The following is a 56,672-nucleotide window of genomic DNA, read 5'->3' on the forward strand; positions in this document are numbered from 1 at the left end:
CCGCTTCATTGTCGCCGGGCCGCCCGCCTCCGCCAGGCCGCCGCGGGCCGCGCGCGCGCGGGGGCAGCCCCCCGGGGAGGAGGCGCCGCTCACGCTGCGCCTCGGTTATCGCCCCCCCTATGACGTGTCCGCCATGCTGGCGTTCTACCGGCTGCGCGCCATCCCCGGGCTGGAGCGGGTCGATGAAAAGGGCTACGAGCGGCGCTATGACTATCGGGGGCAGACGGGCTGGATCCGGGTCGAACCCGGGGACGGTCACTACCTGAACGTGACGCTGCGTGGCGTGGCGCCGCGCGCGCTGCCGGACATACTGCACCGAGTGCGACGCATGTGGGATCTGGATGCGGATCTCGCCCAGATCAGCGCGCACCTGACGCAGGATCCATTGCTGGCACGCCTCGCGGCGCACAGTCCCGGGGTGCGCCTGCCTGCGGGCTGGAGCGATTATGAAGTCCTGCTGCGCGCCATCGTCGGCCAGCAGGTGTCGGTGAAGGGCGCCATCACCATCATGGGCCGGCTGGTGGCGCGCACAGAGGCGCAGTTTGGCGCGGCGGCGCTGCCGACCCCGGCGCAGCTGTGCACGCTCAATCTGGACGGCATCGGCATGCCGGGCAGCCGCATCCGCACCTTGCAGGGCGTGGCCTCGGCGCTCGCGAGCGGTGCACTCACCCTCGCCACGGCAAGGGACGAGCAACTGCTCGCGCTGCCGGGCATAGGCCCCTGGACGGTCGCTTACTGGCGGCTGCGCTGCGGGCTGGACACGGACGCCTTCCCCGCCTCGGATCTCGTGCTGCAAAAGGCGCTGGGGGGCGGTGACAAGCTGCCGGTGAAGGAGGTGCTGGAACGAAGCGCACCCTGGCACCCCTGGCGCGGCTATGGCGCCAGCTGGCTGTGGCACGCCATGAGCACGGCCCCGGCGCTGCTGGGCATTACTTCCACATCCCCTGCGGGAGGCGCCAAGGTGGCGCGCCCCGACAACCCGGAGACGACATCATGATCCGTTACGATCTGCTGACCACCCCCTGCGGCCCCTTGCTGGTGGCCATCGAGGAGCGCGGCCTGTGCCGCGTGGATTTTCTGGCCGGCGAGCGCCCTCCCCTCATCCAGAACACCTGGCGGCAAGACCCGCAGGCCCTGGCCCCCTTCCTTGCCGAGTTTCGGGACTACTTCGCGGGCCGCTTGCAGCGCTTCACCCTGCCCCTCGCGGCGCAAGGCACGGCGTTTCAGCAAGCGGTGTGGCAGGCGCTGTGCGACATCCCCTACGGGGAGACCCGCAGCTACGGCGACATCGCCCGCGCCATCGGCAAGCCGAGCGCGGTGCGGGCGGTGGGGGCGGCGAACGGCCGCAATCCGCTCTCCATCATAGTGCCCTGCCATAGAGTGATAGGGCAAAACGGCAACCTGACCGGCTATGCGGGGGGCCTGCCCATCAAGCAGGCCCTGCTGGCGCTCGAGGGGATCGACTGCTGAAGGGCCCCCGGCTCAGGGGCGCGGCGGTTTGCGCCCCTGGATGACGCCACGGGCGGCGGCCCCCAGCAGGCGGCGAAAGGTGGGACAGCTCATATGGCTCGGCGCCGGGCAGATGGCGGCATGGCGCAGACCGTCGCGCATGGCCGTCAACTGCCCTATGGTGCGATCCAGCTCCTCGGCCTTGTGCAGCAGTCGCTCCCTGTCTATCTCGGGCTGCCCGCCCTCCCCGAACATATGCGCAATCTCGTCCAGAGAGAAACCGGCGGCCCGCCCCAGGGCGATCAGCGCCAGACGCTCCAGCACGCTGGCCGCAAACTGGCGCCGGATCCCCTGACGGCCCAGGGACTGGATCAGCCCCTTCTCCTCGTAAAAACGCAGCGTCGAGGCGGGCACCCCGGACCGCTTCACCACCTCGGAAATGTCCATACTCTCCCCTTGACTTCAAGTCGACTTGAAGTCGTACGCTAGCGTCAGTTTCAACACAAGGGAAGGAAAAACCATGAACACTCCGCTCGCCGTGCTGCTCATCGGGATCGGCGCAACCGCCTTGATGGATCTGTGGGGGGTGGCGCGAAAGCCGCTGTTTGGCATGCCGCTGCCGAGCTACGCCATGATGGGGCGCTGGCTGGGCCACATGGGCCAGGGCCGCTTCCGTCATGAGGCCATGGGGGCGGCCAGTCCCATCCCGGCAGAAGGCCTCATCGGCTGGAGCGCCCACTACCTCATCGGCATCGCCTTCGCCGCCCTGCTGATCGCCATCCAGGGTCAGGGCTGGTTGCTGGCGCCCACCCCGGGCCCGGCCCTCGTCCTGGGTCTTGTCACCGTGGCGGCCCCTTTTCTGGTCATGCAGCCCTGCATGGGGGCGGGCATCGCCGCCTCCCGCACGCCGAATCCCGCGTCGACCCGGGTTCACAGCCTGATCAACCATGCCGTGTTCGGCCTGGGGTTGTATCTCTCTGGCTGGGCGCTGCACGCCCTGTGAGGGGCGCTAACTAGCGCCCCTTGCCCAGTGTCGCTTTCAGAGCCGGATTGAAGACGCGTTTGAGGGAGGCGGGGTTGTTCACCAGCTTGGCCGCCGGGCGGCGCGGGCGCCTGACCAGCTCGCCGCCGCAATTGGGGCAGAACAGGTGAAGATACTGATCGTTGCACTGGGCGCAGAAGGTGCACTCGAAGGAGCAGATGTAGGCCGTCGCCGTGTCGGCGGGCAGATCCCGATCGCAGCATTCACAGTTGGGTCTGAGTTCAAGCATGGCAAGTTCTTGAAGGGGACGCGGGAGAGAGGGCGGCTCAGTCGACGATAAAGAGGCGCGCGCCCTGCTCGGTGTAGGATCTATGGGGTTCGGCGTTGTCCGCCACCTGATAGCTCATGCCCGGCGTCAGGGTGAAGACGCGGCCATCCTGCAGCTCGGTGTGCAACTCCCCCTCGAGGCAGAGCAGCACATGGCCCTTGCTGCACCAGTGATCCGCCAGATAGCCGGGGGAGTACTCCACCATTCGCACCCGCAGATCCCCGAACTGCTGGCTGTGCCATCGGGCGACGCCGCGCTCTCCCTGATGTTCGGTCGGCGGGATGTCGGCCCAGTTGGTGGTGCAAAACGGCAGTGCATTGATGTTCATGACGGATCCTTATGTCAGAAGAAGGCTGGGGAAAGGCGCCTCACCACGGGATATCCGTGACAAGGCAGCGCCCCATACTGCCATCAAATCCGCTGCCGCCCTATGCCCAGAAGGTATGCCCAGAAGGTATGCCCAGAAGGGTGACCGCACAGGCCATCAGCGCTTGAGGCTGCCCATCACCTGCATCTCGCAGCGCTTGCAGTCAAAGCGCAGGCGGAAACTGTCTTTACCCATCTTCAATTCCAGGGGCTCGGCCTTGAGACCGGGCACCTCCTTCGGGCAGAGATTCTGGCTGTAGCGGATGCAGTGCTTGGTGGTCATCAGCACCACTTCCCGCTGCTCCTGGTTCGCCTCATAGGCGGGGGCTATGCTCCCCACCCCGTGCTCGCGAAAGAATTGCTCTGCCGCGCCGTTGAGCACGTTGCCGAGGTAGGAGAGCCGATGCTGGGGATAGACGGCGCCTCGCAGGGGAATGCGCCGCTCGGGTCGCCGGTAGGCAGCCAGACGGGCCGCCTCCAGGGCGGCAATGCCGTCCCGGCGCAGGCCGTTGAGCATGGATGCGGCAATGAACAGGGGCCTCGTTACTGCCAACTCAATCTGGCGGGCCACAAACAGGGTGTTGCCGAGTTTGCCGAGCTGATCCCTGGCCTGTTGCAGCGCCCGCGCCGGGTTGTCGGCCAACTGCTTGTGGCAGGGGTGCGTGACGGCGGCGCTGATGCCCTGCTCGTCGACCAGTTCGAGTCGCAATCCCTCGTCGCACTCAGAGAGCCGCATATCGATCCGGATGCGCCGGTCCGCACTCTCCTTTTCGAGCTGCTTGCTGAAGGCCTGATCGTGGTTGCGGAAGATCTCGGTACCCACCTGGAGACCAGGCATGGATTCGGACAGCAGCAAACGCCTGCCTTCCACCTTGTTCAGGCGCATCCCCACCAGCTCCCCACCCGGCTTGAAGAAGCCGAGGCCATCGCCGTTGTTGAGGGTGACGGCCTGGCCGTCGATCTCGATGCCGTCGCGGGTCACCCTGCTGACGCGGCCGAGCGGCTCCCCCAGGTATTTCGGGCTTCTGGGGGAGTCGATGCCTGGCTGTCGGCCATGGAGGAAGTAGTCGGTGCTGCCCCGGTTGAAACTCTTTTTGGGATCCGGCGTAAAGGTGTAGCTACAGCGACCGGCGGAGGCGGCCACCAGATCGGGGCGGCGCTCCAGGATGGCATCCAGCTTCTGGCGATACCAGGCGGTGACGTTCTTGACGTAGTCCAGACCCTTGAGGCGCCCCTCAATCTTGAAGGAGCGGATCCCTGCGGCGATCAGCGCCTCCAGGTTCGCGCTCTGATCCATGTCTTTCAAGGAGAGCAGGTGGCTGTTCTCCACCAGCACCTCCCCCATGGGCGTTTGCAGGGAGCAGGGCAGCCGGCAGAGCTGGGCGCACTCGCCGCGGTTCGCGCTGCGCCCGGTGCGGGCGTGGCTGATGTTGCACTGGCCGCTGTAGGAGACGCAGAGCGCCCCGTGAACAAAGCACTCCAGCTGCACGCTGGTGGCGGCGCTTATCTCGCGGATCTGGGCAAGGGAGAGCTCCCGGGCCAGCACCACCTGGGAGAAGCCCACGTCCTGCAGAAACTTTACCTTTTCCGGGGTGCGGTTGTCGGTCTGGGTGCTGGCGTGCAGCGCTATGGGGGGCAAATCTAGCGCCAGCAGCCCCATGTCCTGCACGATCAGCGCATCGGCCCCCGCCTCGTAGATCTGATGGGTCAGGCGCCGGGCCTGCTCCAGCTCGCTATCGTGCAGCAAGGTATTGAAGGCGACGAACACCTGGGCGCCGAAGCGGTGGGCATGGCGCGCCAGGGCTTCGATGTCCTCGAGGCTGTTGCCCGCCGCGCTGCGGGCACCGAAGGCGGGGCCGCCCAGGTAGACGGCATCGGCGCCATGGTTGATGGCCTCGATGCCATAGGCGAGGTGCTTGGCCGGGGCCAGCAACTCGAGGCGGTTAGTCTGGGTGTGATCCTGCATGGGTCTGGTCTGAAGGCGGACGAGAAATGCCCGTCACTCTAACGAGCCCCGGCGCCCCCCGCCTTGATCCCGCTTAAGATCACCGCAAAATGCAGGATTGACTCGGTACGCGGTTTGGCTGCCCCCTCATCCCCAGCCCTTCTCCCGCCAGGGGAGAAGGGAGCAAAGAGAGGGTGCCGACCACGCTGGCACCCGACGCGGGTCTAGATCACCACCTTGAGGGCCAGCCCCAGCAGCACCAGGCCGCTCACCTTGTCGATCACGGTGGATTTGGCCTTGAGCCAGGAGAGGACAGGCCCGCGGGAGAGCAGCAGGGCCACCAGCACGTACCAGAGCGCATCGATGCCGCCGGCGGTCAGCATCATGATGCCCCCCTCGCGCCAGCCGGTGTCGACATGCACGAACTGGCTGAACAGGGCGATGAAGAAGATGGCGAGCTGGGGATTCAGGAAGGCCACCATAAAGCCTTCGAACGCCCCCTGACGGCCCCGGGGCGGATGCCCCTCCTCGCGGCCGGCCTCACCGCCCGCGGGTTTGGCCAGCAGCGCCTTGATCCCGAGCCAGGCGAGAAACGCCGCCCCGCCGTAGCGGATGAGATCGAACAGCAGCGGGGTCTGGGTAAGCAGGATGGCGAGACCGAGGGCCGTGATCAGGGCATAGATGCCGACCCCCAGACCGTGGCCCAGCGCGGTGGCCACACCGTGGCCCTGCCCTCCCTGCATGGTGTTGCGAATGATCAGCGCCAGGCTGGGCCCCGGGCTGATGGCCCCCATCACGCAGATGGCCACCAGGGCCAACCAGCTGCTCCACTCCATCTCATCTACTCCAATCGATTGTCTGGGGTCAAGGTAGCGCCGGGTGAACCATGCCTGTAGTGAAAGTTATGAATAGATCCCATAACCCAGGATGATAGTGGCGCCGGGCTCAGAGCCAGGCCCGGCTCGCCTTGAGGGTGCGTTGCAGATGGTTGCGCAGGAAGGGGAAGGCGAGCTCGCGAAACCAGCGATGGGCCGGATCCTGATGATGGCGCTGGTGCCACATCAGGTGGTACTGCTGGCAGCGGGTCGCAAACGGCAGGTCCACGAAGCAGAGCCCGTGCTGCTGGCTCAGCTGCCAGGCGATATGGGCCGGGGTGGTCATCAGACAGTCGGTGCGCAGCAAGACCTCGAGGGCCGCCTGGAAAAACGGCACCCGGGCAAACCAGTGCCGGGAGAGCCCCTGGGGCGCCAGTACCTGCTCCACCGGGCTGTCCTTGTCCCCGCCGCCGCTCACCTGCAGATGGGGCCAGGCCAGATAATCCGCCAGGGTCAGGGGGCGTCCGGCCAGGGGGTGATGACGCCCCATCAACACCACCAGCCTGTCCTCTCCCTGGTGCAGGCCACGGATCTGATCCGGTACCAGATCCGTGATGGTGGACACCAGATCCAGCTCGGATCGCCACAGTTCGGGCAACTGGCGCTTGTCCCACAGGCTGTACTCCAGCGCCGCCCCCGGCGCCTGACGCGCCAGCTCGGCGCAGATCTCGGGCAGGATGTACTGGGCCACATAATCCGACGAGGCGAGCCGGAACACCCGCTCGCAGCGCTGGGGGACGAAGGTGGCGGGGGCATAGAGCCGCTCGAGGGCGCCCAGGGCCTGCCCGAGCTCGACGGCCAGCGCCTCGGCCCTCGGGGTCAACAGCCAGCGCTGCCCCTCCCGCACCAGCAGCTCATCGCCAAAGGCCTCCCGCAGCTGTCCCAGCTGCTTGCTGATGGCCGGCTGGCTCAGGTGCAACTGCTCCGCCGCCCGGCTGAGGTTGCGGGTCGCCAGCAGCACCTTGAGGGTGGGCAACAGATTCAGGTTCACATTCGGGTTCAGGCTTGGGCTCACGGTGGACTCCTTGTCGTCGGCTCCATCTTAATCCAGCACGTCCCCGGCCCCAACCCGAACCTGACCAGCTCCCGGCTCGCCGGATCCGGGCATCGGGATGACAGATGGCAGCCGCTCCGTCATAATTGCGCGATTTTCCGCCCCATGCCGCGCCTCGCCAGGGGCCCAGAGACAAGTGGTAACGCCATGACTTTTGCCAATATCACAGGATGGGGCAAGTGCCTGCCCCCCGCCGTGCTGAGCAACGATGACCTCAGCACCATCATGGAGACCTCGGACGAGTGGATCCACTCCCGCACCGGCATCAAGGCCCGCCGGGTCTCCCATGTCAGCTGCTCGGCCCTGGCCACCCTGGCCGCCCGCCGCGCCCTGGCCTGCGCCGGCCTCGAGGCGAGCCAGCTCGACGGCATCATTCTCGCCACCGCCACCCCGGGCACGCTGGTCCCCAACGGTGCCTCCGCCGTGCAGCAGGCCCTGGGCGCCCACAAGGCGGCGGTGTTCGATCTCAATGCCGCCTGCACCGGCTTCGTCTACGGGCTCTCCGTCGGCACCGCCCTGGTGCAGACCGGCATGATGAAGAGGGTGCTGGTGATTGGCGCCGAGCGGCTGACCAAGCTGCTGGACTGGGCCAAGCGCGACACCGCCGTGCTGTTCGGCGATGGCGCCGGCGCCGTCATCATAGAGGCGAGCGAGCGGGAGAGCGGCCTGATTGCCAACAAGCTCGGCTGTGACGGCGAGGCCCGCGAGATCCTGCACATCCCAAACTTCGGGACAGATCGCGAGCGTTTCGCCGAGATTGACGGCCTGTTTGCGTTCAATTTCGAGGGGCAGGAGATCTTCAAGCGCGCCGTGCGGGGCATGGGCGAGGCCACGGGCGCCGTGCTGGCCCAGGCCGGCATCACCCCGGAGCAGGTCGATCTCATCGTGCCCCATCAGGCCAACCTCAGGATCATCGAGACCCTGGCCAAGCGGATGGATGCCCCCATGGAGAAGGTGATGGTCAACATAGCCCAGTACGGCAACACCTCGGCCGCCACCGTGCCCATCGCCCTGTGCGAGGCGCTGGAGCAGGGCCGGGTCAAACCGGACAGCTATCTGCTGACCGCCGCCTTTGGCGCCGGCCTGACCTGGGGCGCCGCCCTCATCAAGTGGGGCGATCGGGTCACGCCACTGGCCCAGTGTGACGACGAACTGCCCCCCTGCCAGCAGACCGGGCTCGAGCTCATCGCCAGCGCCGTCGCGGGTTGCCAGCAGGCCGACCGCCCCCGCTAAACAAGACCCGAAAGAGGATGGCGCAACGCCATCCTCCGCTTGCCTCCTCTCGCCAGACCCGCCCCTTGTTTCTTTATCTTGCTGATCCCTTGCCTTTTTTCTTTTTGGGCTACCATTACTGAGCGATCGGTAATTAATAACTAGATAGTGCGCTACCACCCCAGTGTCGATCGCCCACCTCGTGTTCACGGATGAGCTCATGTATGGCAAAACACAGCACTTTCTTACCCAATCGGGCTCCCTTTTTCTGGGTGCTCGCCCTGGCTGCCGCTAACGGCGTCCTGCTCTGCCTCGCGACCCAGGGCTGGCCCTATCCCTACCTGGCCATCAACCTGGTGCTGGCGCTGGGCATCGGCCTCTGGCTCGGCCGAGGCCAAGCCGCCCCCCCGTTGCCCCAGGCTCCCGAGCAGCAGGCCCAGAGCAGTGGCGCCGCCCTGGCCGGTCTGGAGCAGGTCTGCGAACAGGCCGTCCCCATCTGGACCAAGCAGATAGAGAGTTCCCGCCAGCAGAGCGAGGGGGCCATGATCAGCCTCACCGAACGCTTCGTCGGCATCTCCACCAAGCTGGAGGAGGCGGTCACCGCCTCCCACCATGCGGCCGGGGACCTGGCCGGGGAGAACTCGGAGGGGATGGCGGCCGTACTGGCCGAGAGTCAGCGCCAGCTGGGCACTGTGCTGGCCAGCATGCGGGCGACCCAGCAGAACCGCGACGCCATGCTGACGGAGATAAAGGGGCTCACCGCCTACACCCAGGAGCTCAATGCCATGGCCCTGGATGTGGCCAAGATAGCGTCCCAGACCAACCTGCTCGCCCTCAACGCCGCCATCGAGGCGGCCCGGGCCGGGGAGGCGGGCCGCGGTTTTGCCGTGGTGGCCGACGAGGTACGCACCCTCTCGCGCCTCTCCAGCGAGACCGCCAAGAAGATGTCCGGCAAGGTCGACACCATCAACACCGGCATCGCCCAGGTGTTCCAGATAGCCGAGTCGGCGGCGGCCCGGGATCACGAATCCGTCGCTCACTCGGAGCAATCCATCGAGCAGGTGCTGACCCGCTTCCATGAAGCCACCGCCAGCCTGGCAGAATCCGCCGCCCTCTTGCAGCACGAGAGCAGCGGCATTCATGCCGAGATCTCGGATCTCATCGTCTCACTCCAGTTCCAGGACAGGGTCAGCCAGATCCTGAGCCATGTCCGGCAGAACATGGAGAGCCTGTACGACCACCTCCTCCACGCCAAGCGCGCCCCTGCCCACGAGCGGATCGCCATCGACGCCCAGCGCTGGCTGGCAGACATGGAACTCTCCTACGCCACCGACGAGCAGCGGGACCTTCACCACGGCAAGCAGACCCCTTCCCAAAAGACAGACACGGACATCACCTTTTTTTAGGAGAGCGCTATGGGCAAGACCATCTTAATCGTGGATGACTCGGCGACCATTCGTCAGGTCGTCGGCATGACCCTCAAGACCGCGGGCTACGATGTCATCGATGCCTGTGACGGCCGGGATGCCTTGAGCAAGCTCGATGGCAAGAAGATCAACCTCATCATCAGCGACGTCAACATGCCGAACATGGATGGCATCAGCTTCGTCAAGGAGGCCAAGAAGCTGGCCAGCTACAAGTTCACCCCCATCATCATGCTGACCACCGAATCCCAGGACAGCAAGAAGCAGGAGGGCCAGGCCGCCGGCGCCAAGGCCTGGGTGGTCAAACCCTTCCAGCCGGAACAGATGCTGGCCGCCGTCGCCAAGCTCATCATGCCCTAGTCAGGAGGTCCTATGCCGCTGCACGCAACGTCACTGCCAGACAAGATTGCCATGAGGCTGGAGGGTGAGATGACCATCTATCACGCCAGCGAGCTCAAGGAGCAGATGAGCGAATGGCTCGAACAACCCAGGGAGATAGAGATGGATCTCTCCGGGGTCAGCGAGATCGACAGCGCCGGTCTGCAACTGCTGATCGCCGCCAAACAGGAGGCGGGGCGCCGCGGGGGCAGCCTGCACCTGCTGTTTCACAGCCAGGTGGTGCTGGAGGCGATCGAGCTGTGCAACCTCTCGGGTTACTTCGGCGATCCCACCCTGCTGCTTTATACCCTCAATGACTAGGCGACAAGGAGCCCGAGCATGGATCTGGATCAGGCGCTACAAACCTACCTCGTCGAGGCGAGAGAGCTGCTGGTGGAGATGGAGTCCGCCCTGCTCAGCCTGGAATCGACGCCAGGCGATGACGAGCTCATCGGCGCCGTGTTCCGGGCCGCTCACACCATCAAGGGATCGGCCGGCCTCTTCGGGCTGACCCCCATCATCGGCTTTACCCACATCGTCGAGGACATCCTCGATCAGGTGCGCAACCACAGGCTCGCCATCTCGGCTCCCCTCATCAAGGTGCTGCTGGAGAGCTGCGATCACATCAACCTGCTGGTCAGCACTGTGGTCGAGCAAGGGGAAGAGCCGGCGCCCGAGGATCTCACCAGGGAGGCGGCGCTGCGCGAGCGCCTGCTCGTCTGGCAGCCCCGGGAAGATGCCCTCCCCCCGCTGCACGGCGGCGGGCCGGCGCACATCGAGCGCGAGCCCCCCCGGACCACCAGCGGGCTCTGGCACATCTCCCTGCGCTTTGGCACCGAGGTGTTCAAGAGCGGCATGGAGCCCACCTCCTTCCTGCGCTATCTCGCCACCCTGGGCAAAATAGTGACCATGGAGACCATCACCGGGGCCATCCCCCCCTGGCAGGGGTTCGACCCCGAGCTCTGCCACCTCGGCTACGAGATCGACTTCGATTCCAGCGCCAGCAAGGAGAGCATCGCCGAGGTGTTCGAGTTCGTTCGCGATGACTGCCGAATCGTCATACTGCCGCCGGGCAGCAAGGTGGAGGAGTACCTGGCGTTCATGGCGGCCCTGCCCGAGGAGAGCGAGCGGCTGGGCCAGCTGCTGGTCAAGTCCGGGGCCCTCACCCAGGCCGAACTGGACGCCGGCCTCTGCCAGCAGAGGGGGGAAGACCCCTCCCCCAGGCTCGGCGAGATCCTGGTCGCCCAGGGGGCGGTGGACGAGGTGGTGGTCGATGCCGCCCTCAGGAAGCAGAGCCAGGGCAAGGAGCAAAAAAGCAGGGAGCAGCGCTTCGTGCGGGTGCCCGCCGACAAGCTGGACGATCTCATCAACCTGGTCGGCGAACTGGTGGTGGCCAGCTCGGGGGCCAACCTGCTGGCCCAGCGTTATCGCGACAGCCAGTTGCAGGAGGCCACCTCCGTCATCGCCATGCTGGTCGAGGAGATCCGGGATGGGGCCCTGCATCTGCGCATGGTGCCCATCGGCGAGACCTTCAACCGCTTCCAGCGGGTGGTGCGAGACGTCAGCCAGGAGCTGGGCAAGGACATAGTGCTGCGCATCTCGGGGGCCGACACCGAGCTCGACAAGTCGGTGGTGGAGAAGATTGGCGACCCCTTGATGCACCTGGTGCGCAACGCCATGGATCACGGCATCGAATCGGCCGAGCGGCGCCGCCTGGCGGGCAAGCCGAGCCAGGGCACCCTCACCCTCAACGCCTTTCATGACTCGGGCAGCATAGTGCTCGAGATCCGGGATGATGGCGCCGGCCTCGACCGGGAGCGGATCCTGAGCAAGGCCCTGGAGCGCGACCTCCTGAGCCCGGGGCAACAGCTCAGCGATCAGGAGGTGTATCAGCTCATCTTCGAGCCGGGATTCTCCACCGCCGAGGAGGTGACCAAGCTGTCGGGGCGCGGCGTCGGCATGGATGTGGTCAAGCGCAACATCCAGGCCCTGCGCGGCAGCGTCGAGCTGCACAGCGAGACGGACAAGGGCACCTTGGTGCGCATTCGCCTGCCCCTGACCCTGGCCATCATAGACGGCTTCCTGGTGCGGGTCGGCAGCGCCCACTATGTCATCCCCCTGGACATGGTCATCGAATGCGTCGAGCTGACCGAGCTGGCGCTGCAAGATACCCAGGGGCGGGACTACATCAATCTGCGCGGCGAGGTGCTGCCCTTCGTGCGGCTGCAACGCTATTTCGCGCTCTCGGGCCAGCCGGGACGCAGGGAGAACATAGTGGTGGTGAGCCACGGCGGCCAGAAGTCCGGACTGGTGGTGGACGAGCTGCTCGGCGAGCTGCAGACCGTCATCAAGCCCCTCGGCAAACTCTACAACCAGCTGAGCGGCATCAGCGGCTCCACCATTCTGGGAGGAGGCGACATCGCCCTGATCCTGGATATCCCCGCCCTGCTCCAGTCGGCCATCCGGCGTGAGCTGCATCAGCTGAACCACACTGGCGCCGGGTCACCCCAGAGCCAACCCAGTATCAATTGAGTAGGAGCGAGCCATGTTCAAGGATGCCACCATCAAGACCCGCCTCTTCCTGCTGCTCGGCGCCCTCTGCGCCTTGCTGTTGCTGCTGAGCAGCCTGGGACTGTACGGGATGCAGCAGGGCAATCAGGGCCTGCTGCGGGTCTACCAGGACAGGGTCGTGCCCCTCAAGCAGCTCAAGGAGATAGCGGATCGCTATGCCATCGCCGTCGTAGACAACGTCAACAAGGCGAACGCCGGCCTCATCAGCGCCGAGGCCGCCCTCAAGGAGATCCAGGCCGCCCAGCAGCAGATAGCCCAGGAGTGGCAGCGCTATCAGGCCACCAGCCTGACCCCGGACGAGCAACGGCTCTCGGATCAGGCTCTGGCGCTGTTTGAGACGGCAAACCGGGAGATCGACCGGCTCATCCAGCTGCTGGCCAACCGGCAGGGGCTGGTGACCGGCTCCCTCAATGAGTTCGATGGCCACCTCTATGACGCCATCGACCCCATCAGCAACAAGGTGACCGAGCTGGTCAACCTGCAGCTCGACGTCGCCAAGACGGAGTTCGACCATGCCCAGTCCGCCTACCAGACCCTGCTGCCCATGGTGATGGTCGGCATCGGCGTCGGGCTGCTGGCGGCCATCTGGTTCGGCCTGCGCCTGATCCGCAGCATCACGGGCCCCATCAACCAGGCACTCAAGGCCGCCCGCCAGCTGGCGGAGGGGGATCTGAACGTGCATCTGGAGGTCAGCTCCCGGGACGAGGCGGGCCAGCTGCTGGAGACCATGCAATACATGGTCGACAAGCTGGGGGCCCTCATCAATGACATAGAGCAGCAGGTGAGCGCCGCCGTGGAGCAGGGGGACTTCAGCTACCGCATCAGCCTGGCGGAGCGCCAGGGCTATGTGAAACGGTTGAGCGAGCTGCTCAACCGCCTCTCCGAGGTGACGGACACCAGCCTGGGGGACGTGATGCGCATCGCCACCGCCCTCTCCAAGGGCGACCTGACCCAGCGCATCGAGCAGCCCTACCCCGGCGTCTTCGGTCGCACCAAGGATGGCCTGAACGACACCATCACCGCCCTCACCGGCATCATAGACGAGGTGCGCAGCGCCACCGACAGCCTGAGCAATGCCTCCAATCAGGTGAGCGTCACCGCCCAGTCTCTGAGCCGGGCCACCAGCGAGCAGGCCGCCAGCGTCGAACAGACCAGCACGGCGGTCGAACAGATGAGCGCCAGCATCAACCAGAACACGGACAACGCCCGCCAGACCGATGCCATGGCCGGCCAGGCGGCCCAGGAGGCCGGCGAGGGCGGCACCTCGGTGCAGCAGACGGTGAGCGCCATGCTGCAGATAGCGCGCAAGGTGAGCATCATAGACGACATCGCCTACCAGACGAACCTGCTGGCCCTCAACGCCGCCATCGAGGCGGCCAGGGCCGGGGAGCATGGCAAGGGCTTTGCCGTGGTCGCCGCCGAGGTGCGCAAGCTGGCCGAACGCAGCCAGGTGGCGGCCCAGGAGATAGGGGAGCTCTCCAGCAGCAGCGTGGAGCAGGCGGAGCGCGCCGGCGAGCTGCTGGGACGGATAGTCCCCTCCATTCGCAAGACCTCGGACCTGGTCCAGGAGATCAGCGCCGCCTCGGGCGAACAGGCGGGGGCCGTGACCCAGATCAGCCAGGCCATGAACCAGCTCAATCAGGTCACCCAGCAAAATGCCGCCAGCAGCGAAGAGCTGGCCGCCACCGCCGAGGAGATGAGCAGCCAGGCGGAGGAGCTGCAGCAGACCATGGACTTCTTCATCCTGGCCGCCAGAGCCCCCGCGGGCCAGGGAGGCGCCAGCGTGGTGCGGGCCAAGCCGGCCCAGCCTCGCGGCCACTTCCTGACCTCGTCCCAACCTGCGCAGCCGGTCCACGGCGGGCCGGTTGATGACGCCGATTTTGTCCGTTTCTGACCGGAGGCCCCATGAATCCATCCACCGAACTGACCCTGGCGTCCACGCCTCTGCCCGCGGCGACCCAGGGCGATGCCCAATACCTCACCTTCCTCATCAAGGGGGAGATGTTTGCCATCAACATCCTGGGGGTCAAGGAGATCATCGAGTACGGCAATATCACCCCCATCCCCCTGATGCCTGAGTTCATCCGGGGCGTCATCAACCTGAGGGGCGCCGTGGTCTCTGTGGTCGATCTCAACGCCCGCTTTGGCAATGCCGCCTCGACGGTCACCCGCCGCAGCTGCATCGTCATCATAGAGACCCAGGGTCAGGAGGGGGACCAGGAGGGAGGCTCCCAGGACATAGGGGTCGTGGTCGATGCCGTCTCCGAGGTGCTGACCATTCCCAGGCACGAGATAGAACCGCCGCCGAGCTTCGGCGCCAGGATCCGTTCCGATTTCATCAGCGGCATGGGCAAGGTCAATGGCAAGTTCGTCATCCTGCTCAACACCCAGAAGGTGCTCTCCATCGACGAGATGGCCCTGCTCCATGAGATAACCCATCGCCCGGATGCGGCCATCGCCGTGACCCAATAGGCAGCAACATACTTTTATCACTCGAGTATCAGCACAAGGATAAGGCTCATGACTCAATCATTTTTCGGCAAGTTGTTTGGCAACGACGACCACGAGCGGCTGTTGTCCCAGCTCGATCACGCCCTGACGGATGCCATGGCCGTCAACCTCGCCGCCGCCGGCGGCCAGTTCGAGCAAGCCATCCGCCTCGACGGACTGGGCGGCCCATTGCTGGCGCTGTGCCAGGAGTTCAACCAGCTGCTCGAGCGCCTCGGCCAGACGGTGCGCAGCAACCTGGCACAGACTCAGGCCAGCCAGCTCGCCCACACCGAGAACTTCCGGGTCCGCAAGGCCCTCGATGGCGCCACCACCAACTTGATGATCGCCGACACCGACCTCAACATCATCTACATGAACGAGGCCATCAAGGAGATGCTGACCCTGGCCGAGAGCGACATCAAGAAGGAGCTGACGGCGTTCGAGGTCAGCGGCCTCATGGGCAAGAACATCGACAGCTTTCACAAGCATCCCTCCCACCAGCGCGCCATGCTGGCCAAGCTCGACAAGACCTACCGCACCCAGATAAGCCTGGGGGGACGCATCTTCTCCCTCATCGCGAGTCCCGTGGTCAATGACGAGGGGGAGCGGCTCGGGACCGTGGTGGAGTGGAACGATCGCACCCGCGAGGTGGCCATCGAGAACGAGGTCAAGGCCGCCAATGCCGCCGCCAAACAGGCCTCGGACGAGAGCATGCGGGTCAAGAAGGCCCTCGACTGCGCCACCACCAACGTGATGATCGCCGACAACAACCTCGACATCATCTACATGAACGAGTCGGTCAAGACCATGCTGGTCGAGGCCGAGCACGACATCAAGAGCGAGCTGCCCCACTTCAATACCAGCCAGCTGATGGGCAGCAACATCGACAGCTTCCACAAGAATCCCGGCCATCAACGGGGCATGCTGGCCAAGCTCGCCAGCACCTATCGCACCCAGATCCTGCTCGGGGGCCGCACCTTCTCCCTGGTCGCCAACCCCGTCTTTGCCGATGACGGCGAGCGCCTTGGCTCCGTGGTGGAGTGGAGCGATCGCACCAAGGAGGTTGCCATCGAGCGGGAGGTGTCCGAGATAGTCCAGGCGGTGATCGATGGCGAGCTGAGCAAGCGCATGGCCCTCGCCGACAAGGCGGGCTTCTTCAAGAACCTGGGAGAGGGGATCAACAAGATTGCCGACGTGATAGACACCAGCCTCAAGGACGTGATCCGGGTGGTGCAGGCCTTGGCCGAGGGGGATCTGACCCAGAAGATAGACGCCCATTATCCCGGGGTGTTCGGCACCACCAAGGATGCCCTGAACCAGACCATAGCGGCCCTCACCACCATAGTCACAGAGGTGCGCAGCGCCTCGGACAACCTCTCCAGCGCCTCGGAGCAGGTGAGCGCCACCGCCCAGAGCATCAGCCAGTCGAGCAGCGAGCAGGCGTCGAGCATGGAGGAGACCAGTGCCTCCATCGAGCAGATGAGCGCCAGCATCAATCAAAATACCGAGAACGCCCAGGTCACGGACGGCATGGCGAGCAAGGCGGCCAAGGAGGCCATCGAGGGAGGGGACGCGGTCAAGCAGACGGTGGATGCCATGAAGCAGATCGCCAAGCGCATCAGCATCATAGATGACATCGCCTACCAGACGAACCTGCTGGCCCTCAATGCCGCCATCGAGGCGGCCCGGGCCGGTGACCATGGCAAGGGCTTCGCCGTGGTCGCCGCCGAGGTGCGCAAGCTGGCCGAACGCAGCCAGGTGGCGGCCCAGGAGATAGGGGAGCTGGCCTCCAGCAGCGTCGACATGGCGGAGCGGGCGGGAGAGCTGCTCGATCAGATAGTGCCCTCCATCAACAAGACCTCGGATCTGGTGCAGGAGATCAGCGCCGCCTCCGCGGAACAATCCACCGGGGTCAGCCAGATCAACATGGCCATGAGTCAGCTCAGCCAGGTGACCCAGCAAAACGCCGCCAGCAGCGAGGAGCTGGCCGCCACCGCCGAGGAGATGAGCGGCCAGGCAGAGCAGCTGCAGCAATCCATGGAGTTCTTCACCCTGGTGCAGCACAAGACGGTGACCGAGCTCAGGCAGCCCGCCCAGAAGAGCAACGGTCGCCGTCACAACCAGGAGGGGGGGGCCCAGGAGATCTCGGCCGCCCATGGCCGCGCCTATGGGGAAGGCGACTTCGTCCGTTTCTGATCCGAACGGCGGGGAGCTCCCTCCCCGCCCCACCATGCAAGCCAGCCGAAGATCCATGAGACGGGTGATTTATGACGCGTTTGAACCCAGATGCAAGCCGCCAGCCCCGTCTACCCCGTCCCGGTGACGGGAGGAGAGAACCCGTGTTGGAACATGCCGTCCTGAGCGATCAGGAGTTCTGTCAATTTCAGCGCTGGCTGCATCAGACCGCCGGCATCGACCTCTCTCCCGCCAAGAAGACGCTGGTCAGCAGCCGCCTCGCCAAGCGGCTCTCCCATTACCAGTTGCCAAGTTTTGGCGATTACTTTCGCCTCATCATGCACGATGACGCCAAACAGGAGCTGCAGCTGGCCCTGGATCTGCTGACCACCAACGAGACCTACTTCTTTCGCGAACCCAAGCATTTCGAGTTTCTGAGCCAGCAAGTGCTGCCCGATTTTCCCCAGGGGCGACCCCTGCGCATCTGGAGCGCCGCCAGCTCCTCCGGAGAGGAGGCCTACAGCCTCGCCATGACCCTGGCCGAACGGCGGCCGTCGGCTCCCTGGGAGATCCTTGCCTCGGACATCAGCAGCCGGGTCCTGGCCCAGGCCAGGGCGGGCCTCTACGCCATGGATCGCGCCCACAACATCCCCACCTCCTATCTGATGAAATACTGCCTCAAGGGGATTGGCTTGCAGGAGGGCACCTTTCTCATCGATCGCAAACTCAGGGAGAGGGTGCAGTTTCGCCAGATAAACCTCAGCAAGCCGCTGCCGGAGCTGGGGCAGTTCGACCTCATCTTCATTCGCAACGTGATGATCTACTTCAACCGGGAGACCAAGGAGCAGGTGCTGGCCCGCCTGGTGCCCCTGCTGCGCCGGGGAGGCTATCTCATCATCAGCCATGCCGAGAGCCTCCATGGCCTGCAGTGCGGCCTGCAACTCATCTCCCCTTCCATCTACCGCAAGCCCTGAGCCTGGCCATGAAGGCGCTGCAGCTGCAACCCGGTGAGGCCCTGTTCAGCCAGGAGGCGCTGGAGATGCGCACCCAGCTGGGCTCTTGCGTCAGCCTGACACTCTGGCACCCTCACCACCACTGGGGAGGCATGTGCCACTTCATGTTGCCGGGCCGCCCCCCTGGCGGCGGGCCCCCCCCCGGGGGGCCCCGCCGCCAGTGGCAGGCCGAGGGCGGCTGGATGGCAAGTATGCAGATGAAGCCCTGGCCCTGTTGCTGGCGGCGATAAACGAGACCGGGAGCGACCCCAAAGAGTATGTGACCAAGCTGTTTGGCGGGGGCAACATGTTCCCCCAGTTCTGCGATCGCCACCCGCGGGACATCGCCAGCCAGAATGTGGCGGCGGCCTGGCGCCTGGTTCGGCGTCATGGCCTGACGGTCAGCGCCCACGATCTGGGCGGCACAGGCCACAGATCCCTGATCTTCGAGCTGGGCTCTGGTCATGTCTGGGTCAGGCACTCTCCCCTGGCACCGGAACCCGGCCTCAGGTAGTCGCTCTCTTACCGAACAAGGACAAGCCAATGAAACAGATCACCGTCATGCTGGTCGATGATTCCGCCGTGGTCAGGCAGGTGTTGCAGAGCGTGCTGGAGCGGGAACCGGATATCAGTGTCATCGCCACCGCCTCGGATCCCCTGTTTGCCCTGGAGAAACTCAAGAAGGCCTGGCCGGATGTGATAGTGCTGGATGTGGAGATGCCGCGCATGGACGGCATCACCTTCCTGCAAAAGATCATGGCCGAGCGGCCCACCCCTGTGGTGATCTGCTCCTCCCTCACCACCCGGGGGGCCGAAACCAGCCTGCAGGCCATGGCGGCCGGGGCGGTCAGCATCATCACCAAGCCCACCATGGGGCTGAAGGGCTTCCTGCAGGAGTCCGCTCACGAACTGGCCATGGCGGTGCGCGGCGCGGCCATGGCCAATCTCAAGCGACTGGGCAAGCCGCCGCTCACCGTGCCCCCCAGGATAGACATGGATGGCTGGCTGCCCGCCCCCTCCCAGGCCATGGCCCAGACCACGGAGCGGATCGTGGCGCTGGGCACCTCCACCGGCGGCACCCAGGCTCTGGAGCGGGTGCTCACCGCCCTGCCCAGGGTCAGCCCAGGCATCGTCATCGTCCAGCACATGCCGGAGAAATTCACCGCCGCCTTCGCCGCCCGGCTCAACGGCCTGTGCCAGATAGAAGTGCGCGAGGCGTGCCACAACGACAGGGTGATCCCCGGCCTCGCCCTGATAGCGCCGGGGGGCAAGCACATGCTGCTCAAGCGCAGCGGCGCCTACTATCACGTGGAGGTGATGGATGGCCCCCTCATCAACCGTCATCGTCCCTCGGTCGATGTGCTGTTTCGCTCCGTCGCCAAGCATGCCGGCAAGAATGCCACCGGCATCATCATGACCGGCATGGGGGATGACGGCGCCCGCGGCCTCAAGGAGATGCTGGACGCGGGCGCCATGACCTATGCCCAGGACGAGGCCTCCTGCGTGGTCTTTGGCATGCCCAAGGAGGCGATCAAGCTGGGGGCGGCCCGCCACACAGTGCCCCTCGACCAGATCCACCAGCTGATCGCCAGCTAGTCGCTCTCAGGGCGCCATGGCGTCCAGCAGGGCGAACAGCCTGTCTATCTCGGCCAGGGTGTTGTAGTGCATGCAGCCAATGCGCAGCACCCCCCCCTCCCCGACGTCGAGCGCCGCAATCAGTCCCAGCGCATAGAAGTGACCCGCCCAGCTGCACACCTGATGCTCGCCGAGATGGCTCGCCATCTGGGCCGGGGTGTGTCGCTGCGAGGTGAGGGCGAAGGTGGGGGTGCGCCCCGCCGTGCCCCGGATGCCATGGAGGGTGAGCCAGGGACGCTCCGCCAGCTTGGCCAGCAGGTGCGCGCTCAGCTGCTGCTCGTGGGCATGGCTGCGGGCGAAGCCGATATCGAGCCGCTCCTCCAGGGAAGCCTCCCGGGCCGTCAGACCGGAGAGGGAGGCCAGGTACTCGATGGTGGCCTCAAGCCCCGCCAACGCCTCCCAGCTCTGGGTGCCTGTCTCCCACTTGTAGGGGGAGACATTCTTGGCCGGTTCCACCTTGTAGGGGGTCAGTCGCTCCAGATGGGCCAGCTTGCCATAGAGGATGCCCAGATGCGGCCCGAAGAACTTGTAGGCGGAGCAGCCGAGGAAGTCGCAATCCCAGGCCTGCACGTCGATGCGCTCATGGGGGGCAAAATGCACCGCATCCACATAGAGCAGGGCACCGACCCCGTGTACCGCGTCGGCGATGGCGGGAATGTCCACCAGGGTACCCGTGGTATTGGAGGCCGCCGTCACCGCCACCAGCCGGGTGCGCGGCCCGAGCAGGCTCAGCAGGTGCGCCATGTCGAGCCCGCCAGTGCCGGCATCGACCCGCGCCTGATGGACGATGACGCCCCTATCCTCCGCCGCCTGCTGCCAGCTGGAGACGTTGGAGTAGTGATCCAGGGCGGAGACGACTATCTCGTCCCCCGCCTGCCACTCCCGTGCCAGGGCGCGACTGAAGGCAAAGGTGAGGCTGGTGAAGTTGGCACCGAACACTATCTCCTGCCAATGCTCGGCCCCCAGCAGGGTCGCCGCCCCCTGACGGGCCCGCAGCGCCTGCTGCTCCGTCTCTCTGCCGGAGAAGAAGGTGCCGCCCAGGTTGGCGTTGAAGCGTCCCAGGTAGTCCGTCATGGCTCCCAGTACGGCATGAGGGACCTGGGCACCACCTGGGCCGTCGAAGAAGAGGGGGGGCTTGCCATCGATCAACTGATTGAGGGCGGGAAACTGGCCGCGCAGGACGGCGACATCGAGAGGCTGCATAGGGTCACATTCCATGTTAACAGTTAGATAACATGGCGAGATTAAGATCAGGTAGCAGCAAAGTCCACACTCAAACCCATTCCCCATCACATTCACAGAAAAAAGAGCGCAATCCAGTATAAAACCCTGGCTTGCGCCGTTCACATTGCGGGGCTCGGGCGGCCAAACCCGAGGGGGATCCCTGGGTTCACTTGCGAGCAATCCGACATGAAGCCTATGAAAAGATTGAATTTTGAACGCTAGATATCAAAAAATAAGCGACTCGCATATTTTTCTGCATAGATTGCAAATCGGGGCTTCACAAAGCCGTGGGATCTGTTAGTATGCGCCTCGCACTTGAGGAGGGGTTCCCGAGTGGCCAAAGGGATCAGACTGTAAATCTGACGGCTCTGCCTTCGAAGGTTCGAATCCTTCTCCCTCCACCATTTCAAGTGCAAAAACCAGGAAAATACCCCGTGGAGGGGTTCCCGAGCGGCCAAAGGGATCAGACTGTAAATCTGACGGCTCTGCCTTCGAAGGTTCGAATCCTTCTCCCTCCACCATCTTCCTGATTGATAAGAAAGGCCTGTAAAAAGCAATGCCCCTGTGGAGGGGTTCCCGAGCGGCCAAAGGGATCAGACTGTAAATCTGACGGCTCTGCCTTCGAAGGTTCGAATCCTTCTCCCTCCACCATTCTTCAGAGAACCCGGCCCTGCGCCGGGTTTTCGCTTTTCCCCCTGTCAGATCTGACAATTGCCCTGCCCCCGCTTTTTCGAAACAGTCACCCCATAGCGTCGCATGGAGCGTCTTCATATGTTTGAAATCTGGGATGAGAGGGGCCGGGAGCAAGGGTTAACGCTGCCCGAGCTGCAGCAACGGCTGCGCCATTACCAGGGGGACGTCATGGTGCGTTATCTCAACCGCCTCGGCCTGCCGAGCACCCTGTTCCTGACCGTTGCGCAGGGCCAGGCCTACCAGCGATTCAAGGCGGATACGCCCAGGCTCGACTGGTCCTGGCTGGCCCAGGCCATGACACCCGCCCCTCAGCAAGCCCCACAGGAATCGCGCTTGACTGCCACATCCCCTTGACCCCCTTCCCAGGTCCGGTCGATCACAGCCAGCCCAGGCCAAATTGCATGATGGCCTGGGGACGAGTACAATCTCGCACCCTTATCGGGATGGCATCGCCTCCATAGAGGAGAGTGCCAGCCTCATTGCGGCGCCATCAGGTGGCGTCGTCCTGATTTGCAATCAGACCAGCGAGAAAATCATGTTCAGACCAGAATTGCTCTCCCCCGCCGGGACCCTCAAGAACATGCGTTACGCCTATGCCTATGGCGCCGACGCCGTCTATGCGGGCCAGCCGCGCTACAGCCTGCGGGTGCGCAACAACGAATTCGATCACGCCAACCTGCAGCTCGGCATCAACGAGGCCCATGCGCTGGGCAAGCAGTTCTACGTGGTGGCCAACATCCAGCCCCACAACTCCAAGCTCAAGACCTTCGTGCGCGATATGCGCCCCGTGGTGGAGATGAAGCCGGATGCGCTCATCATGTCCGACCCCGGTCTCATCATGATGATGCGCGAAGCCTTCCCCGACATGCCCATCCACCTCTCGGTGCAGGCCAACGCGGTCAACTGGGCCACGGTGAAGTTCTGGTATCAGATGGGCCTGACCCGCGCCATCCTGTCCCGCGAGCTGTCCCTGGACGAGATCGAAGAGATCCGCATGCAGGTGCCGGAGATGGAGCTGGAAGTCTTCGTCCACGGCGCCCTGTGCATGGCCTACTCCGGCCGCTGCCTGCTCTCCGGCTACATCAACAAGCGCGACCCCAACCAGGGCACCTGCACCAACTCCTGCCGCTGGGAGTACAAGGTGCACGAAGGCAAGGAAGATGACGTGGGCCAGATTGTGCACCGTCAGGAGCCCATCGCCGTGCAGAAGGTCGACCCCACCCTGGGCGCCGGCAAGCCGAGCGATGCCCTGGTGCTGCTGGAAGAGTCCAACCGTCCGGGCGAGTTCATGACGGCGTTCGAGGACGAGCACGGCACCTACATCATGAACTCCAAGGACTTGCGCGCCGTCGAGCACGTGGAGCGCCTGACCAGGATGGGCGTGCATTCCCTGAAAATCGAAGGGCGCACCAAGTCCTTCTACTACTGCGCCCGCACCGCCCAGGTCTATCGCAAGGCCATCGACGATGCAGTCGCCGGCCGTCCGTTCGACCCGACCCTGATGGGCACCCTCGAGAACCTGGCCCACCGTGGCTACACCGAGGGCTTCCTGCGCCGCCACAACCACAGCGAGTACCAGAACTACGACTATGGCTACTCCGTCTCCGACACCCAGCAGTTCGTCGGCGAGATCACCGGTCGCGATGGCGACATGGTGGAAGTGGAAGTGAAGAACAAGTTTCTGGTGGGCAACAGCCTGGAGCTGATGACGCCCCAGGGCAACCTCAGCTTCAACCTGGAGCAGATGCAAAACCGCAAGGGGGAACTTATCGATACCGCGCCGGGCAACGGCCACGTGGTCTATGTGCCTGTCCCCAAAGAGGTCGACATCAACTACGGCATACTGCTGCGCAATCTGGGCGAGCGTCAGGACACTCGCCAGCCCCACTCGGCGGCCTGAGATGGCGCTGCTCATCACCGACAAGTGCATCAACTGCGACATGTGCGATCCCGAGTGTCCGAACCAGGCCATCAGCCTGGGAGAGGCCATCTACGAGATCAATCCCGATCTGTGCACCGAATGCGTCGGCCACTATGAGAAGCCCACCTGCATCAGTGTCTGCCCGATCGACTGCATCATCTGGGATCCCGCTCACGTAGAGACGCAAGAGCAGCTGATGGACAAGTTCGTGACGCTGCACAGGCAGTAACACCGGCATCAGCGTCTGCGACCCACGGACTGCCTGCTTATATGGAGAGGCAGCGCAGCTGATGAACAGTGTGTGAAGCTGCATCGCAGCTGAGCCATCCGCCATGGCATCAACAATCAGGCCGGGCTCATGCCCGGCCTGATTGTTATCTGCCGATGACAACAGATAGCTCCGTCTACTTGCCCTTGGACTCGACCAGGGCACGCAGCGCGCCATTGTGGATCAGCGCCTGCTGATACTTGGCCTGAGCCTCATCCAGCTTGCCCTGTTTCTTGGCAATCTTGTCCGGCTTGCCCGTGACCCTGGCGCTCTGCAACTCGCTGAGGCGCTCATCCACCTTGGCCTTGAGCTCAACCAGCTGCTCGTCGCTCTCCTCGAGCAGCCCGGCATCGGTGCAATGCGCCTCTATGTTTTGCAGCGCCCGCTCCAGCCCAGCCACTTGCTCCCCGTTGCCGTGGGCACGGGCACTGGCCAGTTGCTCTGCCACCGCCTGCTGCCGGGCCTGACACCCCACCTCCTGGTTGCCATAAGCCTGACCTGCCAACAGCAGCATGCCGACTCCCGCAAGCTTCCACATAACGACCTCACTCCTCTGTCATGTTTGATGGTCGCCTATCAGACCGCACCCACTCGCCAGGGTCAAGCCACGGGAAAAGCGCTACGACAGAGTTTGTGCGACATCACGTCAACCCCAATCCGGCCGGGCTACAATGGCCCTTCCAATCAGGAGACCCACATGACCCAACACATCCTCATCATTGCCAACGGCGCCCCCTACGGCAGCGAATCCCTGTTCAATGCCCTGCGCCTCGCCATCGCCCTGGGCGAGCAGGGCGGTGCCAGCCTGCAACTCTTCCTGATGTCCGATGCGGTCGGTGCCGCCCTCGCGGGCCAGGCCCCGGCCGAGGGCTACAACCTGCGCCAGATGCTGGAGATCCTGCTGGCCCAGGGCAGCACCATCCGCCTGTGCAAGAGCTGCACCGATGCGCGCGGCATCACGGCCCTGCCCCTCATCGAGGGCATCGAGATAGGCAGCCTGCCCCTGCTGGCCCAGTGGACCCTGGCGGCGGACAAGGTACTCACCTTCTGACGGACTCCTGCGGGCTGTCCCATGCCGGCACCGCCGCCCGCTATCCCTCCCCGGGACAGGGGCTGACCGCCTCGGGGCGAGGCTCCCGGGCGCTGGCCTCGTACAGGAGCAGGATGGCCAGACAGAGCAGGGCCATGAGTCCGTAGAGCCAGCCGCCGCCCCAGTGGGCTATCATCCAGCCCCCCAGCAGGGCCCCCATGGCCATGCCCAGCCCGGACAGGGAGGCCGCCCCGAAATAGCTGCCCTTGAGGTGCGCCGGTGCCATCTGATCGATCAGCACATTGAGCAAGGGAAAAAGGATGCACTCCCCCACGCTCAGCAGGATCACCGCCACTATCCAGTGCCACCAGATGGCGGTATCTCCGAGGGCGAACAGCAGCTGGGCACCGAGAAACAGCGCCACCCCGAGCTGCAACCTGCGTTTGTTGCGCCAGCGCGCGGTGAGGTGGAGCAGCGGAAACTGCAACAGCACTATGGTGAGCGCATTGGCAGTGACCAGCAGACCGACCAGCCGCGCCACCTCGGGGGTGCCGGCCCGGGTCAGGTACTGGATCAGCGGCGATTCGAACTGGGCGTAGACCAGCATCAGCAGGAGGTTGGCCAGGGTGAGCAGCAGGAAGGCGCGATCTCGCCCGAGCACCCGCAGCACGGCGCGCATGCCGGGACCCACCGGACTCGCCACCTGACGAGGAGTCATGATGAATCCCATGACAAAGAGCAAGCCCAGCAGCAGATAGCTGGCCCCCAGCAGCAGGAAGGTCTCCTGGCGGGCGCTCAAACCATAGCTGACACCGATCAGGGGGCCGAGGGCGGCCCCCAGGTTGAGCAGAAAGTAGCGCAGGTGCAGGGCCAGCTCGCGGGCCTTGGGCTCGGCCAGGTTGTCGGCCATCAGCGCCTTGCCCGGCGAGTCGATGAGACCGTAGGAGAGGCCGCTGCCAATCACCCCCAGCGCCAGCCAGCTCACCTGATGGGAGAGGCCGAGCAGGGCGAAACTCGCCGCCGAGACCAGACAGCCGAACAGCAGTATGTTGCGCCGCCCCCACTTGTCGGAGAGCCAGCCACCATAGAAGCCGACCAGGGTGGAGAGCGCCGCCGTGGCCCCCAGGATGAGGCCGATCAGGGTCGCCGAGAGCCCATGGTCGCGATAGAGCAGGATGGAGAGAAAAGGCCACACCATGAAGAAACTGGTGCGCACCATGAAGGTACCCAGAATGACGATCCAGACCAGGATGGGGAACTGCCTGAGATAGGCCCACGACATGGTGCATCTCCTTATGACGGCTGAGGGCGGTCGTCCCTTATAGCAACCAGTCTCAAAAGAAACAACCCATCCGGCACCGAGAAGACGCCAGCCACATCCGGGCAAAAAAAAAAGCCGACCCTGAGGTCGGCTTCTTCACCATGGGCTCGCCTTATTCGGCGGCAGGCTCTTCGGCGGCGGCAACGGCCACCTCGGCAGCCGGTGCGGCGGCCTCGGTCGGTGCATTCGCTTCCTTGATGGAGAGACGCACACGGCCCTGACGATCCACTTCCAGTACCTTGACCTTGACCACGTCACCGATGGCCAGGTGGTCGGCCACGTTCTGGACGCGGGCGTCGGTGATCTGGGATATGTGCACCAGACCGTCTTTACCCGGCAGTATGTTGACGAAGGCGCCGAAGTCGGCCAGACGCACCACCTTGCCTTCATAGATGCGATTCACTTCGATCTCGGCGGTGATGGCCTCGATGCGACGAATGGCTTCCATGGCGGCCTCGTTGGCCACGGCGGAGATGCGGACGGTACCGTCATCATCCAGCTCGATGTTGGTGCCGGTCTCTTCGGTCAGGGCACGGATCACGGAACCGCCCTTGCCGATGACATCCTTGATCTTCTCGGGGTTGATCTTGATGGTGTGGATACGCGGGGCGAAATCGGAGATTTCGCTGCGCGGTGCCTGGATGGCTTCGTCCATCACCTTCAGGATGTGCAGGCGAGCACCACGGGCTTGCTTGAGGGCAATCTCCATGATCTCCTTGGTGATGCCTTCGATCTTGATGTCCATCTGCAGCGCGGTGATACCCTGGGTAGTACCGGCCACCTTGAAGTCCATGTCGCCCAGATGATCTTCATCACCCAGGATGTCGGACAACACCACGAAACCTTCTTCTTCCTTCACCAGACCCATGGCGATACCGGCAACGGAGGCCTTGATCGGCACACCGGCATCCATCAGCGCCAGGGAGGAACCACAGACGGACGCCATGGAGGAGGAGCCGTTGGATTCGGTGATTTCAGAGACCACACGTACCACGTACGGGAACTCGGCGGCGCTCGGCATCACGGCGGCCACGCCGCGCTTGGCCAGACGGCCGTGACCTATTTCGCGACGCTTGGGGCTGCCCATCATGCCGGTCTCGCCGACGCAGTACGGCGGGAAGTTGTAGTGCAGCATGAAGCGGTCGGCACGGTGGCCGGTCAGCTCGTCGATGTTCTGGGCGTCACGCTCGGTACCCAGGGTAGCGACGACCATGGCCTGAGTCTCGCCACGGGTGAACAGGGCGGAGCCGTGGGCGCGCGGCAGCACGCCGGTGCCCACGTGCAGGGCACGGATCATCTCGGGATCGCGACCATCGATACGCGGCTCGCCACGGACGACGCGGCCACGGACGATGCGGCTCTCCAGGCTGTGGAACTCTTCGCCAATCTTCTTGGCGTCTTCTTCCACGCCGGAGGCGATCACTTGCTCGACCACGCGGGCCTTGATGGCGCCGATGGCGGCATAACGCACGGCCTTCTCGGTGATGCGGTAGGCTTCACCCAGTTCGGCGGTGGCCAGCTCGGCGATCTTGGCTTTCAGGGCCTCGTTGACGGCAGGCGGGGTCCAATCCCAGGGCTGTGTGCCCACGTCGGCGGCAAATTCGTTGATGGCGTTGATCACCACCTGCATCTGATCGTGGCCAAAGACCACGGCGCCCAGCATCACCTCTTCGGAGAGGATGGCCGCTTCGGATTCCACCATCAGCACGGCGTTGGCAGTACCGGCAACCACCAGATCCAGATCGCTCTGGGGCAGTTCTGTGGTGGTCGGGTTCAGCACGTACTGGCCGTTCATGTAACCGACGCGGGCGGCGGCGATGGGGCCACCGAACGGGATGCCGGAGATGGCCAGGGCCGCGGAGGCACCGATCATGGCTACGATATCGGGGGACACGGCCGGGTTGACGGACATGACGGTGGCAACCACCTGAACCTCATTGAGGAAGCCTTCCGGGAACAGCGGGCGGATGGGGCGGTCGATCAGGCGGGAGATCAGGGTCTCGCCTTCGCTGGGACGGCCTTCACGACGGAAGAAACCACCCGGGATGCGACCAGCAGCATAGGTACGCTCCTGATAGTTGACGGTCAGCGGGAAGAAGTCGCGGCCGTGGTCGGCCTCTTTCTTGCCGACAACGGTCACAAATACGCAGGTATCGTCCATGCTGACCATGACGGCCGCAGTGGCTTGACGGGCCATCACACCGGTTTCCAGTGTGACGGTGTGTTGACCGTACTGGAATGACTTTACAATAGGATTCACGTGAATTTCCTTTTGACAATTTGGCTCTTTAAATTCGCGTGCAAGTATACTTGATCCGAACCAAAACGTAAGCGGTTACATGAATTGAGTGACAAGACAACCACTTGGCAAGACCAAAAAAAAGGGGAACCTCGCGGTTCCCCTTTTTCGCAAAATCTGTGGTCGATTAACGACGCAGACCCAGCTTGGCGATCAGAGCAGCGTAACGCTGAACGTCTTTACGCTTCAGGTAGTCCAGCAGCTTACGACGCTGGGAAACCATGCGCAGCAGACCGCGACGACCGTGGTGATCCTTGGAGTGCTCCTTGAAGTGACCTTGCAGATGGTTGATCTGGGCAGTCAGCAGGGCAACTTGCACTTCGGGGGAGCCGGTGTCGTTGGCGCAACGAGCGTTGTCAGCAACGATTTGAGCTTTGATCTCAGCATTTAGAGACATGGTATTACTCCGATAGAGTGTTTAAAGGTTCACAGCCAATCTCTAATTCAGCCGTGAAATGAGGGCGGTATCATAATCGCAGCGGACCCGTAACGCAATGGCTAACTCGCCCGTCGCCCTGCCGCCATTACTCCTCGTCGTGATAGCGAACCAGACGCTTGGGGGCAACCCGCCCTTCGTCGTCGATCTCGCCCACGCCGATGAATTCGCGCTCGGGGCCGACCGTCATGCGGACCTGGCCGCTGGCGGGAACACCCGGCACCTGGACAGCCTGACCCTGGTTCACATAGGCGGCGATCACCGCCAGCATGTTCACCTCGGGCAGGGAGGCCACCGCCGTGTCCATCGGCAGCAACAGGGGATCGAGCTGCTCTCGGGGCGGCACGCTCTCGGCCTTGGTCTGCTCGAAGATGCATTCGAGCTGCTCCAGGGTCAGCATCCGCTCGTACGGGTACTGGGCCACCTGGGTGCGGCGCAAGGCGGTGACGTGGGCGCCACAGCCGAGCACTTCCCCCAGATCGTCCACCAGGGAGCGAATGTAGGTGCCCTTGCTGCAGTGCACCTCCAGCTTCACCTCGTCCCCCTCGAAGCTGATCAGCTTGAGTTCGAAGATGGTGATGGGACGCGCTTCCCGCTCGATCTCTATGCCTTCGCGGGCATATTCGTAGAGGGGGCGACCGTTGTGCTTGAGGGCCGAATACATGGACGGCACCTGCATGATGGGGCCGCGGAACTGGTCCAGGGCCTCGATCAGGGTGCCCACGGCCACGTCCACCGGGCGGGTGGAGACCACCTCGCCGTCGGAATCGCTGGTATTGGTGCGCTCGCCCAGCTTGGCGGTCACCTCATAGCGCTTGTCCGCCTCCAGCAGGTACTGGGAGAACTTGGTGGCCTCGCCCAGGCAGATCGGCAGCATGCCGGTCGCCAGGGGATCCAGGGCGCCGGTGTGGCCGGCCTTGGCGGCATTGTAGATGCGCTTGACCTTCTGCAACACATCGTTGGAGGTCAGCCCGGTCGGCTTGTCCAGCAGCAGGATACCGTGTACGTCACGGCCCTTGAAACGACGTCTACGAGACATCTCAGGCGTTATCCTCTGTCTTGTCATCGGCGGCGGGCGCTTCGTCTTCACGGCCGGCTTCGGCCATGCGACGCTTGTCGTCACGCACTGTGTTGGTCACCAGGTTGGAGAGGCGCATCCCCTCGACCAGGGTCTGGTCGTAGTAGAAACGCAGCTCTGGCACCACCCGCAGACGCATGGCACTGCCCAGCAGGCTGCGGATGTAACCGGCGGCCTCGGTCAGGCCCTTGAGCCCTTCCTTGATGCGATCGGCATCGCTGTCGAGCTGCAAGAAGGTGACGTAAACCTTGGCATAGTTGAGGTCCTTGGACACTTCCACGTCCGAGACGGTTACCATGCCGATGCGCGGGTCTTTTACCTCGCGCTGCAGAATGAGCGCGATTTCGCGCTGGATCTGCTGGCCGACCCTGTTGGTCCGGCTGAATTCTCTGGCCATATTCTATCCTGCGATAAAAGGGGGCCTCAGCCCCCTATTTTGTCTTGCTCTCGGCTTACAGAGTCCGTTGGATTTCAACAGTCTCGTAAACTTCGATCTGGTCGCCTTCGCGTACGTCATTGTAGTTCTTGACCGCGATGCCGCACTCGTAGCCGTTCTTGACTTCGTTGACGTCATCCTTGAAGCGGCGCAGGGATTCCAGCTCGCCTTCATAGATGACCACGTTGTCACGCAGAACACGGATACGGTTGGAGCGCTTGACCACACCTTCGGTGACCATACAGCCTGCAACGGCGCCGAATTTCGGCGACTTGAACACGCTGCGGACCTGAGCCAGACCGATGATCTCCTGACGATACTCGGGAGCCAGCATGCCGCTCATGGCCTGCTTCACTTCGTCGATCAGGTCATAGATGACGGAGTAGTAGCGCAGATCCAGGTTCTCGGCCTCGATGACCTTGCGGGCAGAGGCGTCGGCACGGACGTTGAAGCCCACCAGGATGCCGCTGGAGGCGGCAGCCAGGGTCGCGTCGGTTTCGGTGATGCCACCCACGCCGGAGCCCACGATCTTGACCTTGACCTCTTCGGTGGAGAGCTTGACCAGCGCATCGCAGATCGCTTCCACTGAGCCCTGTACGTCGGCCTTGATCACCACGTTCACTTCGGACACTTCGCCCTCGGTCATGTTGGCGAACATGTTCTCCAGCTTGGCCTTCTGCTGGCGAGCCAGCTTGACTTCGCGGAACTTGCCCTGACGATAGAGCGCCACTTCGCGGGCCTTCTTCTCGTCACGCACGACGGTGGCTTCGTCACCGGCCGACGGCACCCCGGACAGACCCAGGATTTCCACCGGCAGGGACGGACCCGCTTCCTTGATCTCGCGACCCAGTTCGTCACGCATGGCGCGCACCCGGCCGTACTCGAGACCACAGAGGACGATGTCCCCCTGGCGCAGGGTACCTTCTTGTACCAGCACGGTGGCAACCGGGCCACGACCCTTGTCCAGGAAGGACTCGATCACGACGCCGTTGGCCATGCCATCGACCACCGCTTTCAATTCCAGTACTTCGGACTGGATCAGGATAGCTTCCAGCAGCTCGTCGATGCCTTCGCCGGATTTGGCGGAGACGTGAACGAACTGGCAATCGCCACCCCAGTCTTCGGACATGACGTTGTAACGGGCCAGCTCGGTCTTGACGCGATCCGGATCCGCTTCGGGCTTGTCGATCTTGTTGACCGCAACCACCAGGGGCACTTCCGCCGCCTTGGCGTGCTGGATGGCTTCGATGGTCTGCGGCATGACGCCGTCATCGGCAGCCACCACCAGCACGACGATGTCGGTCGCCTTGGCACCACGAGCACGCATGGAGGTGAACGCGGCGTGACCCGGAGTATCCAGGAAGGTGATCATGCCACTGTCGGTCTCGACGTGGTAGGCACCGATGTGCTGGGTAATGCCACCGGCTTCGCCCGCGGCGACCTTGGCCTTGCGGATGTAGTCCAGCAGCGAGGTCTTGCCGTGGTCGACGTGACCCATGATGGTCACGACCGGCGCGCGCGGCTTGGCTTCGGAGGTCTCGTCACGATCAGACAGTACCGCCTCTTCCAGCTCGTTCTCGCGACGCAGCACCACCTTGTGGCCCATCTCCTCGGCAACCAGCTGAGCGGTCTCCTGGTCGATGACCTGGTTGATGGTGGCCATGGCGCCCATCTTCATCATCGCTTTGATGACTTCGACACCCTTGACCGCCATCTTGTTGGCGAGCTCCGCCACTGTGATGGTCTCGCCGATGACGACGTCACGGTTGACCACGGCGGCCGGCTTGTTGAAGCCGTGCTTCATGGCGTTGGGCATGGCCATCTTGCCACGCTTGCCCTTGCGGGCACGGGGATCGCGGGAGTTGCGATCATCCTCGCGACGGCCCGGTTTCTTCGGACCCTTGGCGGCGGCGGCGGTACGGCGGCTGGTCTCTTCTTTGCGATCCAGTTCGTCTTCGGCTGCCTGAGCATGCTTGTTGGTGGTCAGGTGGTAGTCGCTGCTCTCTTTGGCGCGAGCGGCTTCTTCCTCGGCCCAGCGGGCCGCATTTTGTTCCGCCATCAGACGAGCCTCTTCGGCTTTCTGAGCGGCGAGTTCCTCAGCTTTTTGCAAAGCTGTTTGTTCCTGTTGGCGCTTCAGTTCTTCTGCTTCGCGCTTGGCCATCTTTTCTGCCTCTTGCTGAGCTGTGCTACCGGCTGCTTTGGCGGGCTGCTGAGCCTGCCTGGCCTTTGATTGTGCCTCGATGCGCGCCTTTTCCTCAGCCTCACGACGAGCCTGCTCAGCCGCCAGGCGAGCCTTCTCCTCAGCCTCACGACGAGCCTTCTCTTCGGCCTCGTGACGGGCTTTTTCTTCTGCTTCCAAACGCGCTTTTTCCTCGGCTTCCGCCTGACGCTGTTCATCTTCCAGCGCCGAACGTCTTACATAGGTGCGAGACTTGCGCACTTCTACCTGCACTTCCTTGTTCTTGCCGCCAGTGCCTTGAACACTCAGGGTGCTCTTGGTCTTGCGCTGCAAGGTCATGCGGGCAGGTGCGGTGACCTCGTCACCTCCATGCTGTTTCTTCAGATGGGCCAGCAGAGTCTGTTTCTCGGACTCGCTGACCAGATCGTCGGCCTTGTTCTTGCTGATACCGGCATCGACAAACTGCTGGAGAAGACGATCAACCGGTGTGTCGATGTCAGTGGCAAGTTGTTTGACTGATACTTCTGCCATTCATTTTCCTCCGTTTGATCTTAACTGGACTGCTCTTCCCCGAACCAACAGATATTGCGAGCAGCCATAATCAGCTCACCGGCTTTCTCAGCCGTCAGCCCTTCAATGTCGGCAAGGTCATCGATGCCTTGCTCTGCCAGATCTTCCAGATTGCCGATACCGCGAGCAGCCAGAGCATAGGCCAGTTCGCGATCCAGGCCTTTGAGACCGAGCAGTTCTTCGGAAGGCTCGACGCCTTCGAACGATTCTTCTTTGGCCAGGGCCTTGGTGGTCAGGGCATCCTTGGCACGGGTGCGCAGCTCTTCGACCATGTCTTCATCCAGACCGTCGATGGCCAGCAGCTCGTTCACCGGGACGAAGGCGATCTCTTCCAGGGTAGAGAAGCCCTCTTCCATCAGCAGACCGGCGAAATCGTCGTCGATGTCCAGGGTGCTGGTGAACAGGTTCATGATGCGGTCGTTCTCGGCCTGGTGCTTGGCACGCATGTCCTCGACGGTCATGACGTTCAGCTCCCAACCGGTCAGCTGGGAAGCCAGACGCACGTTCTGACCGTTGCGGCCGATGGCCTGGGCCAGGTTGGCGGCTTCCACGGCGATGTCCATGGTGTGGTTGTCTTCATCGACGATGATGGAGGCCACATCGGCCGGCGCCATGGCATTGATCACGTATTGGGCCGGGTTGTCATCGTACAAGACGATGTCGGCGCGCTCACCGCTCAGTTCGGCGGAAACCGCCTGAACGCGGGCACCACGCATGCCGATACAGGCACCGATCGGGTCGATGCGACGATCGTTGGTCTTGACCGCGATCTTGGCGCGGGAGCCCGGATCACGGGCGGCGCCCATGATTTCGATCATCTCTTCGCCGATCTCCGGTACTTCGATGCGAAACAGCTCTTTCAAGAAGTCCGGGCTGGAGCGGCTGACGAACAGCTGGGAGCCACGGGCCTCGGGACGCACGGCGTAGAGCAGGCCACGGATGCGGTCACCGGGGCGGAAGGTCTCGCGCGGCAGCATGTCGTCACGGAAGATCACCGCCTCGGCATTGCTGCCCAGATCCAGGATGACATTGTCACGGTTGCTCTTCTTGACCACACCACTGATGATGGTGCCTTCCTTGTCCTTGAACTGGTCAACGACCTGGGAACGCTCGGCCTCGCGCACTTTCTGCACGATAACCTGCTTGGCGGTCTGGGTGGTGATGCGATCGAAGGTCACAGATTCAATCTGGTCCTCTACGTAGTCACCGACCTGGATCTCGGGGTCATCGATCTGGGCCGCTTCCAGGGTAATTTCACCGTAAGCGTTCTCCATGGAGGCTTGATCGGCCACCACGACCCAGCGGCGATAGGTGTCGTAATCACCGGTCTTGCGGTCGATTTCGACCCGCACTTCAATTTCGCCTTCGTATTTCTTCTTGGTCGCCGTCGCCAGCGCGGTTTCCAGCGCCTCGAAGATCTTCTCGCGGGGCACGGCTTTCTCGTTTGACACTGCGTCAACGACCAGCAAAATTTCTTTATTCATATCCGATAGCCTCGTTAACCAAAGTTCGGCACTATGTTCGCTTTTTGGATATTGGTGAAAGCGAACAGCTCGTCCTTACCGTCTACCGTCAGGGTGATGGTATCCCCCTGCACGGCTTTGATTACGCCTTTGAACTTGCGGCGGTTATTTGTTGCCATTCGAAGCTGCACCGCCGCCTCCTGGCCAACGTATTTTTCGAACTGGGCAACCTTGAACAGGGGACGATCCAGACCGGGTGAGGAGACTTCCAGGTAATACTCCTCGGTGATGGGATCTTCAACGTCCATGATGGCACCGACCTGACGGCTCACTTCGGCGCAATGTTCAACGGTCACACCCTGCTCGCTGTCGATGAAGACACGCAGGGTCGAGTGTTTACCCGCACGGATAAACTCCACACCCCAAAGTTCAAAACCCAAGGCTTTGATCGGCGCCTCGAGCAGATCGGTCAAACGCTGTTCCAACGTAGCCAAAGTTACCCTCCGAAAAAACAAAAAAAGGGCATATAGCCCAGATGAAGTACAAACTCAGAGTAAATTGCACATAACAAAAAGCCCCGATGTCAAATCGGGGCTTGGCGCTTTACCCTGATTGTCGCCTCGCAGCGACCGCTTTCCTGAGCGAAGGAATGCGTGAAATTTGGTTGCGGGGGCCGGATTTGAACCGACGACCTTCGGGTTATGAGCCCGACGAGCTACCATGCTGCTCCACCCCGCGTCCGAAATCGTGCGAGATTATAGCCTTATCAAACTTTTCGTACAAGAATGAAGAGCCATAATATACCTGGTTACCCAGGCTCACTGCTTAATTGGTGCCGTGGGCGGGACTCGAACCCGCACACCCTAGAGCACTACCCCCTCAAGATAGCGTGTCTACCAATTCCACCACCACGGCAAAACTCACTCAATTGGGAACGTCGGAATCTTTCTTCACCGGCGCTTCTACCTGCTCAACCTGTTGGGTTTGTTGCAGATTTTCCCACTCGCTTCCCTGTTTTACCTTGTTGCTGGACATAGAACCCAGCAGCAGGCTGATGACAAAAAACAGAGTTGCCAAAATCGCTGTTGTTCGGGTCAGGAAGTTGCCTGAACCACTGGAGCCGAATACGGTATTCGATGCCCCTGCGCCGAAGGAGGCGCCCATGTCAGCCCCTTTACCTTGCTGAATCATCACCAGACCGATGAGGGTCAAGGAAACCAGCAGATAAACGACTAAAAGAATCTCGTACATTTAACTTGCACCCTTTGCCGCTTCAACAATTCCTAAAAACGCCTGGTCATCGAGGCTTGCTCCGCCAATCAGGCCGCCGTCAACGTCGGGTTGGGCAAACAAATCTCTCGCATTGGCCGGTGTCAGGCTCCCACCATAGATGATTCTAACTTTCTCACCTATTACCGGAGTATCCTCCGCCAAGCGACCACGAATAAAGGAATGAACCTCTTGTGCCTGCTCGGGTGTGGCGCATTTACCTGTGCCTACTGCCCAAATCGGCTCGTAGGCGATGATAGCATTATCGAAAGCCATCGCGCCATTCTTCTCTATGACGATGTCCAGCTCCTCGGCTATCACCTCAAAGGTACGCCTCGCCTGCCTTGCAGCGCCTGACTCACCCAGACAGAGTATGGGTATCAGACCTGCCGACCTGGCCGCAGCGAACTTCTCCGCCACGATGAAACTGGTCTCTCCAAAGAGACGCCTGCGCTCGGAATGCCCTACTATGACGTAACGACATCCTGCCTCAATCAGCATCTCACACGAGATCTCCCCCGTATAAGCGCCAGATTGGTGCTGACTCATGTTCTGAGCCCCCAACTTCATCACACACTGATCACTCAGCAGACGCGACGCGAAGTCGAGATGCACATGGGACGGGCACAGCACAGTTTCAACCCTCTCATCCAACCCCTTGAGGCAAGCGGTGGTGAACTGCTCCAACTGCGACCTGCTACCGTGTAACTTCCAGTTGGCTGCTACAAACGGCTTCCGATTCCCCATCGGCGAACTCCCTTGCGAAAGCGAGGCAGATAATATCCAGAGGACATTGAACTGACAAGCGCTATTTTTGATTTTTTGAATCGTTTGAACAAGATACAACCAGGGCGGTATAAATACCGCCCTGTTCGCTCATTAAAACGCCGACTTTACCCGCTGGGCGATGCGCTCTGCCATGTCACGCACCTGAGCCTCATGCTCCCCTTCCACCATGACCCGGATCAGCGGCTCGGTCCCGGACTTGCGCAGCAAGACGCGACCACGGCCTGCCAGCTCCTGCTCCACTGCGGCCACCTCGCTCAGCACGGCCTCGGATGTCAGGGGATCTCCCCCTTCGGAGAAACGCACATTGATCAGGATCTGGGGGAACTTGCTCATGCCTGAGCGCAGCTTGGCCAGCGGCATCTCGGCGCTGCGCATGGCGGTCAATACCTGCAGCGCGGCCACAATGCCATCCCCCGTGGTGGTCTGATCCAGGCAGATGATATGACCCGAGTTCTCGCCACCGATGCGCCAGCCTTTCTCGTTGAGCATCTCCAGCACGTAGCGATCACCCACCTTGGCCCGGGCAAACGGAATGCCGAGCGTCTGCAGCGCCAGCTCCAGGCCCATGTTGGCCATCAGGGTGCCAACCACGCCCCCCTTGAGGCGACCATTGCGCAACGCATCGCGGGCGATGATGTAGAGGATCTCGTCTCCGTCGATGATGTAGCCTGTGCTGTCCACCATCACCAGGCGATCGCCATCACCGTCGAAGGCTATGCCCAGATCCGCCTTGCACTCCAGCACCTTGGCCACCAGGGCCTCGGGGGCGGTGGAGCCGACACCGTCATTGATGTTGAGACCATCAGGGCTGCACCCCATGGCGATCACCTCGGCCCCCAGCTCGCGAAAGACGGACGGGGCAATGTGATAGGTGGCGCCATGGCCGCAGTCCACCACCATCTTCAGCCCTTCCAGGCTCAGATGGGAGGCAAAGGTGCTCTTGCAGAATTCGATGTAGCGCCCGGCGGCGTCCTCGATGCGCACGGCCTTGCCAAGCTCGGCAGACTCCACGCACTTGAGCTCGCTGTCCAGCTCGGCCTCGATGGCCAGCTCCACCTCGTCCGGCAGCTTGGTACCGTCGGCGGAGAAGAACTTGATGCCGTTGTCGTAATAGGGGTTATGGGAGGCGCTGATGACGATGCCCGCCTCGGCACGAAAGGTGCGCGTCAGATACGCCACCGCCGGGGTGGGCATGGGGCCCATCAGTATGGCCTTGAGCCCGGCGGCGGAGAGGCCCGCCTCCAGTGCCGACTCCAGCATGTAGCCGGAGATGCGGGTGTCCTTGCCGATCAGCACCTTCTTGGTGCCCTTCTTGGAGAGCACCTTGCCGGCGGCCCAGCCCAGCTTCATCACGAAATCAGGAGTGATCGGATACTCACCCACCTTGCCGCGGACACCGTCGGTGCCAAAATACTTTCTTGCCATTGTCTGTTCTCGTTGTTATCTGGAAATGAAATCTTGTCCCGTCATGACCATCCAGCCAGCGCGCAGGGCATCCATGGTCTCTCGCACGTCGTGCACCCGTATGATGCGGGCGCCATGCTGCATCCCGATGAGGGCGCAGGCCAGACTGCCAGCGAGGCGCTCATCGACACTGCGGCCGAGCAGGTGACCTATCATAGACTTTCGCGACATGCCGACCAAGAGCGGCATCCCGTAATCGAGCAACTTCTGCTGCCAGGCCAACAACTGGTAGTTGTGACTCAAGCTCTTGCCAAAGCCATAGCCCGGATCCAGCAGCAGCCGCTCGCGGGGGATGCCGGCCACGAGGCAGGCGGCGATCCGCTGGTCGAAGAAGGCCCTCACCTCCCTCAGCAAGTCGTCGTAGTGTGGCTCCACCTGCATGGTCCTCGGCTGCCCTTTCATGTGCATCAGGCAGACGGGGACGCCCGCCTCTGCAGCGGCGTCGAGCGCCCCCGGCTCCTGCAGGGCCCGCACATCATTGATGAGGTGGCCGCCGGCGGCACAAGCTTCGCGCATCACCACGGCCTTGGAGGTATCGAGGGAGATCATCACCTCCAACTCACGGGCGAGTCGCGCCACCACGGGCACCACACGCTCCAGCTCCTCCTGCTCGCCGACATCCGGGGCACCGGGTCGGGTCGACTCCCCTCCCACATCGATCAGGGTGGCGCCATCGGCCACCATCTGGCGGGCATGGGCGAGGGCCTGCTCTACCTGATGGAAACGACCGCCGTCCGAGAAGGAGTCCGGGGTGACATTGAGGATCCCCATGACGTGGGGACGTTCGAGGGAGAGGCTGAGCCCCTTGCTGGTCAACTGCATGGTAGGGTCCATCTTGCATCAATGAAAAAAACCCCGGGCAAGCCCGGGGTTTCAGAGTGAATGATCTTATTTGGCCGGCACGTCGTTGGCTTTGTCGATATCGACGTTCGCCTCTTTCGGCTCCTCGACCTTCACCTCTTCAGGTTCAGTCTTGGTGGCACTGCCGCCACTTGGCGTATCGCCGTGCTCGTCATGCCAGTTGCTCGGTGCGCGCACCTCGCGACGGGCCATCAGATCGTCGATCTGCTTGGCGTCTATGGTCTCGTACTTCATCAGCGCATCCTTCATGGAGTGCAGCACGTCCATGTTGTCCATCAGGATCTGCTTGGCACGATCATAGTTGCGGTCGATCACCAGCTTGACCTCGGCATCGATGACGCGGGCGGTGTCGTCGGACATGTGCTTGGCCTTGGCCATGCTGCGACCGAGGAACACCTCGCCATCTTCTTCCGCATACAACATGGGACCGAGGCGCTCGGACATGCCCCACTGGGTCACCATCTTGCGGGCGATGTCGGTGGCACGCTCGATGTCGTTGGATGCACCGGTCGATACCTTCTCGGCACCGTAGATCAGTTCTTCCGCCAGACGACCGCCATACAGACTGGAGATCATGGACTCCAGATGTTGCTTGGAGTGGCTCCAGCGATCCTGTTCGGGCAGGTACATGGTCACCCCCAGGGCACGGCCACGGGGAATGATGGAGACCTTGTAGACGGGATCATGATCCGGCACCACGCGACCAATGATGGCGTGACCCGCCTCATGGTACGCCGTCATCTCCTTCTCGGACTCCTGCATCACCATGGAGCGACGCTCCGACCCCATCATGATCTTGTCCTTGGCCCGTTCGAACTCGGACATGGAGACCACGCGGCGACTCTCGCGAGCGGAGAACAGGGCCGCCTCGTTGACCAGGTTGGCCAGATCGGCACCGGAGAAGCCTGGGGTACCACGGGCAATCACGGCGGCATTGACGTCATCGGCCAAGGGGACCTTGCGCATGTGCACTTTCAGGATCTGCTCGCGACCGCGGACATCCGGCAGGCCGACCACGACCTGACGGTCGAAACGACCCGGACGCAGCAGAGCCGGATCCAGCACGTCGGGACGGTTGGTGGCGGCGATGACGATGACGCCTTCGTTGCCCTCGAAACCATCCATCTCGACCAGCATCTGGTTCAGGGTCTGCTCGCGCTCGTCATGACCACCGCCGAGACCGGCGCCACGCTGGCGACCGACCGCATCAATCTCATCGATGAAGATGATGCAAGGAGAGGACTTCTTGGCCTGCTCGAACATGTCGCGCACCCGGGAAGCACCGACACCCACGAACATCTCCACGAAATCGGAACCCGAGATGGTGAAGAAGGGGACCTTGGCCTCACCTGCGATGGCCTTGGCCAGCAGGGTCTTACCGGTACCGGGTGGGCCGACCAGCAGTACGCCGGTGGGGATCTTGCCACCCAGCTTCTGGAACTTGGTCGGATCACGCAGGTAATCCACCAGCTCTTTGACCTCTTCCTTCGCTTCGTCACAGCCTGCGACATCACCGAACGTGGTCTTGATCTGCTCTTCGCTCATCAGGCGAGCCTTGCTCTTGCCGAACGACATGGCACCCTTGCCACCGCCGCCCTGCATCTGACGCATGAAGAAGACCCAGACACCGATCAGCAACAACATCGGGAACCAGGAGATGAAGATGGAGGTGATCAGGGAAGGCTCTTCCGGTTTGATCCCCTCAACCTTGACGTTGTGGTTGAGCATGTCGTTGAGCAGTTGAGGATCCTGCGCCGGAATGATCGTCTGGAAACGTTCACCGGTGCGTTTGACGCCATGGATGACCTTACCGTCCATCCGCACTTCGCGGATCTGCTCTTGGGTCACTTCTTTTACAAAGCTGGAGTAGTCCAGCTGGCGACTGGTGGTATCACTGGGGCTGAAGCTATTGAACACCGACATCAGCACGACGGCGATGACCAGCCACAGGATTAAGTTTTTCGCCATGTCACTCAAATCAGTAACCTCGCAGACTGACAGTTAACGCTAAAAGGTAGGGTACTACAGTTTAAAACCGGTAGCCACAATGTACACTTCGCGCGAGCGGGCTCTTGATGAGTCCGGCTTGCGTATCTTGACTGCTGTAAAAAGTTGTCTAATTTCATTGAGATAGGCATCAAATCCCTCTCCCTGAAACACCTTGGCCACGAAGCTGCCATTCGTACGCAGCACCTGGTTGCACATGTCCAGCGCCAGCTCGACCAGATACATGGCTCTCGCCTGATCCACCTGCTGGGTCCCGCTCATGTTGGGCGCCATGTCTGACATGACCACATCCACCTTGTTCGGTCCCACTCGTTCGAGCAGTGCTGCAAGCACAGTCTCCTCCCGAAAGTCCCCTTGCAGGAAATCGACTCCGGCGATGGAATCCATCGGCAGAATATCGCAGGCGATGACGCGGCCGTTGTCACCCACCTGATCGATGGCAAACTGGGACCAGCCACCGGGGGCGGCCCCGAGATCCACGACCGTCATGCCGGGCTTGAGCAGTTTGTCCTTGCCCTGGATCTCGTCAATCTTGAACACGGCGCGGGATCTCAGTCCAAGTTTCTGGGCTTTCTTGACATATTGATCGTCGAAATGCTCTTTCAACCAGCGAGTTGAACTGGGGGAACGTTTTTTCTGGGTCATGGTTATCGGCTTTAAAAAACCACAAGGGTTATTAGTATTAAGGGCTAAGTGGGGGTAGAATACGCCCCTTTCAACCCTGACTTATGAAGAATTTTGCCATGACGCTCAACAACAAACAGAAACAGTACCTCAAAGGCCTGGCCCACAGCCTGAAACCCGTCGTCCTGCTGGGACAACACGGTCTGACCGAAGGCGTACTGGCCGAGATCGATCTCGCTCTGGCTCATCACGAGCTGATCAAGGTGAAAGTCGCCGCCGAAGATCGCGAGATGAAGCAACTGGTCATGGATGCCATCGTCCGTGAGACCGGTGCCATCAAGGTGCAGAGCATGGGCCACGTGCTGACCATCTATCGCAAGGCCAACGAACCCAAGATCCAGCTGCCCCGCAAGTAAGAGAGAGCGCCGCTCTCTCCTTCCGTTTCCCCTCTTCCCAAGTCGCTTGCCAAAGTAGTCGTCAGGGCCTTAACCTGCGATGAATACTTGGAAGTGTCGACCATGGACCATCAGCAGATACTCACCGACGAAGAACTGACCATGTTGCGGGAGCTGGGGAAAGACCAGGGCTCGGCCGCCGGGCAATCCCTGAGCGGCTACCTGGATACCCCCCTGCTCGGCCTGCTGCAACGGGCGGACATGCTCGCCCTGGAGGCACGCTTCGCCGGGCATCAGCTCAGCTTCCCCCTCTATTTCACCCAGGGGGATGATGGCTTCCTCGAACCTCGCATTGCCGCCCCCGTCATTCAGGAACTCAGCCACGATCACCCCAGGGCCTGGCGTCTGGCCACGGAGGGGACACTGCAGTTGAAGGGGAACGATTACCCGGTCACCAGCCTCTCCCTCAACGGCCTCATCGTCCAGCGTCTGCCCGATACCCTCAAACGGGGCGATGTCCTCCATGCCAGCCTGCTGCTCGATGCACTGGCGCCGCTCACCCTCAGCGGCATCCTCATCAGGGAAGTATGCAAGGGGCAGATCGTCATCGGCTGGGCCGTTCAGTTTCAGATGAGCGAGGCGGATCAGGAGCGGCTGCGGGGCTGGATATTCCAGCATCATCAGAGCACCTTTACCCAGGCTTATGCTCCGCCCGAGCAGTGATGCCCGCAAATGACAAGAGGGGAGCCCGGGCTCCCCTCTTCGTTGCCAGCCACCCGTTACAGGTAGTCGACGCTCAACACTTCATATTCCACATCACCGGCCGGGGTCTTGACGATGGCCACATCGTCCACCTCCTTGCCGATCAGCGCACGGGCGATGGGGGAGTTGACCGAGATGAGGTTCTGTTTGATATCGGCCTCGTCGTCACCCACGATGCGATAGGTCACCTCTTCTTCCGTCTCTGACTTGAGCAGATTGACGGTGGCACCGAAGATGATGCGGCCATTGTTGGCGATCTTGGTGACATCTATGACCTGGGCATTGGAGAGCTTGGCTTCAATCTCCTGGATGCGCCCTTCGCAAAAGCCTTGCTGCTCACGGGCGGCATGGTACTCGGCGTTCTCTTTCAGATCACCATGTTCACGGGCATCTGCAATCGCTTCGATAATCTGCGGACGCAGCTCGCTCTTCAGATACTCGAGCTCTTTGCGCAGCTTCTCGGCGCCGCGCACAGTCATCGGAGTTTGATTCATAGTCGAAACCTGGGTTGCTTTATAAAGAGAAGCTGCGGCAATCAAAGAGAGCCGCAGCTATCGGTTCGGATGGGGCATCTTAATATGAAGCCGGGGGAAAATCCATGGTACCCCCGTGATGCGGCCCCCGCTTCAGCCTCGTTTATTGCGAGTCGTTCGGTACTCCTATCGGGTCCGATACGCTCGCCTTGCCCTGCATGATGGCAATCTCGACCCGGCGGTTGGCGCGGCGATGCTCGGTCGAATCGTTCGGCATCAAGGGCTGGGAATCGGCCATGCCCTGCACCACGAGTCGGCTCTGGTCGAAACCTTCCACCCTGATCATCTGATGGGCCACCGCCACCGCCCGCTGGGAGGAGAGCTCCCAGTTGGAGCGAAACAGTTCATTCTCGGTCGCGACATCATCGGTGTGGCCGGAGACGGTGATCTCCCCCGGCACATCCTTGAGCAAGCTGGCCACCTTGCGGATCACCGGCCAGAACTGGGGTTGCAAAAACGCAGACCCCGCCGGGAAGGAGGCCTTCTCGCGGATGCGGATGATGACCTGCTGGCCCAGCGACTCTATCTCGATGGCGCCGTCCTGGATCTGATCCTGGAGCTGCTCCGCCAATTGCTTCGCCAGGGCGTTGGATTGGGCCTGCTGCTGTTGCTGCTGCTCCTCCCGTGCCTGTTCGCTGGTCTTGCCCCCCGCCAGATCCCCTGCCTCCTTCTGCTGGCCCCCGGCCTGATCGGCATCCCCGGGCTGAAACTCCAGCTCGGTCTGGGTCATGTCAATGGTCTGCTGCATGATGGTGTCGATCGGCGTCGGCTCCGGTCGCCCCGGCCTGAACTCCTGGGCGATGACGGAGGTCCCCTTCGGAATATCCTTCACCTCCAGCAGATTCTGCACCCCGAAGGCGTACTTCATGGAGCCGGCGATCTGCTTGAACTTGAGCACGTCCATCTCGGCAAAGGAGAGCAGCAGCACGAAGAAGCACATCAACAGCGACATCAGGTCGGCAAAGGTCCCCATGTAAGAGGGCAGGCCCGGCGGCGGACACTTGCATTTAGACATGGCTATTCCTATTCGGCGCCGTCATTGCGCTTGGATTGGTTCAGGTAATTTTGCAGCATGGACTGGATCACGCGAGGATTCTGACCGTCCTGAATGCCCATGATGGCATCCAGGATCAAGGCCCGGGAGAGGCGCTCCTCGCCACTGCGCAGCTCCAGCTTGTCGGCGATAGGGATGGCAAACATGTTGGCCTCGATGGCGCCATAGAGGGTGGTCAGCAAGGCAACCGCCATGGCCGGCCCGATGGACTTGGGATCGCTCATGTTAGACAGCATGGCAACAAGCCCCACCAGGGTCCCTATCATCCCCATGGCGGGGCCAAGATCGCCGAGGGCGCGAAACACCTTGATCGCCATGATGTGTCGCTCCGAGGTGAGCTCCATGTCTTTTTCCATGACGGCGCGCACCACCTCGGCATCATGGCCGTCCACCAGCATGTCGATCCCCTTCTTCATGAAGGTGTTGGGGATCTCCGCCGCCTCCAGGGCCAGGAAGCCCCCCTTGCGGGCCGCATCCGCCAGCTCGACTGCCTTCTGGATCAGGTCGTCGAGCTTGTCCCCCTTGTGCATGAAGGCCTTGCCTGCGATCTTGAACGCCCCGAAGAACTGGCCAACGTTGAACTTCATCATGGCGATGAAGATGGAACCCAGGATGGTGATGCAGATGGAGGGGACATCGACGAACATGCTGAGGGAGCCCCCCAGGATCATGCCGTAGATCACCACCCCAAAGCCGAGCACTATGCCGATAAGACTACCTAGATCCACGCCGCTACTCCTGTCAGCCGATTCTTGAATTCATCATATTTCATTGAATTTTCTGCTATTGCATCCCGAGCGGCAAGCGCGAAAGTGCGCACCTGACCCCTGTCGGCTTATTTATCGGCCGCCACGGCCAGAGTTTGAGGCAATGACGCTTTCCCGCTCCCCCCCAAGGGGCGACGATGTTAAGATGAGCCGTTTTTTCAATCCCCGAGGATGAACATGGCCAGTAAAAAAATCGACCGACTGAGTTTTGATGCCACTCTGGAAGAGCTGGAAACCATAGTTCATCAACTCGAGCAAGGTGCCCTCCCCCTCGAGGAGGCGCTCAAGCAGTTCGAACAGGGTATCCATCTGGTGCGGGCCGGCCAGCAGAAGCTGGAGCAGGCCGAGCAGAAGATCCAGATCCTGTTGACCCAGGCCGATGGCGACGAGCAGGCCGTTCCCTTCCAACCCGAGCAAGGAGCCTGACCCGTGTCGCTGGATAGCTTCTCACGCCTGTATCGCCAGCGTATCGATGATCGGCTGTCACAACAGCTCGATGCCCTCCCCCCCATGGCGCCCCGGCTGCGCGAGGCCATGAAGTATGGTCTGCTATTGGGAGGCAAACGAGTACGTCCTTTCCTGGTCTATGCCGTCGGCGAAATGCTGGGAGTCGAGACGGATCGACTCGATGGCCCGGCCGCCGCCGTGGAGTGCATCCACGCCTACTCCCTGCTCCATGACGACCTGCCCGCCATGGATGACGACGATCTGCGTCGTGGCCAGCCGACGGTGCACAAGGCGTTTGACGAGGGCACCGCCATCCTGGCCGGTGACGCCCTGCAGACCCTGGCATTCAGCATACTGGCGGATCATCCCATGCCCGATACCTTGATGGCCAACCGGGTGCGCATGCTGAGCACCCTGGCCCGCGCCTCGGGTTACCTCGGCATGTGCGGCGGTCAGGCGTTGGATCTGCAGGCCGAGGGCCGCCAGATCACCCTGGCGGAACTCGAACAGGTTCATCGCCACAAGACGGGGGCCCTCATCGAGTGCGCCGTCACCCTGGGCGCCCTGTGCAAGGCCGACATGGATGAGCAGACCCTGGGGGCGCTGCAAGCCTATGCGGCCGCCATCGGGCTCGCCTTCCAGGTGCAGGACGACATCCTCGACATCACGGGGGATACCGCCACCCTCGGCAAGCCGCAGGGGTCGGATCTGGCGCAGGAGAAGAGCACCTACCCGGCCCTGCTCGGCCTGGAGCAGGCCCGTGAGCTGGCTCGCGAACTGCATGGCAAAGCCTTAACAGCCCTGCGCCCTTTGCCCTACAATACCGATATTCTGGAAGCGTTTGCCGATTACATCATCGAGCGAACCCACTGAACGCTGGATAACAGTAACAATATGAGCGTTGATATAAGCAAGTTCCCCAACCTGGCCCTCGCTGACACCCCGGTTGAGTTGAGATCCCTGCCCAAGGAGAGACTGCCCGTCCTGTGCAACGAGCTACGTGAGTACTTGCTGCGCTCGGTGAGCCGCTCCAGCGGCCATCTCGCCTCCGGCCTTGGCACCGTCGAACTGACGGTCGCCCTGCACTACGTCTACAACACCCCGTTCGATCGGTTGGTGTGGGACGTGGGCCACCAGGCCTATCCCCACAAGATCCTGACCGGACGGCGGGAGCGGATGCAGAGCATTCGCCAGAAGGATGGCCTGCACCCCTTCCCGTGGCGTGGCGAGAGCGAGTATGACGTGCTCTCGGTCGGCCACTCCAGCACTTCCATAGGTGCCGCCCTTGGCATGGCGGTGGCCGCCGAGCGCGAAGGGCTGGGGCGCAAGGTGGTGGCCGTCATCGGCGATGGCGCCATCACCGCCGGCATGGCGTTCGAGGCCCTCAATCACGCAGGGGATGTCCACAAGGACATGCTGGTGGTGCTCAATGACAACGAGATGTCCATCTCCGAAAACGTCGGTGCCCTCAACAACCACCTGGCCCGCCTGATGTCCGGCAAGCTCTACACCACCATCCGCGAAGGCGGCAAGAAGGTGCTGGCGGGGCTGCCACCGGTCAAGGAGCTGGCCAAGCGGGCCGAGGAGCACCTCAAGGGCATGGTGGTGCCTGGCACCCTGTTCGAGGAGTTTGGCTTCAACTACATCGGCCCCATCGACGGCCACGACATCGAGGCCCTGGTCGAGACACTGCGCAACATGCGCAACCTCAAGGGGCCCCAGCTGCTGCACGTCAAGACCAAGAAGGGCAAGGGCTACGAGCCCGCCGAGAAGGATCCCATCGGTTACCATGGCGTGCCCAAGTTCAATCCGGACGACTGCGCCCTGCCCAAGAGCGCCGGCGGCAAGCCCACCTTCTCCGCCATCTTCGGCCAGTGGCTGTGCGACATGGCGGCCAGGGACGAGAAGCTGGTCGGCATCACCCCCGCCATGCGCGAAGGCTCTGGCCTGGTCAAGTTCAGCCAGCAGTATCCGGATCGCTACTTCGACGTGGCCATCGCCGAGCAGCACGCGGTCACCTTCGCCGCCGGGCTCGCCATCTCGGGCCAAAAGCCCGTGGTCGCCATCTATTCGAGCTTCCTGCAACGGGCCTATGACCAGCTGATCCACGACGTGGCGCTGCAGGAGCTGCCGGTGCTGTTCGCCATCGACCGGGCCGGTCTGGTGGGGGCCGACGGCCCGACCCATCAGGGGGCGTTCGACATCAGCTTCCTGCGCACCGTGCCCAACATGGTGGTGATGACCCCATCCGACGAGAACGAGTGCCGCCAGATGCTCTACACCGGCTATCTGTGCGATCGGCCCGCGGCGGTGCGCTACCCGCGCGGCAGCGGTGCCGGCATCGAGGCGCAAGCACAGATGCAGGCGCTGGCCCTCGGCAAGGGGCGCATTGTGCGTGAGAGAGAGGGACGCGGGGGCAAGGCCACCGCCATCCTGGCGTTCGGCACCCTGCTCCATCAAGCCAAGGCCGCCGCCGAGGCGCTGGACGCCACCCTGGTGGACATGCGCTTCGTCAAACCCATGGACGAGGCGCTGGTGCTCACACTGGCCGCCAGCCACGATCAGTTTGTCACCCTCGAGGACAACGCCATCATGGGCGGGGCCGGCTCCGCGGTGAACGAGCTGCTGATGCGCGCCAGGCAGTGCAAGCCGGTACTCAATCTCGGCCTGCCGGATCGCTTCATCGAACAGGGCACCCAGGAAGAGATCTATGCCCTGCTGGGTCTGGACAGTGCCGGCATCCTGGCCAGCATCGAGGCCTGGCAGCAGGCCTGACCGATAACCGCGAGCAATGAAGAAGGGCGCCTGATGGCGCCCTTCTTGTATTTGCACTGCTGACTCGAGTCAACCTTTGTAGATTTTTGGGTTGAACACATCCCGCAACCAGTCACCCAGGAGGTTGATGACCAGCACCAGCACCACCAGGCAGATGCCCGGGAAGGCGGTGATCCACCAGGAGCCGGAGAAGATGTAGTTGAAGCCCACGCTGATCAGCGACCCCAGGGACGGCTGATCCACCGGCATCCCCAGCCCGAGGAAGGAGAGTGCCGCCTCGCTCATGATGGCGTTCGCCACCTGGACGGTGGAGATGACCAGGATGGGCGACAGGCAGTTGGGCAGTATGTGGCGGAACATGATGCGCGGGGCACGGAATCCCATCACCTGGGCCGCCTCCACATACTCCTTCTTCTTCTCCGCCAGCACGGAGGCGCGCACCGTCCGGGCATATTGCGGCCACTCGGCGATGCCGATGATCACCACCAGCATGACGATGGCGAACTGCGAATAGAGCTCGGAGCCAAAGCTCGCCTGGAAGATGGCGGAGATGATGATGGCCACCATCATGGTGGAGAACGACAGCTGCACGTCGGCAAAGCGCATCAGCAGGCTGTCGATGCGGCCACCGTAATAACCGGCGATGAGGCCGATCACGATGCCGAGCACCAGCTGCAGGCCGACGGCGAACAGACCTATGGTGAGCGAGATGCGGGCGCCATAGAGGATGGTGCTCCAGATGTCGCGGCCCTGGTTGTCGGTGCCGAGCCAGAAGCGCGCCTCGCCGCCATCGAGCCAGGAGGGCGGCAGCTCCGCATCCATCAGATCGAAACTGGTCTGGTCATAGACGTTGTGGGGCGCAATCCAGGGGGCCAGCAGGGCCGCCAGCACGAATGCCACGAAGATGGCGAAGCTGAACATGGCTACCTTGTCCCGCAGGAAGTAGTAGACGATGTCAGAGTTCTTGAAGCGAGTCCAACGGCTTGGGCTCGCAGTTACAGCGTTACTCATGCGATTACCCCTTCGTAGCCAGGCAGATAGCCGGGTTGATGACAAAACCCGCGTGGTTGCGCCATGTCAAACGGCGGCTCACAGTTACAGCGTTAGTCATCTGTTACCCCTTGGCAGTCAGGTTGACGGTCGGGTTGATGAACCCGTAGAGCAGGTCGACCAGGGTATTGGTCACCACGAAGATAAGGCCGACGAAGATGACGTAGGCGGTGATCAGCGGGGTATCGACCCTGTGGATGGCTTCCAGGAACAGGAACCCCGTCCCCGGCCACTGGAACACGCTCTCGGTCAATATGGTGTAGGCCACCATGGTACCGATCTGCACGCCACCGACGGTGATGACCGGCAGCATGGTGTTCTTGAGGGCGTGCTGGTAGTAGACCTTGTTGTTGTCCAGCCCCTTGGCACGGGCAAACTTCACGTACTCGGAGGAGAGCTGCTCCAGCATCTCGGAGCGCACCAGCCGGATAAACAGCGGCAACATGATGGAGGAGAGGGAGACCGCGGGCAGGATCAGGTGCAAGATGCCGTCCCAGGTAAAGAAGCCCGACTCCCAGCCCAGCAGGTTGTAGGTCTCGCCCCGGCCATAGGCCGGCAGCCAACCCAGCTGGATGGAGAAGAGATACATCAGCATGATGGCGGTCAGGAACACGGGGATCGAGATGCCTATGCTGCTCACGGCCATGATGATCTTGGTCAGTATGCTGCGCGGGCGAATGGCGGAATAAACCCCGAGCGGAATGGAGACCAGGACGATAATGAGGGCGGCGCCAAACACCAGTTCCAGTGTGGCGACGAGCTTGTCGAGAATGACCTCGAGGGCCGGGCGCTTGAAGAAGTAGGATGTCCCCAGATCTCCTTGCACCGCATTTTTCAGGAAGCGACTGTACTTCACCAGGAAGGGATCGTTGAGCCCCATCTTGTCGCGCAGCTCCTGACGCTGAGCCTCGGAGACGGATTGTCCCACCAACTCGCGCAGGGGATCCCCCAGGTTGTCCTGGATGGAGAAGGCGACCAGGCTGATGACGAACATCACTATCACGGCCTGATAGAACCGTTTCAGCAGGAATGTAAACATGCTTGTCCTTGACTCTGGCCGATGTCTTGGCATCGGCTTCTGTTAATGGCGGGGGCACCGTCACGATGCCCCCGCCCGTCCTTCTTGCGGGGTAATTACTTGCCTACCACCAGGTCGCCAAAGTACGGGAAGTTCATCACGTTGACGATGGGCTTGATGTCGGCGTTTTTCTTGGCGCCGTAGGCCAGGTTTTCCCAGTGCAACGGCACATAGGCGGCGTCGTCGATCAGCATGGCTTCGACTTTCTGCAGCATGGCGCTACGCTTGGCCGGATCGGTTTCCGCGTTCGCTTCCATCACCAGCTTGTCCGCCTCGGCGTTGGCATAGCCGGCACAGTTGTACTGGCCCATGCCGGTCTCGGCGCTCTTGGTGAAGGTCAGGAACTCGAAGAAGTTCGCGGTATCTTCGGTGTCGGAGTGCCAGCCGATCAGCTGCATGTCTGCGGCGCACTTGTCAAACTCCGGCCAGTACTGGGCCACCGGCATGGTCTTCAGATCCACCTTGATGTTGATCTTGGAGAGCATGGCGGAGACGGCCTGAGCAATCTTGACGTCGTTGACATAACGGGCGGCCGGGGAGATGAAGCTCATCTTGAAGCCTTGCTCGTAACCCGCTTCCTTCATCAGGGCCTTGGCCTTGGTCAGATCATACTGGGGCACCAGGGCCTCGTTGTGGCCGGCATAGCCTTTCGGGCTCAACTGGCCGGCCGGAGTACCGAAGCCCTTGTTGATCTTGTCGACGATGCCCACCTGATTGATGGCATAGTTGATCGCCTGACGCACGCGCTTGTCTTTCAGGGCCGGGTTGGTGCTCTGGTTCAGCTCGATGATGATGGCGCGGGTACCGGACAGGGTCACCAGCTGGGTGTCCTTGCCTTTCTGGACCCGCTCCAGATCGTTGGGGGCGACCGGGTAGATCACGTCCACGTCTCCACCCAGCAGGGCGGCAACACGGGTCGCGTCTTCCTTGATGGGCACCAGGGTCAGGTTGTCGACGTTGCCCTTGGAGGACTTGTCCCAGTAGTTGGCGTTGCGGGTGTACTCCAGCTTGACGCCCTGCTCGCGGAACTTGACGCTGAACGGGCCGGTGCCTGAGACGTTGGTGGAGGCGAAGGAGTCGCCGTTCTTGACGATCTCACCCTTGTCCTTGCCCGCCTCTGTCTTGCCGGTATAGAACTTGGAGTCCATCGGGAAGATGTAGGTCACGGTCTGCAGCACCAGGGGATAGGGCTTCTCGGTGATGAGATCCACGGTGAAATCATCCACCTTCTTGACGTCGGCAATGGGGTCGAAGATGGCCTTGAAGTCGACGGAGTCTTTCAGACGCTTGACGGTCCACACCACGTCATCGGCGGTGAAGTCGTTGCCTGAGTGGAACTTGACGCCCTTGCGCAGGTGGAAACGCACCGTCTTGTCGTCGATGCGTTCGAATTTTTCGGCCAGACGGGGCTCGAACTGCAGATCCTGCGTCCAGCGCATCAGGGGGTCAAATACCAGGTGAGACATCTCCAGGGTCTGACCGGAGAGCTGCTCCTGGGGATCCAGCGAAGTGGGATCAGAGGCGACGGCGACCTTGATGTCGGCGGCAGAGACATTGAAGGCCAAACCGGCCGCAAACAACGCCATTGCAATCTTGGATAATCCTTTCTTCATGTCTTTCTCCATGCTGTTAGCTTTTTATTGACACTTTTTTTCTAACAAAAACCGGCAGGCCGGCACTTTCCTAGCTTGCGATTTCCAGTCCCTCACGGGACATTCCCTTGAACTCCGGCATGAGGGAGATCAGCTTGCGGCTGTACTCATGCTCGGCATTGGTAAAGAGTTTCTCCGTCTCCGCCACTTCCACCAGATGACCGTGCTTCATCACGCCGATGCGATCGCACATCTGGCGGATCACCGGCAGATCGTGGCTGATGAACAGCATGGTGAGGCCGAGCTCTTTCTGCAAATCCTTGAGCAGATTGAGGATCTGGGCCTGCACCGACACATCCAGCGCCGAGGTGGGCTCGTCGCAGATGAGAAAGCGCGGCCGGGTCGCCAGAGCGCGGGCGATGGAGATGCGCTGGCGCTGACCACCGGAGAACTCGTGTGGATACTTGACCCCGGCGCCGCGGCCCAGGCCGACGTGATCCAGCAGATCGCTGACGATGCCATCGATCTGGTTCTCCTCGGCCAATCGGTGGAAGCGGATCGGCTCGGCGATGATGTCACGCACCTTCATGCGCGGATTCATTGACGAATAGGGGTTCTGGAACACCATCTGCATCTGGCGACGCAGGGGGCGACGCTCGCTCTCGCGCTTGATGGCGGTGAGATCGATCCCCTCGAAGCAGATCTTGCCGCTGTCGGGCGGATAGAGGCCTGTGATGGCGCGGGCGATGGTGGACTTGCCTGAGCCCGACTCCCCCACCAGTCCGAAGGTCTCCCCCTCGAAGATCTCGAAGCTGATGTCGTTGCAGGCGCGCACGTATTCACGGCGGCTCGGGAAGAAGGAGTCCTTGGTGACGAACTTGAGATCCACCTTCTCCACCCGCAGCAGGGCCCCTTCATAGGCCCGTTCGTCCTGACTCTGGCCGAGCCAGTGGGTCTTGAGATCGATGCTGGTATCCGGCGCGCCGGCATCCTCGATATAGGAGACCAGGGGGAAACGCACCAGCTTCACATCCGAACGGGGCACCGCCGAGATGAGGCTGCGGGTATAGGGGTGATTGGGGCGGCCCAGCACCTGCTCTGTGGTGCCGAACTCCACCAGATCGCCGCGATACATGACCGCCACCTTGTCGGTGACGTTGGAGACCACCCCCATGTCGTGGGTCACCAGCATGCAGCCCACGTCCCGCTCCTTGCACAGGGTGCGGATGAGCTGGAGGATCTGATCCTGGATGGAGACATCCAGCGCCGTGGTGGGCTCATCGGCGATGATGAGTTCGGGGTCGCACGAGAGCGCGATGGCGATGACCACCCGCTGGCGCATGCCGCCGGAGAACTGGTGCGGATACTGCTTGATGCGCAGCTCCGGGCTCGGGATCCCCACCGCCTTCATCAGCTCGAGGGCCTTGGCGACCGCCTGGCTGCGAGTGAGCTCGGTGTTGGCGAGGATGGTCTCGACCAGCTGATGCTCCACGGTGAACAGCGGGTTCAGGGAGGTCATGGGATCCTGGAAGATGAAACCGATGCGAGAGCCGCGAATGGCCCGCATCTCATCCTGGCTCTTGCCGGAGATGAGTTCACCATTGAGATAGATGTCCCCCCGGGCGATATGACCCGGCGGACTCAGCAAATCGATGACGGCATTGCCGATGGTGGATTTGCCGGCGCCGGACTCACCGACGACACCGACGACCTCACCCTTCTCGATGGAGAAAGAGAGATCCTTGACCGCGGCCAGCACCCCGTAGCGGGAGGGGTACTCGATCCGCAAGTTTTTGACTTCTAGCAAGGACATGTTTACCTCTGCGGGGGACATCCGTCCCAAACAATTCTTCCGTAAATCAGCCGCAGATGCCGGTTTGTGCCTGGGACAATAGATGCTCATTCACAAGGCAGGGAAACCAGCGATCCGGGCGGGTTTTTTGCATTTTTTTGGAATAACCCGCCAGTAACTTAGACGCTTTGACCGAAAGAGTAAATGATCTGGATATACAATTTCGCAATACTTTGCGGTGTGCCATGGGGGTCAGGCAGTCATAAAGCGTGATTTATCGCCTAATAAATAGCTGATTAAACTATTTTTGCATTAATAAACAAAGTTAACATCATACATATAGTTAACATTTGGCGAATATGACTGCGACGGCAAAGACCGGGAGCGTCGAATGAGTAGTGAATATTTATGTGAAAGGGTTTTCTGGCGGCAGCATCTGCCAATGAATGGAAATCAGGCAGTCATAAATAAAGGGCGCCCCTTGGGCGCCCTTCTGCCAGCCCGGCTCAGGCGAGCCAATGGGCCAGCAATTGCATACAAAACAGGGCAAAGAATCCGGCAATCACATCATCGAGCATGATGCCCAGGCCGCCATGGATGCGACGATCGAACCAGCTGATGGGCCAGGGCTTGAGCACGTCGAACAGCCGAAACAGCAGGAAGCCCGCCAGCAGCCACTCCCAGCCCGCCGGCGCCGCTATCATGGTGATGCCAAACCCTATCACCTCGTCCCAGACGATGGCGCCGTGATCCGGCATGCCGATGGCGTCGGTGGCGCTCTGGCAGATGCGAATGCCCGCCACGAAGCCCAGCGCCAGCAGGGCGATGAACCAGGGGGTCGGCAGGCCACTCGCCAGCAGATAGAGCGGGATGGCGACCAGGGTGCCCATGGTGCCAGGGGCCTTGGGAGAGAGGCCGGCGCCAAAGCCCACTGCCAGCAGGTGGAGGGGATTTTTCAGGTTCAGGCGTTTGAGCTCGGGCTTGATCATGCGAAGTGGTCCCAACCTTTCAGGGAGAGCGCCACCGGCTGCTCCGCCCGAATGTAATCGATGCCGGGTTCCCCCGCCAGGATGCGGCCGATCCGGCTGAACTTGACCCCGCTGTGGGCCAGGGCGGTATCCAGGGCCCCGCGATGATCTTCCGGCACTGTGAAGCAGAGCTCGTAGTCATCGCCACCGGCCAGGGCCAGTTGCCAGGCATCCTCCGGGAAGACGGCATCCTGCATCACGGGGGAGAGCGGCAGCAGGTCGAGATCGATCTGGGCCCGCACGCCGGATGCTTTCAGGATGTGGCCGAGATCGGATGCCAGGCCGTCGGAGAGATCCAGGGCGCTGCTGGCCAGCCCGCGCAGGGCCTGACCAGCCAGGATGCGGGGGTGGGGATGCTCGAGGCGCGGCAGCACGGCAGCCAGCTGGTTCTCGTTGAGGTTGCGCTTGCCCAGCAGATGGGAGAGCGCCAGGGCGGCATCCCCCAGGGTGCCGGTGACATAGATGCCGTCCCCGACCCTGGCGCCGCTGCGCAGCAGGGCGCGGCCGGCAGGCACGGATCCCTTCACCGAGACGGTGATGGAGAGCGGCCCCCGGGTCATGTCCCCCCCCACCAGGGCCACGTTGTAGTATTCGGCAAGCTCGAGGAAGCCCTCGGCAAAACCGGCCACCCAGGGCTCGTTGATGGCGGGCAGGGTCAGCGCCAGGGAGACCCAGCGCGGCTCGGCTCCCATGGCGGCGAGATCGGACAGATTGACCGCCAGCGCCTTGTAGCCGAGATCCACCGGATCCATGTCGGGCAGAAAGTGGACGCCGCTCACTAGCGTATCCGTGCTCACCGCCAGCTGGCTGTCGGCTGGCAGGGTCAGCAGGGCGCAGTCGTCTCCCGGGCCCAATACCACGTCCTTGCGGGCGTGGGGCACCTTGAAGTACTTCTCTATCAGTTCAAATTCACCCATACAGTAAAAAGCCAGCGGTTAGGCTGGCTCCTCTCTTAATGCTGTGGCACAGGGATTAACGCTTGTTCAGCGTCTTGATGACCTTGTCCAGCACACCGTTGACAAACTTGTGGCTGTCATCGGCGGCAAACGCCTTGGCCAGCTCGATCGCTTCGTTGATCACCACGCGGGGCGGCACATCGTCACGACGGGTCAGCTCATAGGTCGCCAGGCGCAGGATCGCCTTGTCCACCATGTCCACTTCATCGAGCGGACGGGAGAGGAAAGGCGAGTACGCCTTGTCCAGCTCGTTGCAATGCAGGGCAACCCCGAACAGCAGATCGCGGAAATAGTTCAGATCCACCCCTTTGGTGTCCTGATCTATCTTGAACTGCTCTTCGATGTCCCCCACGTTGGCCTGGGTCATCTGCCACTGGTAGATGGCCTGGGTGGCGCAATGGCGGGCCTTACGGCGCTCAGACGGTTTCAATCTACTTCTCCTCGTTACACGTCCAGTTGTTTCAGGACGTTGATCATTTCGAGCGCACTCAGTGCAGCCTCTGCACCCTTGTTACCCGCCTTGGTACCGGCGCGCTCGATGGCTTGTTCTATGTTCTCTGTGGTCAGCACGCCGAAGGCGACGGGAATCTCATGCTCCATCATCACCTGGGCCAGGCCCTTGCCATTCTCGCTGG

Annotated in this window: 56 protein-coding genes and 5 tRNA genes (1 of these 61 running past the window's edge); 26 read left to right on the plus strand and 35 right to left on the minus strand. The window is 62.3% G+C overall.

Annotated features, from left to right (window positions below; genetic code table 11):
* Together ACW5W4_RS13600 and ACW5W4_RS13605 are read left to right on the plus strand one after the other, a co-directional pair.
* Positions 1-997, plus strand: a 997-nt coding sequence (locus tag ACW5W4_RS13600; RefSeq protein WP_456689740.1) for a DNA-3-methyladenine glycosylase family protein, incomplete at its 5' end; no start/stop codon positions are given.
* On the plus strand, positions 994-1,470 hold the full coding sequence (locus ACW5W4_RS13605) for a methylated-DNA--[protein]-cysteine S-methyltransferase (protein WP_456689741.1): 477 nt from the start codon (positions 994-996) through the stop codon (positions 1,468-1,470). The genes ACW5W4_RS13600 and ACW5W4_RS13605, both read left to right, overlap by 4 nt.
* Positions 1,471-1,482: 12 nt before the next feature.
* Here ACW5W4_RS13605 and ACW5W4_RS13610 read toward each other — a convergent pair whose 3' ends face one another.
* Complete coding sequence (locus ACW5W4_RS13610) at positions 1,483-1,896, minus strand: helix-turn-helix domain-containing protein (RefSeq protein ID WP_456689742.1); 414 nt, start codon at positions 1,894-1,896, stop codon at positions 1,483-1,485.
* Between the two features lie 73 nt (positions 1,897-1,969).
* Between ACW5W4_RS13610 and ACW5W4_RS13615 the strand changes: the two genes are divergently transcribed.
* Complete coding sequence (locus ACW5W4_RS13615) at positions 1,970-2,452, plus strand: DUF2938 domain-containing protein (protein WP_456689743.1); 483 nt, start codon at positions 1,970-1,972, stop codon at positions 2,450-2,452.
* Between the two features lie 10 nt (positions 2,453-2,462).
* Here ACW5W4_RS13615 and ACW5W4_RS13620 read toward each other — a convergent pair whose 3' ends face one another.
* The 5 genes from ACW5W4_RS13620 to ACW5W4_RS13640 form a co-directional block, all read right to left on the minus strand.
* Complete coding sequence (locus tag ACW5W4_RS13620; RefSeq protein ID WP_456689744.1) at positions 2,463-2,720, minus strand: DUF1272 domain-containing protein; 258 nt, start codon at positions 2,718-2,720, stop codon at positions 2,463-2,465.
* Between the two features lie 37 nt (positions 2,721-2,757).
* Positions 2,758-3,087 (minus strand): DHCW motif cupin fold protein, encoded by a 330-nt coding sequence (locus tag ACW5W4_RS13625; RefSeq protein ID WP_456689745.1) that lies wholly within the window; start codon positions 3,085-3,087, stop codon positions 2,758-2,760.
* A gap of 156 nt (positions 3,088-3,243) precedes the next feature.
* Positions 3,244-5,091: a peptidase U32 family protein gene (locus tag ACW5W4_RS13630; protein WP_456689746.1), complete on the minus strand. Its 1,848-nt coding sequence runs from the start codon at positions 5,089-5,091 to the stop codon at positions 3,244-3,246.
* A gap of 203 nt (positions 5,092-5,294) precedes the next feature.
* Positions 5,295-5,906: a LysE family translocator gene (locus ACW5W4_RS13635; protein WP_456689747.1), complete on the minus strand. Its 612-nt coding sequence runs from the start codon at positions 5,904-5,906 to the stop codon at positions 5,295-5,297.
* Positions 5,907-6,015: 109 nt separating this feature from the next.
* Complete coding sequence (locus ACW5W4_RS13640; protein ID WP_456689748.1) at positions 6,016-6,960, minus strand: LysR family transcriptional regulator; 945 nt, start codon at positions 6,958-6,960, stop codon at positions 6,016-6,018.
* 186 nt (positions 6,961-7,146) lie between these two features.
* On the opposite strand from ACW5W4_RS13640, the gene ACW5W4_RS13645 reads away from it, so the two are divergent.
* The 11 genes from ACW5W4_RS13645 to ACW5W4_RS13695 all read left to right on the plus strand — a co-directional run bounded on the left by ACW5W4_RS13645 (position 7,147) and on the right by ACW5W4_RS13695 (position 19,837).
* Positions 7,147-8,232: a ketoacyl-ACP synthase III gene (locus tag ACW5W4_RS13645; RefSeq protein ID WP_427261114.1), complete on the plus strand. Its 1,086-nt coding sequence runs from the start codon at positions 7,147-7,149 to the stop codon at positions 8,230-8,232.
* A 203-nt stretch (positions 8,233-8,435) separates the two neighbouring features.
* Positions 8,436-9,617 carry a methyl-accepting chemotaxis protein gene (locus ACW5W4_RS13650; RefSeq protein ID WP_456689749.1) on the plus strand — a complete coding sequence of 394 codons (1,182 nt, stop codon included), beginning with the start codon at positions 8,436-8,438 and terminating at the stop codon, positions 9,615-9,617.
* 9 nt (positions 9,618-9,626) lie between these two features.
* Positions 9,627-9,995, plus strand: coding sequence for a response regulator (locus ACW5W4_RS13655; RefSeq protein ID WP_041995781.1), 369 nt, complete (start codon positions 9,627-9,629; stop codon positions 9,993-9,995).
* A gap of 51 nt (positions 9,996-10,046) precedes the next feature.
* On the plus strand, positions 10,047-10,334 hold the full coding sequence (locus ACW5W4_RS13660) for an STAS domain-containing protein (protein ID WP_427261171.1): 288 nt from the start codon (positions 10,047-10,049) through the stop codon (positions 10,332-10,334).
* 18 nt (positions 10,335-10,352) lie between these two features.
* The gene (locus ACW5W4_RS13665; RefSeq protein ID WP_456689750.1) at positions 10,353-12,545 is read left to right on the plus strand and encodes a chemotaxis protein CheW; all 2,193 of its coding nucleotides are present in this window, start codon (positions 10,353-10,355) and stop codon (positions 12,543-12,545) included.
* A 13-nt stretch (positions 12,546-12,558) separates the two neighbouring features.
* The gene (locus ACW5W4_RS13670) at positions 12,559-14,478 is read left to right on the plus strand and encodes a HAMP domain-containing methyl-accepting chemotaxis protein (RefSeq protein WP_456689751.1); all 1,920 of its coding nucleotides are present in this window, start codon (positions 12,559-12,561) and stop codon (positions 14,476-14,478) included.
* Between the two features lie 11 nt (positions 14,479-14,489).
* Positions 14,490-15,056 carry a chemotaxis protein CheW gene (locus ACW5W4_RS13675; RefSeq protein WP_408795189.1) on the plus strand — a complete coding sequence of 189 codons (567 nt, stop codon included), beginning with the start codon at positions 14,490-14,492 and terminating at the stop codon, positions 15,054-15,056.
* 135 nt (positions 15,057-15,191) lie between these two features.
* Entirely contained in the window at positions 15,192-17,270 is a 2,079-nt protein-coding gene (locus tag ACW5W4_RS13680) for a methyl-accepting chemotaxis protein (RefSeq protein ID WP_456689792.1), read from the plus strand.
* Between the two features lie 143 nt (positions 17,271-17,413).
* The gene (locus ACW5W4_RS13685; RefSeq protein ID WP_456689752.1) at positions 17,414-18,223 is read left to right on the plus strand and encodes a CheR family methyltransferase; all 810 of its coding nucleotides are present in this window, start codon (positions 17,414-17,416) and stop codon (positions 18,221-18,223) included.
* Positions 18,224-18,422: 199 nt separating this feature from the next.
* On the plus strand, positions 18,423-18,755 hold the full coding sequence (locus ACW5W4_RS13690) for a hypothetical protein (protein ID WP_456689753.1): 333 nt from the start codon (positions 18,423-18,425) through the stop codon (positions 18,753-18,755).
* 29 nt (positions 18,756-18,784) lie between these two features.
* Positions 18,785-19,837, plus strand: a complete 1,053-nt coding sequence (locus ACW5W4_RS13695) for a protein-glutamate methylesterase/protein-glutamine glutaminase (protein ID WP_456689754.1) — start codon at positions 18,785-18,787, stop codon at positions 19,835-19,837.
* 6 nt (positions 19,838-19,843) lie between these two features.
* Here the strand turns inward: ACW5W4_RS13695 and ACW5W4_RS13700 are convergent, their stop codons facing one another.
* Complete coding sequence (locus ACW5W4_RS13700; protein WP_456689755.1) at positions 19,844-21,079, minus strand: cysteine desulfurase-like protein; 1,236 nt, start codon at positions 21,077-21,079, stop codon at positions 19,844-19,846.
* Between the two features lie 340 nt (positions 21,080-21,419).
* Here ACW5W4_RS13700 and ACW5W4_RS13705 point away from each other — a divergent pair.
* From ACW5W4_RS13705 to ACW5W4_RS13730, 6 genes are all read left to right on the plus strand, one after another.
* Positions 21,420-21,504, plus strand: a tRNA-Tyr gene (locus ACW5W4_RS13705).
* 32 nt (positions 21,505-21,536) lie between these two features.
* Positions 21,537-21,621, plus strand: a tRNA-Tyr gene (locus ACW5W4_RS13710).
* A 45-nt stretch (positions 21,622-21,666) separates the two neighbouring features.
* Positions 21,667-21,751, plus strand: a tRNA-Tyr gene (locus ACW5W4_RS13715).
* 120 nt (positions 21,752-21,871) lie between these two features.
* A complete protein-coding gene (locus tag ACW5W4_RS13720) occupies positions 21,872-22,147 on the plus strand; it encodes a hypothetical protein (RefSeq protein WP_427261123.1) in 276 nt (91 codons plus the stop codon).
* Positions 22,148-22,328: 181 nt separating this feature from the next.
* Entirely contained in the window at positions 22,329-23,693 is a 1,365-nt protein-coding gene (trhP, locus tag ACW5W4_RS13725; RefSeq protein ID WP_456689756.1) for a prephenate-dependent tRNA uridine(34) hydroxylase TrhP, read from the plus strand.
* Between the two features lies 1 nt (position 23,694).
* On the plus strand, positions 23,695-23,943 hold the full coding sequence (locus ACW5W4_RS13730) for a YfhL family 4Fe-4S dicluster ferredoxin (protein WP_408795168.1): 249 nt from the start codon (positions 23,695-23,697) through the stop codon (positions 23,941-23,943).
* Between the two features lie 175 nt (positions 23,944-24,118).
* Here the strand turns inward: ACW5W4_RS13730 and ACW5W4_RS13735 are convergent, their stop codons facing one another.
* Positions 24,119-24,520, minus strand: a complete 402-nt coding sequence (locus ACW5W4_RS13735; RefSeq protein ID WP_456689757.1) for a DUF1090 domain-containing protein — start codon at positions 24,518-24,520, stop codon at positions 24,119-24,121.
* A 159-nt stretch (positions 24,521-24,679) separates the two neighbouring features.
* Here ACW5W4_RS13735 and ACW5W4_RS13740 point away from each other — a divergent pair, with 159 nt between their 5' ends.
* Positions 24,680-25,033, plus strand: coding sequence for a DsrE/DsrF/TusD sulfur relay family protein (locus ACW5W4_RS13740; protein WP_456689758.1), 354 nt, complete (start codon positions 24,680-24,682; stop codon positions 25,031-25,033).
* A 40-nt stretch (positions 25,034-25,073) separates the two neighbouring features.
* Here ACW5W4_RS13740 and ACW5W4_RS13745 read toward each other — a convergent pair whose 3' ends face one another.
* From ACW5W4_RS13745 to rlmE, 16 genes are all read right to left on the minus strand, one after another.
* A complete protein-coding gene (locus ACW5W4_RS13745; RefSeq protein ID WP_456689759.1) occupies positions 25,074-26,294 on the minus strand; it encodes an MDR family MFS transporter in 1,221 nt (406 codons plus the stop codon).
* Between the two features lie 151 nt (positions 26,295-26,445).
* On the minus strand, positions 26,446-28,593 hold the full coding sequence (gene pnp / locus ACW5W4_RS13750) for a polyribonucleotide nucleotidyltransferase (protein WP_456689760.1): 2,148 nt from the start codon (positions 28,591-28,593) through the stop codon (positions 26,446-26,448).
* Positions 28,594-28,759: 166 nt separating this feature from the next.
* Positions 28,760-29,029 carry a 30S ribosomal protein S15 gene (gene rpsO, locus ACW5W4_RS13755; RefSeq protein ID WP_005298162.1) on the minus strand — a complete coding sequence of 90 codons (270 nt, stop codon included), beginning with the start codon at positions 29,027-29,029 and terminating at the stop codon, positions 28,760-28,762.
* Between the two features lie 127 nt (positions 29,030-29,156).
* The gene (truB, locus tag ACW5W4_RS13760) at positions 29,157-30,107 is read right to left on the minus strand and encodes a tRNA pseudouridine(55) synthase TruB (RefSeq protein ID WP_456689761.1); all 951 of its coding nucleotides are present in this window, start codon (positions 30,105-30,107) and stop codon (positions 29,157-29,159) included.
* Between the two features lies 1 nt (position 30,108).
* Positions 30,109-30,543 (minus strand): 30S ribosome-binding factor RbfA, encoded by a 435-nt coding sequence (gene rbfA, locus ACW5W4_RS13765; RefSeq protein ID WP_041995719.1) that lies wholly within the window; start codon positions 30,541-30,543, stop codon positions 30,109-30,111.
* 55 nt (positions 30,544-30,598) lie between these two features.
* Positions 30,599-33,292: a translation initiation factor IF-2 gene (gene infB / locus ACW5W4_RS13770; protein WP_408795151.1), complete on the minus strand. Its 2,694-nt coding sequence runs from the start codon at positions 33,290-33,292 to the stop codon at positions 30,599-30,601.
* A gap of 20 nt (positions 33,293-33,312) precedes the next feature.
* Positions 33,313-34,815 carry a transcription termination factor NusA gene (nusA, locus tag ACW5W4_RS13775; protein ID WP_041995713.1) on the minus strand — a complete coding sequence of 501 codons (1,503 nt, stop codon included), beginning with the start codon at positions 34,813-34,815 and terminating at the stop codon, positions 33,313-33,315.
* Between the two features lie 14 nt (positions 34,816-34,829).
* Positions 34,830-35,288, minus strand: coding sequence for a ribosome maturation factor RimP (gene rimP / locus ACW5W4_RS13780; RefSeq protein WP_408795149.1), 459 nt, complete (start codon positions 35,286-35,288; stop codon positions 34,830-34,832).
* Between the two features lie 167 nt (positions 35,289-35,455).
* A tRNA-Met gene (locus ACW5W4_RS13785) sits at positions 35,456-35,532 on the minus strand.
* Positions 35,533-35,624: 92 nt separating this feature from the next.
* Positions 35,625-35,709: transfer RNA gene (locus ACW5W4_RS13790), tRNA-Leu, on the minus strand.
* Between the two features lie 9 nt (positions 35,710-35,718).
* Positions 35,719-36,045 (minus strand): preprotein translocase subunit SecG, encoded by a 327-nt coding sequence (gene secG, locus ACW5W4_RS13795; protein ID WP_041995708.1) that lies wholly within the window; start codon positions 36,043-36,045, stop codon positions 35,719-35,721.
* Positions 36,046-36,810: a triose-phosphate isomerase gene (tpiA, locus tag ACW5W4_RS13800; protein ID WP_456689793.1), complete on the minus strand. Its 765-nt coding sequence runs from the start codon at positions 36,808-36,810 to the stop codon at positions 36,046-36,048.
* A gap of 132 nt (positions 36,811-36,942) precedes the next feature.
* Positions 36,943-38,277, minus strand: coding sequence for a phosphoglucosamine mutase (gene glmM, locus ACW5W4_RS13805; RefSeq protein ID WP_456689762.1), 1,335 nt, complete (start codon positions 38,275-38,277; stop codon positions 36,943-36,945).
* Positions 38,278-38,292: 15 nt separating this feature from the next.
* On the minus strand, positions 38,293-39,138 hold the full coding sequence (folP, locus tag ACW5W4_RS13810; protein WP_456689794.1) for a dihydropteroate synthase: 846 nt from the start codon (positions 39,136-39,138) through the stop codon (positions 38,293-38,295).
* A gap of 66 nt (positions 39,139-39,204) precedes the next feature.
* Positions 39,205-41,154 carry an ATP-dependent zinc metalloprotease FtsH gene (ftsH, locus tag ACW5W4_RS13815; protein ID WP_456689763.1) on the minus strand — a complete coding sequence of 650 codons (1,950 nt, stop codon included), beginning with the start codon at positions 41,152-41,154 and terminating at the stop codon, positions 39,205-39,207.
* A gap of 45 nt (positions 41,155-41,199) precedes the next feature.
* Positions 41,200-41,829 (minus strand): 23S rRNA (uridine(2552)-2'-O)-methyltransferase RlmE, encoded by a 630-nt coding sequence (rlmE, locus tag ACW5W4_RS13820; protein WP_456689764.1) that lies wholly within the window; start codon positions 41,827-41,829, stop codon positions 41,200-41,202.
* 98 nt (positions 41,830-41,927) lie between these two features.
* On the opposite strand from rlmE, the gene yhbY reads away from it, so the two are divergent.
* A complete protein-coding gene (yhbY, locus tag ACW5W4_RS13825) occupies positions 41,928-42,224 on the plus strand; it encodes a ribosome assembly RNA-binding protein YhbY (RefSeq protein WP_041995693.1) in 297 nt (98 codons plus the stop codon).
* Positions 42,225-42,326: 102 nt separating this feature from the next.
* Positions 42,327-42,926, plus strand: a complete 600-nt coding sequence (locus ACW5W4_RS13830; RefSeq protein ID WP_456689765.1) for a PilZ domain-containing protein — start codon at positions 42,327-42,329, stop codon at positions 42,924-42,926.
* A gap of 56 nt (positions 42,927-42,982) precedes the next feature.
* On the opposite strand, the gene greA is transcribed toward ACW5W4_RS13830, so the two are convergent.
* From greA to pomA, 3 genes are all read right to left on the minus strand, one after another.
* Complete coding sequence (gene greA / locus ACW5W4_RS13835; protein WP_427261132.1) at positions 42,983-43,459, minus strand: transcription elongation factor GreA; 477 nt, start codon at positions 43,457-43,459, stop codon at positions 42,983-42,985.
* Between the two features lie 142 nt (positions 43,460-43,601).
* On the minus strand, positions 43,602-44,513 hold the full coding sequence (locus ACW5W4_RS13840) for a flagellar motor protein MotB (RefSeq protein ID WP_427261133.1): 912 nt from the start codon (positions 44,511-44,513) through the stop codon (positions 43,602-43,604).
* 8 nt (positions 44,514-44,521) lie between these two features.
* Positions 44,522-45,280: a flagellar motor protein PomA gene (gene pomA / locus ACW5W4_RS13845; protein ID WP_408795101.1), complete on the minus strand. Its 759-nt coding sequence runs from the start codon at positions 45,278-45,280 to the stop codon at positions 44,522-44,524.
* Between the two features lie 216 nt (positions 45,281-45,496).
* On the opposite strand from pomA, the gene xseB reads away from it, so the two are divergent.
* Genes xseB through dxs form a run of 3 tightly spaced genes read left to right on the plus strand, consistent with a single transcriptional unit; the run spans position 45,497 to position 48,541 of the window.
* Positions 45,497-45,745: an exodeoxyribonuclease VII small subunit gene (gene xseB, locus ACW5W4_RS13850; protein ID WP_427261134.1), complete on the plus strand. Its 249-nt coding sequence runs from the start codon at positions 45,497-45,499 to the stop codon at positions 45,743-45,745.
* Positions 45,746-45,748: 3 nt separating this feature from the next.
* The gene (ispA, locus tag ACW5W4_RS13855; protein ID WP_456689766.1) at positions 45,749-46,639 is read left to right on the plus strand and encodes a (2E,6E)-farnesyl diphosphate synthase; all 891 of its coding nucleotides are present in this window, start codon (positions 45,749-45,751) and stop codon (positions 46,637-46,639) included.
* A 21-nt stretch (positions 46,640-46,660) separates the two neighbouring features.
* Positions 46,661-48,541 (plus strand): 1-deoxy-D-xylulose-5-phosphate synthase, encoded by a 1,881-nt coding sequence (dxs, locus tag ACW5W4_RS13860; protein WP_456689767.1) that lies wholly within the window; start codon positions 46,661-46,663, stop codon positions 48,539-48,541.
* A gap of 69 nt (positions 48,542-48,610) precedes the next feature.
* On the opposite strand, the gene ACW5W4_RS13865 is transcribed toward dxs, so the two are convergent.
* From ACW5W4_RS13865 to ribH, 8 genes are all read right to left on the minus strand, one after another.
* Complete coding sequence (locus ACW5W4_RS13865; RefSeq protein ID WP_408795093.1) at positions 48,611-49,552, minus strand: ABC transporter permease; 942 nt, start codon at positions 49,550-49,552, stop codon at positions 48,611-48,613.
* A gap of 103 nt (positions 49,553-49,655) precedes the next feature.
* Positions 49,656-50,630, minus strand: a complete 975-nt coding sequence (locus ACW5W4_RS13870; RefSeq protein ID WP_408795091.1) for an ABC transporter permease — start codon at positions 50,628-50,630, stop codon at positions 49,656-49,658.
* Positions 50,631-50,725: 95 nt separating this feature from the next.
* Positions 50,726-52,282: an ABC transporter substrate-binding protein gene (locus tag ACW5W4_RS13875; protein WP_408795088.1), complete on the minus strand. Its 1,557-nt coding sequence runs from the start codon at positions 52,280-52,282 to the stop codon at positions 50,726-50,728.
* Between the two features lie 70 nt (positions 52,283-52,352).
* Positions 52,353-54,074: a dipeptide ABC transporter ATP-binding protein gene (locus ACW5W4_RS13880; protein WP_456689768.1), complete on the minus strand. Its 1,722-nt coding sequence runs from the start codon at positions 54,072-54,074 to the stop codon at positions 52,353-52,355.
* 485 nt (positions 54,075-54,559) lie between these two features.
* Complete coding sequence (locus tag ACW5W4_RS13885; RefSeq protein ID WP_427261139.1) at positions 54,560-55,042, minus strand: phosphatidylglycerophosphatase A family protein; 483 nt, start codon at positions 55,040-55,042, stop codon at positions 54,560-54,562.
* Complete coding sequence (thiL, locus tag ACW5W4_RS13890) at positions 55,039-55,998, minus strand: thiamine-phosphate kinase (protein WP_408795081.1); 960 nt, start codon at positions 55,996-55,998, stop codon at positions 55,039-55,041. The genes ACW5W4_RS13885 and thiL overlap by 4 nt, the downstream gene beginning before the upstream one ends.
* Before the next feature lie 55 nt (positions 55,999-56,053).
* Positions 56,054-56,467, minus strand: coding sequence for a transcription antitermination factor NusB (gene nusB / locus ACW5W4_RS13895; RefSeq protein WP_041995662.1), 414 nt, complete (start codon positions 56,465-56,467; stop codon positions 56,054-56,056).
* 14 nt (positions 56,468-56,481) lie between these two features.
* On the minus strand, positions 56,482-56,672 hold the final stretch of the coding sequence (ribH, locus tag ACW5W4_RS13900) for a 6,7-dimethyl-8-ribityllumazine synthase (RefSeq protein WP_041995660.1). 280 nt of this gene lie beyond the right edge of the window; 191 of the gene's 471 nt are visible here — the last part of the coding sequence; the start codon falls outside the window, past its right edge — the gene reads right to left on this strand; the stop codon is at positions 56,482-56,484.

It is taken from the genome of Aeromonas crassostreae, assembly GCF_054052445.1.

Coding starts and splice junctions, on each gene's coding strand:
- ACW5W4_RS13865 (WP_408795093.1), bottom strand. CDS start 49,552: ATGAGTAACGCTGTAACTGCGAGCCCAAGCCGTTGGACTCGCTTCAAG.
- ACW5W4_RS13665 (WP_456689750.1), top strand. CDS start 10,353: ATGGATCTGGATCAGGCGCTACAAACCTACCTCGTCGAGGCGAGAGAG.
- glmM (WP_456689762.1), bottom strand. CDS start 38,277: ATGGCAAGAAAGTATTTTGGCACCGACGGTGTCCGCGGCAAGGTGGGT.
- thiL (WP_408795081.1), bottom strand. CDS start 55,998: ATGGGTGAATTTGAACTGATAGAGAAGTACTTCAAGGTGCCCCACGCC.
- ACW5W4_RS13875 (WP_408795088.1), bottom strand. CDS start 52,282: ATGAAGAAAGGATTATCCAAGATTGCAATGGCGTTGTTTGCGGCCGGT.
- ACW5W4_RS13635 (WP_456689747.1), bottom strand. CDS start 5,906: ATGGAGTGGAGCAGCTGGTTGGCCCTGGTGGCCATCTGCGTGATGGGG.
- ACW5W4_RS13605 (WP_456689741.1), top strand. CDS start 994: ATGATCCGTTACGATCTGCTGACCACCCCCTGCGGCCCCTTGCTGGTG.
- ACW5W4_RS13630 (WP_456689746.1), bottom strand. CDS start 5,091: ATGCAGGATCACACCCAGACTAACCGCCTCGAGTTGCTGGCCCCGGCC.
- ACW5W4_RS13700 (WP_456689755.1), bottom strand. CDS start 21,079: ATGCAGCCTCTCGATGTCGCCGTCCTGCGCGGCCAGTTTCCCGCCCTC.
- ACW5W4_RS13695 (WP_456689754.1), top strand. CDS start 18,785: ATGAAACAGATCACCGTCATGCTGGTCGATGATTCCGCCGTGGTCAGG.
- ACW5W4_RS13610 (WP_456689742.1), bottom strand. CDS start 1,896: ATGGACATTTCCGAGGTGGTGAAGCGGTCCGGGGTGCCCGCCTCGACG.
- folP (WP_456689794.1), bottom strand. CDS start 39,138: ATGCAGTTGACCAGCAAGGGGCTCAGCCTCTCCCTCGAACGTCCCCAC.
- rbfA (WP_041995719.1), bottom strand. CDS start 30,543: ATGGCCAGAGAATTCAGCCGGACCAACAGGGTCGGCCAGCAGATCCAG.
- ACW5W4_RS13745 (WP_456689759.1), bottom strand. CDS start 26,294: ATGTCGTGGGCCTATCTCAGGCAGTTCCCCATCCTGGTCTGGATCGTC.
- yhbY (WP_041995693.1), top strand. CDS start 41,928: ATGACGCTCAACAACAAACAGAAACAGTACCTCAAAGGCCTGGCCCAC.
- ACW5W4_RS13680 (WP_456689792.1), top strand. CDS start 15,192: ATGGCCGTCAACCTCGCCGCCGCCGGCGGCCAGTTCGAGCAAGCCATC.
- greA (WP_427261132.1), bottom strand. CDS start 43,459: ATGAATCAAACTCCGATGACTGTGCGCGGCGCCGAGAAGCTGCGCAAA.
- ACW5W4_RS13830 (WP_456689765.1), top strand. CDS start 42,327: ATGGACCATCAGCAGATACTCACCGACGAAGAACTGACCATGTTGCGG.
- ACW5W4_RS13870 (WP_408795091.1), bottom strand. CDS start 50,630: ATGTTTACATTCCTGCTGAAACGGTTCTATCAGGCCGTGATAGTGATG.
- truB (WP_456689761.1), bottom strand. CDS start 30,107: ATGTCTCGTAGACGTCGTTTCAAGGGCCGTGACGTACACGGTATCCTG.
- ACW5W4_RS13615 (WP_456689743.1), top strand. CDS start 1,970: ATGAACACTCCGCTCGCCGTGCTGCTCATCGGGATCGGCGCAACCGCC.
- ACW5W4_RS13620 (WP_456689744.1), bottom strand. CDS start 2,720: ATGCTTGAACTCAGACCCAACTGTGAATGCTGCGATCGGGATCTGCCC.
- ACW5W4_RS13840 (WP_427261133.1), bottom strand. CDS start 44,513: ATGTCTAAATGCAAGTGTCCGCCGCCGGGCCTGCCCTCTTACATGGGG.
- dxs (WP_456689767.1), top strand. CDS start 46,661: ATGAGCGTTGATATAAGCAAGTTCCCCAACCTGGCCCTCGCTGACACC.
- ACW5W4_RS13655 (WP_041995781.1), top strand. CDS start 9,627: ATGGGCAAGACCATCTTAATCGTGGATGACTCGGCGACCATTCGTCAG.
- ACW5W4_RS13730 (WP_408795168.1), top strand. CDS start 23,695: ATGGCGCTGCTCATCACCGACAAGTGCATCAACTGCGACATGTGCGAT.
- nusA (WP_041995713.1), bottom strand. CDS start 34,815: ATGAATAAAGAAATTTTGCTGGTCGTTGACGCAGTGTCAAACGAGAAA.
- ACW5W4_RS13885 (WP_427261139.1), bottom strand. CDS start 55,042: ATGATCAAGCCCGAGCTCAAACGCCTGAACCTGAAAAATCCCCTCCAC.
- tpiA (WP_456689793.1), bottom strand. CDS start 36,810: ATGGGGAATCGGAAGCCGTTTGTAGCAGCCAACTGGAAGTTACACGGT.
- ACW5W4_RS13650 (WP_456689749.1), top strand. CDS start 8,436: ATGGCAAAACACAGCACTTTCTTACCCAATCGGGCTCCCTTTTTCTGG.
- xseB (WP_427261134.1), top strand. CDS start 45,497: ATGGCCAGTAAAAAAATCGACCGACTGAGTTTTGATGCCACTCTGGAA.
- secG (WP_041995708.1), bottom strand. CDS start 36,045: ATGTACGAGATTCTTTTAGTCGTTTATCTGCTGGTTTCCTTGACCCTC.
- ACW5W4_RS13880 (WP_456689768.1), bottom strand. CDS start 54,074: ATGTCCTTGCTAGAAGTCAAAAACTTGCGGATCGAGTACCCCTCCCGC.
- ACW5W4_RS13675 (WP_408795189.1), top strand. CDS start 14,490: ATGAATCCATCCACCGAACTGACCCTGGCGTCCACGCCTCTGCCCGCG.
- ACW5W4_RS13625 (WP_456689745.1), bottom strand. CDS start 3,087: ATGAACATCAATGCACTGCCGTTTTGCACCACCAACTGGGCCGACATC.
- ACW5W4_RS13670 (WP_456689751.1), top strand. CDS start 12,559: ATGTTCAAGGATGCCACCATCAAGACCCGCCTCTTCCTGCTGCTCGGC.
- ACW5W4_RS13735 (WP_456689757.1), bottom strand. CDS start 24,520: ATGTGGAAGCTTGCGGGAGTCGGCATGCTGCTGTTGGCAGGTCAGGCT.
- ACW5W4_RS13740 (WP_456689758.1), top strand. CDS start 24,680: ATGACCCAACACATCCTCATCATTGCCAACGGCGCCCCCTACGGCAGC.
- ACW5W4_RS13660 (WP_427261171.1), top strand. CDS start 10,047: ATGAGGCTGGAGGGTGAGATGACCATCTATCACGCCAGCGAGCTCAAG.
- rpsO (WP_005298162.1), bottom strand. CDS start 29,029: ATGTCTCTAAATGCTGAGATCAAAGCTCAAATCGTTGCTGACAACGCT.
- trhP (WP_456689756.1), top strand. CDS start 22,329: ATGTTCAGACCAGAATTGCTCTCCCCCGCCGGGACCCTCAAGAACATG.
- ACW5W4_RS13645 (WP_427261114.1), top strand. CDS start 7,147: ATGACTTTTGCCAATATCACAGGATGGGGCAAGTGCCTGCCCCCCGCC.
- rlmE (WP_456689764.1), bottom strand. CDS start 41,829: ATGACCCAGAAAAAACGTTCCCCCAGTTCAACTCGCTGGTTGAAAGAG.
- ACW5W4_RS13720 (WP_427261123.1), top strand. CDS start 21,872: ATGTTTGAAATCTGGGATGAGAGGGGCCGGGAGCAAGGGTTAACGCTG.
- infB (WP_408795151.1), bottom strand. CDS start 33,292: ATGGCAGAAGTATCAGTCAAACAACTTGCCACTGACATCGACACACCG.